The organism is Streptomyces sp. NPDC001270, assembly GCF_042896695.1.
GTDB lineage: Bacteria > Actinomycetota > Actinomycetes > Streptomycetales > Streptomycetaceae > Streptomyces.
This window is the reverse complement of record NZ_JBIAXM010000001.1, coordinates 828,317-879,655: the sequence shown is the minus strand read 5'-3', so window position 1 is coordinate 879,655 and position 51,339 is coordinate 828,317. Positions and strand designations below refer to the sequence as shown.

Annotated in this window: 38 protein-coding genes and 2 tRNA genes; 13 read left to right on the top strand and 27 right to left on the bottom strand. The window is 71.8% G+C overall.

Annotated elements, in window-relative coordinates; genetic code table 11:
• Positions 1-488 (bottom strand): catalase (locus tag ACFY2B_RS03920; RefSeq protein ID WP_390761498.1); only part of this gene is annotated, 488 nt, incomplete at its 3' end.
• Positions 489-633: 145 nt separating this feature from the next.
• Here ACFY2B_RS03920 and ACFY2B_RS03915 point away from each other — a divergent pair.
• From ACFY2B_RS03915 to ACFY2B_RS03900, 4 genes are all read left to right on the top strand, one after another.
• A complete protein-coding gene (locus ACFY2B_RS03915; protein WP_389013555.1) occupies positions 634-1,050 on the top strand; it encodes a Fur family transcriptional regulator in 417 nt (138 codons plus the stop codon).
• Between the two features lie 143 nt (positions 1,051-1,193).
• Positions 1,194-1,961, top strand: coding sequence for an ABC transporter ATP-binding protein (locus ACFY2B_RS03910; RefSeq protein ID WP_390761497.1), 768 nt, complete (start codon positions 1,194-1,196; stop codon positions 1,959-1,961).
• On the top strand, positions 1,958-2,818 hold the full coding sequence (locus ACFY2B_RS03905; RefSeq protein WP_390761496.1) for an ABC transporter permease: 861 nt from the start codon (positions 1,958-1,960) through the stop codon (positions 2,816-2,818). The genes ACFY2B_RS03910 and ACFY2B_RS03905 overlap by 4 nt, the downstream gene beginning before the upstream one ends.
• Positions 2,815-3,966: an ABC transporter substrate-binding protein gene (locus tag ACFY2B_RS03900; RefSeq protein WP_390761495.1), complete on the top strand. Its 1,152-nt coding sequence runs from the start codon at positions 2,815-2,817 to the stop codon at positions 3,964-3,966. Before ACFY2B_RS03905 ends, ACFY2B_RS03900 begins: the two co-directional genes overlap by 4 nt.
• Positions 3,967-4,029: 63 nt before the next feature.
• Here ACFY2B_RS03900 and ACFY2B_RS03895 read toward each other — a convergent pair.
• From ACFY2B_RS03895 to ACFY2B_RS03880, 4 genes are all read right to left on the bottom strand, one after another.
• Positions 4,030-4,103, bottom strand: a tRNA-Met gene (locus ACFY2B_RS03895).
• A 1,012-nt stretch (positions 4,104-5,115) separates the two neighbouring features.
• Positions 5,116-7,074, bottom strand: a complete 1,959-nt coding sequence (locus ACFY2B_RS03890; protein ID WP_390761494.1) for a tetratricopeptide repeat protein — start codon at positions 7,072-7,074, stop codon at positions 5,116-5,118.
• A gap of 225 nt (positions 7,075-7,299) precedes the next feature.
• Positions 7,300-7,373, bottom strand: a tRNA-Met gene (locus ACFY2B_RS03885).
• A gap of 50 nt (positions 7,374-7,423) precedes the next feature.
• Positions 7,424-10,408, bottom strand: coding sequence for a UPF0182 family protein (locus ACFY2B_RS03880; protein WP_390761543.1), 2,985 nt, complete (start codon positions 10,406-10,408; stop codon positions 7,424-7,426).
• A gap of 175 nt (positions 10,409-10,583) precedes the next feature.
• On the opposite strand from ACFY2B_RS03880, the gene ACFY2B_RS03875 reads away from it, so the two are divergent.
• The gene (locus ACFY2B_RS03875; RefSeq protein ID WP_390761493.1) at positions 10,584-11,129 is read left to right on the top strand and encodes a PPA1309 family protein; all 546 of its coding nucleotides are present in this window, start codon (positions 10,584-10,586) and stop codon (positions 11,127-11,129) included.
• A gap of 112 nt (positions 11,130-11,241) precedes the next feature.
• On the opposite strand, the gene ACFY2B_RS03870 is transcribed toward ACFY2B_RS03875, so the two are convergent.
• The 4 genes from ACFY2B_RS03870 to ACFY2B_RS03855 form a co-directional block, all read right to left on the bottom strand.
• The gene (locus ACFY2B_RS03870; protein ID WP_390761492.1) at positions 11,242-12,339 is read right to left on the bottom strand and encodes a PDZ domain-containing protein; all 1,098 of its coding nucleotides are present in this window, start codon (positions 12,337-12,339) and stop codon (positions 11,242-11,244) included.
• A gap of 79 nt (positions 12,340-12,418) precedes the next feature.
• Complete coding sequence (locus tag ACFY2B_RS03865; protein WP_376534582.1) at positions 12,419-12,583, bottom strand: hypothetical protein; 165 nt, start codon at positions 12,581-12,583, stop codon at positions 12,419-12,421.
• A 200-nt stretch (positions 12,584-12,783) separates the two neighbouring features.
• Positions 12,784-13,242, bottom strand: coding sequence for a molybdenum cofactor biosynthesis protein MoaE (locus ACFY2B_RS03860; RefSeq protein ID WP_390761491.1), 459 nt, complete (start codon positions 13,240-13,242; stop codon positions 12,784-12,786).
• 108 nt (positions 13,243-13,350) lie between these two features.
• Entirely contained in the window at positions 13,351-14,463 is a 1,113-nt protein-coding gene (locus ACFY2B_RS03855; protein WP_390761490.1) for an SDR family oxidoreductase, read from the bottom strand.
• A 192-nt stretch (positions 14,464-14,655) separates the two neighbouring features.
• Here ACFY2B_RS03855 and ACFY2B_RS03850 point away from each other — a divergent pair, with 192 nt between their 5' ends.
• Complete coding sequence (locus ACFY2B_RS03850) at positions 14,656-16,110, top strand: zinc-dependent metalloprotease (RefSeq protein ID WP_390761489.1); 1,455 nt, start codon at positions 14,656-14,658, stop codon at positions 16,108-16,110.
• A complete protein-coding gene (locus tag ACFY2B_RS03845; protein ID WP_390761488.1) occupies positions 16,107-16,628 on the top strand; it encodes an NUDIX hydrolase in 522 nt (173 codons plus the stop codon). Before ACFY2B_RS03850 ends, ACFY2B_RS03845 begins: the two co-directional genes overlap by 4 nt.
• Positions 16,629-16,815: 187 nt before the next feature.
• Here the strand turns inward: ACFY2B_RS03845 and ACFY2B_RS03840 are convergent, their stop codons facing one another.
• The 4 genes from ACFY2B_RS03840 to ACFY2B_RS03825 all read right to left on the bottom strand — a co-directional run bounded on the left by ACFY2B_RS03840 (position 16,816) and on the right by ACFY2B_RS03825 (position 20,792).
• Entirely contained in the window at positions 16,816-17,571 is a 756-nt protein-coding gene (locus ACFY2B_RS03840) for an AIM24 family protein (protein ID WP_390761487.1), read from the bottom strand.
• An 18-nt stretch (positions 17,572-17,589) separates the two neighbouring features.
• Positions 17,590-18,270, bottom strand: coding sequence for an AIM24 family protein (locus tag ACFY2B_RS03835; protein ID WP_376534595.1), 681 nt, complete (start codon positions 18,268-18,270; stop codon positions 17,590-17,592).
• A gap of 11 nt (positions 18,271-18,281) precedes the next feature.
• Positions 18,282-20,057, bottom strand: a complete 1,776-nt coding sequence (locus tag ACFY2B_RS03830; RefSeq protein WP_390761486.1) for a TerD family protein — start codon at positions 20,055-20,057, stop codon at positions 18,282-18,284.
• Between the two features lie 138 nt (positions 20,058-20,195).
• Complete coding sequence (locus tag ACFY2B_RS03825; RefSeq protein ID WP_376534599.1) at positions 20,196-20,792, bottom strand: M48 family metallopeptidase; 597 nt, start codon at positions 20,790-20,792, stop codon at positions 20,196-20,198.
• Positions 20,793-21,048: 256 nt separating this feature from the next.
• Between ACFY2B_RS03825 and ACFY2B_RS03820 the strand changes: the two genes are divergently transcribed.
• Complete coding sequence (locus ACFY2B_RS03820) at positions 21,049-22,263, top strand: TOMM precursor leader peptide-binding protein (RefSeq protein WP_390761485.1); 1,215 nt, start codon at positions 21,049-21,051, stop codon at positions 22,261-22,263.
• Entirely contained in the window at positions 22,256-23,626 is a 1,371-nt protein-coding gene (locus ACFY2B_RS03815; protein WP_390761484.1) for an ABC1 kinase family protein, read from the top strand. Before ACFY2B_RS03820 ends, ACFY2B_RS03815 begins: the two co-directional genes overlap by 8 nt.
• A gap of 6 nt (positions 23,627-23,632) precedes the next feature.
• Here ACFY2B_RS03815 and ACFY2B_RS03810 read toward each other — a convergent pair whose 3' ends face one another.
• From ACFY2B_RS03810 to ACFY2B_RS03790, 5 genes are all read right to left on the bottom strand, one after another.
• The gene (locus ACFY2B_RS03810) at positions 23,633-23,845 is read right to left on the bottom strand and encodes a hypothetical protein (RefSeq protein WP_390761483.1); all 213 of its coding nucleotides are present in this window, start codon (positions 23,843-23,845) and stop codon (positions 23,633-23,635) included.
• A gap of 134 nt (positions 23,846-23,979) precedes the next feature.
• Positions 23,980-24,303, bottom strand: a complete 324-nt coding sequence (locus ACFY2B_RS03805) for a hypothetical protein (protein WP_390761482.1) — start codon at positions 24,301-24,303, stop codon at positions 23,980-23,982.
• Positions 24,300-24,668: a WhiB family transcriptional regulator gene (locus ACFY2B_RS03800; RefSeq protein WP_390761481.1), complete on the bottom strand. Its 369-nt coding sequence runs from the start codon at positions 24,666-24,668 to the stop codon at positions 24,300-24,302. Before ACFY2B_RS03800 ends, ACFY2B_RS03805 begins: the two co-directional genes overlap by 4 nt.
• 171 nt (positions 24,669-24,839) lie before the next feature.
• Positions 24,840-25,178 carry a hypothetical protein gene (locus ACFY2B_RS03795; protein WP_390761480.1) on the bottom strand — a complete coding sequence of 113 codons (339 nt, stop codon included), beginning with the start codon at positions 25,176-25,178 and terminating at the stop codon, positions 24,840-24,842.
• A 164-nt stretch (positions 25,179-25,342) separates the two neighbouring features.
• Positions 25,343-27,538 carry an ATP-dependent DNA helicase UvrD2 gene (locus ACFY2B_RS03790; RefSeq protein WP_390761479.1) on the bottom strand — a complete coding sequence of 732 codons (2,196 nt, stop codon included), beginning with the start codon at positions 27,536-27,538 and terminating at the stop codon, positions 25,343-25,345.
• A 335-nt stretch (positions 27,539-27,873) separates the two neighbouring features.
• Here ACFY2B_RS03790 and ACFY2B_RS03785 point away from each other — a divergent pair, with 335 nt between their 5' ends.
• Positions 27,874-28,116, top strand: coding sequence for a mycoredoxin (locus ACFY2B_RS03785; RefSeq protein ID WP_361449847.1), 243 nt, complete (start codon positions 27,874-27,876; stop codon positions 28,114-28,116).
• 99 nt (positions 28,117-28,215) lie between these two features.
• Here ACFY2B_RS03785 and nudC read toward each other — a convergent pair whose 3' ends face one another.
• The 5 genes from nudC to ACFY2B_RS03760 form a co-directional block, all read right to left on the bottom strand.
• Positions 28,216-29,160 (bottom strand): NAD(+) diphosphatase, encoded by a 945-nt coding sequence (nudC, locus tag ACFY2B_RS03780; RefSeq protein WP_390761478.1) that lies wholly within the window; start codon positions 29,158-29,160, stop codon positions 28,216-28,218.
• A gap of 153 nt (positions 29,161-29,313) precedes the next feature.
• A complete protein-coding gene (locus tag ACFY2B_RS03775; protein WP_390761477.1) occupies positions 29,314-30,717 on the bottom strand; it encodes a dipeptidase in 1,404 nt (467 codons plus the stop codon).
• Between the two features lie 47 nt (positions 30,718-30,764).
• Entirely contained in the window at positions 30,765-34,319 is a 3,555-nt protein-coding gene (locus ACFY2B_RS03770; RefSeq protein WP_390761476.1) for a UvrD-helicase domain-containing protein, read from the bottom strand.
• A 351-nt stretch (positions 34,320-34,670) separates the two neighbouring features.
• Positions 34,671-38,078, bottom strand: coding sequence for an ATP-dependent helicase (locus ACFY2B_RS03765; protein WP_390761475.1), 3,408 nt, complete (start codon positions 38,076-38,078; stop codon positions 34,671-34,673).
• A gap of 263 nt (positions 38,079-38,341) precedes the next feature.
• Positions 38,342-38,731 (bottom strand): MGMT family protein, encoded by a 390-nt coding sequence (locus ACFY2B_RS03760; protein WP_390761474.1) that lies wholly within the window; start codon positions 38,729-38,731, stop codon positions 38,342-38,344.
• Between the two features lie 186 nt (positions 38,732-38,917).
• Here ACFY2B_RS03760 and ACFY2B_RS03755 point away from each other — a divergent pair, with 186 nt between their 5' ends.
• From ACFY2B_RS03755 to ACFY2B_RS03745, 3 genes are all read left to right on the top strand, one after another.
• Positions 38,918-41,659 carry a lysylphosphatidylglycerol synthase domain-containing protein gene (locus tag ACFY2B_RS03755; protein ID WP_390761473.1) on the top strand — a complete coding sequence of 914 codons (2,742 nt, stop codon included), beginning with the start codon at positions 38,918-38,920 and terminating at the stop codon, positions 41,657-41,659.
• Between the two features lie 189 nt (positions 41,660-41,848).
• On the top strand, positions 41,849-43,384 hold the full coding sequence (locus ACFY2B_RS03750; protein ID WP_390761472.1) for an alpha/beta hydrolase: 1,536 nt from the start codon (positions 41,849-41,851) through the stop codon (positions 43,382-43,384).
• Between the two features lie 272 nt (positions 43,385-43,656).
• On the top strand, positions 43,657-45,162 hold the full coding sequence (locus ACFY2B_RS03745; RefSeq protein ID WP_390761542.1) for an alpha/beta hydrolase: 1,506 nt from the start codon (positions 43,657-43,659) through the stop codon (positions 45,160-45,162).
• A gap of 98 nt (positions 45,163-45,260) precedes the next feature.
• Here ACFY2B_RS03745 and moeZ read toward each other — a convergent pair whose 3' ends face one another.
• From moeZ to ACFY2B_RS03725, 4 genes are all read right to left on the bottom strand, one after another.
• On the bottom strand, positions 45,261-46,439 hold the full coding sequence (gene moeZ, locus ACFY2B_RS03740) for an adenylyltransferase/sulfurtransferase MoeZ (RefSeq protein ID WP_390761471.1): 1,179 nt from the start codon (positions 46,437-46,439) through the stop codon (positions 45,261-45,263).
• 197 nt (positions 46,440-46,636) lie between these two features.
• Positions 46,637-47,596: an NAD-dependent epimerase/dehydratase family protein gene (locus ACFY2B_RS03735; protein ID WP_390761470.1), complete on the bottom strand. Its 960-nt coding sequence runs from the start codon at positions 47,594-47,596 to the stop codon at positions 46,637-46,639.
• 157 nt (positions 47,597-47,753) lie between these two features.
• Positions 47,754-49,052, bottom strand: a complete 1,299-nt coding sequence (locus ACFY2B_RS03730; RefSeq protein WP_390761541.1) for a hypothetical protein — start codon at positions 49,050-49,052, stop codon at positions 47,754-47,756.
• 383 nt (positions 49,053-49,435) lie between these two features.
• Positions 49,436-51,133: a DUF3492 domain-containing protein gene (locus ACFY2B_RS03725; RefSeq protein WP_390761469.1), complete on the bottom strand. Its 1,698-nt coding sequence runs from the start codon at positions 51,131-51,133 to the stop codon at positions 49,436-49,438.
• Positions 51,134-51,339: the final 206 nt, after the last annotated feature.

Sequence of the window (51,339 nt, the reverse complement as noted above, 5' to 3'; positions counted from 1 at the left end):
TCCCACACGTTGTCGGGCTCCTGGGAGCCGGTGTACGGGTCGCGCTTCTGGGTGTGGATGAAGTCCGGGAACTTCAGAGCGTCCTTGATGAAGAACACGGGGGTGTTGTTGCCGACGAGGTCGTAGTTGCCCTCCTCGGTGTAGAACTTCAGCGCGAAACCGCGCGGGTCACGGACGGCGTCCGCCGCACCCAGGTTGCCGGCCACCGTCGAGAAGCGCAGGAAGGTCTCCGTCTGCTTGCCGACCTCGGAGAGGAAACCGGCGCGCGTGTAGCGGGTGACGTCGGCGGTGACCGTGAAGGTGCCGTACGCACCGGCGCCCCGGGCGTGCACCACGCGCTCCGGAATGCGCTCCCGGTTGAAGTGCGCCAGCTTCTCCAACAGCAGCTGGTCCTGGACGAGCACCGGGCCGCCGACGCCCGCGGTCTCGCTGTTCTGGTTGTCGGCGACCGGAGCACCGGCCTCCGTCGTGAGCGGTCCCTGCGTCACGTGTGCCTCCTGCGTCACTTGCCACTGATCTTGGTCCTTGGCCAAAGCCCAATCCGATCCTACAATGGACATTGTCTAAGTCAAACGTCAATCCAAAGTCACACCTGGTCGCGACCTGGTCGCTTTAACTGGTAGGCTGGTTGTCATGAGTGACCTTCTGGAACGGCTGCGCGGACGCGGATGGCGAATGACCGCGCAGCGCCGCGTCGTGGCCGAGGTCCTGGACGGCGAGCACGTCCACCTGACGGCCGACGAGGTCCACGCCCGAGCCGTCACCCGACTGCCCGAGATCTCCCGCGCGACCGTCTACAACACCCTCGGCGAGCTGGTCTCCATCGGCGAGGTGCTTGAGGTCGCCACCGACAAACGGGCCAAGCGGTACGACCCGAACGCGCACCGGCCGCACCACCACCTGGTGTGCGCCCGCTGCGGCTCGATCCGCGACGTCCACCCGAACGGGAACCCGCTCGCCGACCTCCCCGACTCGGAGCGCTTCGGCTTCACGGTCTCGGACGTCGAGGTGACCTACCGCGGGCTGTGCCCGGACTGCGCGAGCGCCTGACACCCGCCCGACAGCGCCTGTGCGAGCCCCGGCATCGACGGATGCCGGGGCTTTGTGCTGCGTACGGGCTTCCTGAATCTGACGACCCGTCATATGGTCAACGGCGCCCACCAGTCCGTACCGCACTCCGCGAGGAGACGCCCGTGGGAGAGCCGTATCCGAAACTCCGAGCCACCGATCTGACCCGTACCTTCGGCCGAACCCCCCACCCGGTCGACGCCCTCGGCCCCCTTGACCTCACGGTCGCCGCAGGCGAGTTCGTCTGCGTCGTCGGCCCCTCCGGCTGCGGCAAGTCCACGCTGCTGCGCGTCGCCGCGGGCCTGCTGCGCCCCAGCACGGGCACGCTGGAGATCCGCACGACAAGCCCCCACCCGGTCGCCATGATCTTCCAGGACTACGGCATCTACGACTGGAAGACGGTGCAGGCGAACGTGCGCTTCGGCCTGGAGATCCAGCGCGTCCCGCGCCGCGAGGCGAACGCCCGCGCCGCCGACTGGCTGGCCCGGCTGGGCCTCGCCGACTTCGCCCACGCCTACCCGGCGACGCTCTCGGGCGGCATGCGCCAGCGCGTGGCGATCGCCCGCGCCCTGGCGGTGGAGCCCGAACTCCTGCTCATGGACGAGCCGTTCGCCGCACTCGACGCCCAACTGCGCACGATCCTCCAGGACGAACTGCTGGAGATCACCCAGGCGCTGCGCACGACCACCCTGTTCATCACGCACAGCCTGGAGGAGGCGATCGTCCTCGGCGACCGCGTCCTGGTGATGTCCGCGCGCCCCGGCCGGATCATCGCCGAGCACCGGCCGCCGTTCCCGCGCCCGCGCACCGGCGACATCCGCTCGGCCCCCGCGTTCACGGCCCTCAAGGGCGAGCTGTGGGACCTGCTGCGCAAGGAGGCGGTGCCGGCATGACGACCGTGCTGCCCGACCGGGAGGCGGTCCTGGTCCGCCGCCCCGGCGTCCGCGAACTGCAACCGGTCCGCGCCCACCGCAGGCGCCGCGCCCTTGAGCTGTCCCTGGCCGTGGCCGTGCCGCTGCTCCTCGTCCTGCTGTGGCAACTGGCCGCGAGCAGTGCCTGGATCGACGACCGGGTCTATCCGGCGCCGTCCACGATCCTCGCCGACGGCTGGGACCGGGCGGCGGCCGGCGACCTGTGGCCGGACGTCTGGGCGACCCTGCGCCGCGTCCTCGCGGGCTACGCCGTCGGCACCGCGACCGGTTATGTCCTCGGCCTCCTCATGGGATCGCTCCCCCTGGTCCGGGCGGCCCTCGAACCGCTCCTGGACGCCCTGTACGTCGTACCGAAGCTGGCCCTGCTCCCCGTCTTCCTGAACATGTTCGGCCTCGGCGAGGGACCCCAGGTGGCCCTGGTCGCGGCCACCGTCTTCTTCTTCGTCTGGATCTCCACCATGTCGGCGGTGATCGCCGTCCCGGCCGGCCACCGGGACGCCGGGCGGGTCTTCGGTGCCTCGCCGTGGCAGATGTTCCGGCACGTCCTGCTGCCCGCCTCCCTCCCGGCGGTCCTGGTCGGCGCGCGGATCGCGGCGGGCGTGGCGGTCCTGGTGATCGTCGCCTCGGAGCAGATCGCCGCGTCGGACGGCCTGGGCCATCTGATCTTCGACTCGCGCGCGCTGTTCCAGAACGACGTGATGTTCGTGGGGATCGTCTGTGTGGCCGTGCTCGGGGTGCTCTTCTCCGAACTGGTCCGGATCGCGGGCCGGCTGCTCACCCCGTGGGCGCCGCGGGACCGGGGACGGGGGCAGTTATGAGGAACCGTCGCGCATCCCGGCGAGGGACGGCGCTGGCCGTGGTCGCGGCCCTGCTGGCGGCGGCCGGCTGCTCGGCCGCGCGCTCCGGGGACGCCCGGCCGCGGTCCGGCACGGAGCACCGCACGATCCGTCCGGTGGCCGGCTGCGGCACGGCCTCCTGGACGGACCCGGCGGACCTCGCCGCCGACCGCGCGCCGGCCCGCTGCGCACCGCGGGCCCCGGCTGCCCGGCCACTGGCCCAGCGGCGGAAGCTCACCCTCGTCACCGGGACGCTGAGCGCGGAGTACGTCGCACCGCTCCAGGTCGCCGTCGACAAGGGCGAGTTCAAGGCGGAGGGGCTGGACGTCACGCTCCGGGTGCTGCCCACGCCGGACGCGCTGCCGCTGCTGGCCAAGGGGGACGTCGACGCCCTCTGGGCGGCTCCGGAGGCGGCCGTGATGAACGGCATCCGGGGCGGCTTCGACATCAAGTGGGTCGCGGGCAACTTCTCGCCCGACCCGGCGTCGAAGAGCGGGCTGTGGGTGAAGCTGACGGACGGCGAGAGCGCGGCGCGGGTCCGGATGGCCGACCGCACCATGGGCACCATGATCGGCAAGGGTTCGGTGATCGCGTACCCCATGCAGCGCGCCCTGGCCCGGCACGGCGGCGGACTCGACGAGATCCGCTACCAGCAGCTGGGCTCGGCGGACGTGCTCACCGCCCTGCAGAACGGGGGCGTGGACTCGGCGTGGCTCCTCGACCCGGTCTGGCGCCGGGTGGACGGCGAGAGGGGCTACGCGTTCCTGGGCGGCCAGCCCCTCGGGGAGCCGCTGGGCGGCATGCTGTACGGCCCCGCGCTGCTCCAGGACGACGTGGACGCCGGTGTGGCCCTGCTGAGGGCCTACATCCGCACGGTGGACACCTATTTCACCGGCGACTACAAGAGGGACCCGGACTTCGTCGCCTATCTGGCGAAGCTCCTGAAGACGGATCCGACGGTCCTGGAGTCGACACCGTCCCTGCGCATGGACTGGGAGATCAGGTCCGGCACGGTCGCCCGGCTCCAGTCCGCCTACCGGGCGCAGGGCGTCGCCGAAGGCACGGACCTGCCGGAGTCGGAGACGGTGGACCGCGCGCTGTACGAGGAGGCGGCGGGGCACGTCCCTTGACCGGGTCGGACACACACTGAGGGGCCGGAACCCAGTGATTGGGTTCCAGCCCCTCAGTTTCAGTAGCGGGGACAGGATTTGAACCTGCGACCTCTGGGTTATGAGCCCAGCGAGCTACCGAGCTGCTCCACCCCGCGTCGGTGAACACAACATTACGTGAGGGATCAGCCGGGAGGCAAATCGATTCCCGCGGCCCGCCCACGGGGTACCAGGAGCCGGCTCCCGCGCCCGCCGACGGGGGACGACGAACGGCTCCCGGGCCCACCGGACAAGGGACCACGAACAGCTTCCGGACCCACCGGACAAGGGACCACGAACAGCTTCCGGACCCACCGGACAAGGGACCACGAACAGCTTCCGGACCCACCGGACAAGGGACCACGAACAGCTTCCGGACCCACCGGACAAGGGACCACGAACGGCTCACACGGCCCGCTCCCTGGACACCACTGACGATTCCCGCGCCCCGCCCGCAGGGCACCCGGAGCCGACCGCCACGCCTGCGGCGAGGCACCGTGAACCGACCACACGCCTCGTTCGCAGGGCGTGGGGAGCTGATCCCACATGCCCCCTCGCCCACAGGGCTCCCGAAGCCGGCTCCCGCGCCTGCGGCGGCGAGGCACCGTGAACCGACTGAACCGACTCGCGCACCGGGCCTCCCACGGGTTCCTGGTACCCCCGCTGCGGACACCCCTCCGGACGGCCCCGGCCGAACATTCCCGACGCTTCCTGCCGCGCCGCGGTCCGGCGCCGCTCGGCGCAACGAGATCCGGCCCCGCCCTGCACGACGGTCGGGCCTGTCTGACGCGGCACGGTCCGGCGAGGCTCGGCACAACGCGATCCGACCCCACCAGCGTGGCGCGGCACGGTCCGGCGCCGCCGGGCGCAATGCGGTCCGGCCTCATCCGGCCCGGCACGGTCGGACCCCACCTGGCCCGCCCCAGTCCGACCCGGCCCGACCCCGCCCGGCCCGACGCAGTCCGACCCCACCAGCGTGGCGCGGCACGGTCCGGCGCCGCCGGGCGCAATGCGGTCCGGCCTCATCCGGCCCGGCACGGTCGGACCCCACCTGGCCCGCCCCAGTCCGACCCGGCCCGACCGCGCCGGCCCGACGCAGTCCGACCCCACCGGCGCGGCGCGGGTGCCCGCCTACGCGGACAATTCCTCCCGCAGCGCGTCCCTGAGGCGGGCGGCCCGTTTCGCGACCTCCGCCGGGCCCAGCGTCACCGCCCGGTCGGCCCACCGCTGCCCCTCCACCAGGTCTCCCCGGCGGGCGCAGACGAGCGCCAGCCGCAGCGCCGCCCGCCCGTGCCCGGCGTCGGCGGCCCGGGTCCACCACACCGCGGCCTCCGGCTCGCTCCCCTCGCGGGCCAGCAGCAGCCCCAGGTTGAACGCCCCGTTGCGGGACCCCGCCTCGGCCGCCTCCCGGTACCAGCGCGCCGCCTCCACGACGTCGCCGCGCGCGGCGGCCAGCATGCCGACCCGTACCTGCGCACGCCGGTGCCCCTGGGTGGCCGCCCGCTCGTACCATTCCTCGCACTCGGTCTTCTCGTGCACCGACTCGCCCAGTTCGTGCGCGGGCGCCGGTGGCCGCCGCGCGTCCAGCAGGGCGGCCAGCCGGTACGCCGCCTCCGCGTTCCCGGCGCCCGCCGCGGACCGCAGATACCGCTCCGCGTCCTGCTCGTCCCCCTCCCGCAGCCGGACGATCCCGACCTGCAACGCCGCCTCCGTGTGCCCGGCCGCCGCCGCCCGCTCGTAGCACCGCAGCGCCATCCGCGCCTCGCCCCGGCCGGCGTACAGGATCCCCAGGTTGAACGCGGCGTCCACGCTGCCCGACTCCGCCGCCTTGGAGAACCACGGCTCCGCACCGCTCGTGTCGCCGCCCTGCAACAGCAGTACCGCCAGCGCGTTCGCCGCCTCCCGGTGTCCGGCGTACGCGGCCCGCCGGTACCACTGCTCGGCCTGCCCGATCCGCCCCTGCCCGGCGTAGAGCAGCCCGAGGTTGTACGCGCCGTTGTCGTCCCCTGCCTCCAGCGCCGCCCGGTACCACCGCTCGGCGGTCTGCGGCTGGCCGCGCTCGGCGTACAGCGCGCCCAGCGCGTTCGCCGCGTTGCCGTCGCCGTCCTGCGCGGCGCGCAGCCACCACACCACCGCGCTCTCGGTGTCCCCGGCATCCCGCAGCAGGAACCCGAGCGCGCAGGCGGCCCGCGCCTCGCCGTCCTTGGCGGAGGTCAGGTACCAGCGCCCGGCCTCCTTGAGTTCGCCCCGCTTCTCCAGGATCGCCCCGAGTTGCAGCGCGGCACGGCGGTGTCCGCGCGCGGCGGCCTGCCGGTACCACTGCTCGGCCTCGCCCTCGGCCGACGTCCCGGAACCGCCGCCCTTCTTCGGGTCCTCCTCGCCTCCCGCGGCACGGTCCAGCGTGCGCGCGAGCCGGTACGCCGCCTCGCGGTGCCCCCGCTCGGCGGCGGCCCGCATCCACTGTTCGGCCCCGCTCACGCCACGGTGTTCCAGCAGATCGGCGAGCGCGTACGCGCCCAGCACATGGCCCTGTTCGGCGGACTGGCGCAGCCAGTATTCGGCGGCGGGCTCGTCGCCGCGCTCGCGGTGGTGGCGGCCGAGCGCGTGCGCGGCGGCGGACGAACCGGCGACGGCGGCGATCCGCCACCACCCGGCGGCCTCGTCGGGATAGCCGCGCTGGTACAGGAGGACGCCGAGGTTGTTGGCGGCGGCGCGGTCACCGGCGGCGGTGGCGGCACGCAGCTGGGGCTCGGCTCCGTCGAGGTCGCCGCGGCGCAGCAGCATGGCCCCGAGGACGCTCATCGCCTCGACGTCGCCGGCCTCGGCGGCCAGCCGCCGACGCACCTCCTCGGCGAACTCGCCCGCCTCGCCTGCTTCACTGGACTCACCGGTCTCGCCGGTTCCGTCACGGCCGGCGGACGGTACGAGGCCGGAAGACGGCCCGGAACGGACGGACCGTCCGGCACCGAACGGCTCCACGAGGCCGGCAGACTGCCCGTGGCCGGCGGAATGCACGAAGTCGGCAGACTGCCCAAAGTCGGCAGGCTGCGCAAAACGCCCTGTCTCCAACAGACTTGCCTTGTCCCCCATAACGTCCATCGTCGCACCACCTACACCCTGGGTACACCCCGGTATACCGCAGCCTGTGAGGTCACTTCAGCGTTTTGTCGACATGCCCACAGAACGACAAGTCAAACACACATCTGCCAACCCCTCACGGCGGCACGGCGAGCGACGCGTCGGCACATGCGTTCGCCGCGCACGCGCACACGTCGAAGGCCCGGATCCTTTAAGGATCCGGGCCTTCGATTTCAGTAGCGGGGACAGGATTTGAACCTGCGACCTCTGGGTTATGAGCCCAGCGAGCTACCGAGCTGCTCCACCCCGCGCCGTGTTCAGCAACCGTATCACGGAGATCACGGCGCGGGGTACTTCTTGATCAGCCGCCCGGACTCGGACTGCCTCCCGGACTCGGGCTGCCGTCCGCGCTCGGGCTGCCGTCCGGGCTCGGACTGCCGCTCGCACCCGAACCAGCGGCCGCGCCACCGTTCTTGCTGCCGCCGCTCGCGCTGTCCGCTCTGGCCTGCGCCTCGTCGGCCCGGCGCAGCGCGGCCCCAAGGTCCTTCTGCGCCTTGCCGTAAGCCGTCCAGTCGTTGTTCTTCAGCGCCTCCTGGCCGGCGTCGAAGGCTTTCTGAGCGTCCTGGAGCGCTTGTCTGACCGTCGGATCGGACGATGTCGGCGGTGGATTGCCCGTGCCGGTGTCCGGCGGCGGAGCCGAAGCTTCCGCTCCGAACACCACGTTCAGTGCCTCGTCGAGGGTGTCCTCGAAGGCGGTCTTGCCTCCGTAGGTCACCAACACCTTCCGCAGCAGCGGGTACTTGAGTCCGCCACCGCGTACGTAGACCGGCTCCACGTACAGCAGGCCGCCGTCGAGAGGCACCGTCAGCAGATTGCCGTACTCGACCTCCGAGTCGCCGCCCTTGAGCAGCTTGATGGTCTGGGCGATGTTCTCTTCGGAGTTGAACTGGCTCTGCACCTGTTTGGGCCCGTCGACCGTCGTACTCGTCGGCAGTTTCAGGATTCTGATCTTGCCGTAGTCCGGGGTGCCCGCCTCGGCGTCGACCGACATGAAGGCGCTGAGGTTGTCCCGGCCGTTGGGCGTGAACGTCGTGGACAGCGAGAACGCCTGCGACGCCTGGTCGGGCATCCGCATGCTCAGGTAGTACGGCGGCACCGCGTCGCCCGACTGGTTGGTCGGGTCGTCCGGGACCTGCCACACCTCGCTGCCGGTCAGGAACGTCTGCGCGTCCGTGACGTGGTAGCGGGTGAGCAGTTCGCGCTGCACCTTGAACAGGTCCTGCGGATAGCGCAGGTGCGCCATCAGGTCCTTGGAGATGGCCGACTTGGGCTCCACCGTGCCGGGGAACGCCTTCATCCAGGTCTTCAGGACCGGGTCCTGGCCGTCCCACTGGTAGAGCTTGACCTCGCCGGTGTACGCGTCGACGGTCGCCTTCACCGAGTTGCGGATGTAGTTGACCTGGTTCTGCTGGGCCACCACCGCGCGCGAGTTGTTCGCCGCGGTCAGCGAGTCGGCCGTCGTGTCACCGAGGGTCGTGCGCGAGGAGTACGGGTAGCTGTCCGTCGTCGTGTACGCGTCGACGATCCACTGGATGTGCCCGTCCACGACCGCCGGATAGGCGTCGCCGTCGATCGTCAGCCAGGGAGCCACCGCCTCGACGCGCTCCTTGGGCGTCCGGTTGTACAGGATCCGGGAACCGTCGCCGATCGCCCCCGAGTAGAGGATCTGCGGCTCGTTGAACGCCACCGCGTACGCGGCGCGGTTGATCGGATTGGAGAGGCTGACCCCGCTCTTGCCCTGGTAGCTGGTGGTCTTCTCACCGTTGTCGTCAGAGTAGTCGATCTCCTTCTGGGGACCGCCGACGATCGAGTACGTGCCGGTCTTCTCGCCGTAGTAGATCCGCTGCTCGTAGGTGCCGAGGTCGCCCTTGGACGGCAGGTCGGACTCGGTGAAGACCGGGCGTCCCCCGGAGTCGGCCTCGGTGCCCTTGGCGGCGACCACGCCGAAGCCGTGGGTGTAGCGGAAGTGGTCGTTGATCCAGTTGTTCTTCGGGATGCCGGCCAGGTTCAGCTCGCGCAGGCCGATGACGGTGTCCTGCTCCTTGCCGCCCTCGGAGTACCGGTCGACGTCGAGGTTGGTCGGGAACGCGTAGTAGTTCCACATCTGCTGGAGCTGCTGGAACGTCGGCGAGACGATGTTCGGGTCCATGATCCGGATGCTCGCCGTGGAGTCGACGTCGTCGCGCAGTTTCGTCTTGTCCGTGGTGGCGCTCGTGCCGTCGTAGTCGGCGACCTTGGCGTCGTCGATGCCGTACGCCGCACGGGTCGCCGTCAGGTTCTTCTGGACGTAAGGCGCTTCCTTGGCCTGCTCATTGGGCTGGACCTGGAACTTCTGCACGATGGCCGGGTACAGGCCGCCGATGAGGATCGCCGAGAGGACCATCAGGCCGAAGCCGATGAGGGGCAGCTGCCAGGTGCGCCGCCACAGCGTGGCGAAGAACAGCAGCGCGCAGATGGCCGCGATGCAGAACAGGATCGTCTTGGCCGGCAGGTAGGCGTTCGCATCGACGTACCGGAGGCCGGTCCAGTTGCCGGTGGCCTTGAAGTCGCTGGACTTGACGGCCAGTCCGTACCGGTCGAGCCAGTAGGCGACCGCCTTCAGGGCGACGAAGACGCCGATCAGCACCGAGAGGTGCCCGGTGGCCGCGGCGGTGGCGCGCGCGCCCGGGCTGGTGACGCGCAACCCGCCGTACAGGTAGTGGGTGAGCGCGGCGGCGACCACGGACAGGACCACGGCGGCGAAACCGAAGCCCAGCAGGAAGCGGTACCAGGGCAGGTCGAAGGCGTAGAACGAGACGTCGAGGTGGAACTGCGGGTCCTTCTGGTGGAAGGGCACTCCGTTGACCCACATCAGCCAGGTGCGCCACTGGCTGGCCGCGGAGGCCCCGGCGATCAGGCCCACCAGGGCGGTCACGCCGAACAGAAGCCACTTCTTGAAGGGCGCGATGCCCATGCGGTACCGGTCGAGGCTCTGCTGCTCCATGGACATCGCGCTCAGCGGAGGCCGCAGCCGGTGCGCCAGCCAGATGTTGAAGCCGACCGCGATCGCCATCAGCAGACCGAAGACGAAGAACAGTCCGATCTTCGTCCACAGTGTGGTGGTGAACACGGACGAGTAGTGCACCGACCGATACCACAGCCAGTCCGTCCAGAAGCCCGCGAACATGGTGAATGCCATGCCGAGGACGGCAAGAACGCCCAGTGTCATGAGCACGGTCCGGACGCGCCGGGACGGGCGGCCCGCTCTGATCCGTGGCCCCGTCGGGCCTCCGCCACGGTCCGGCATCTGGAAAGCCAAGGTGCGCACCTCGAAGTTCGGTGTTGGTTCGATGTCGTTGCGTCAGGCCCCCGGGTTCGCGGACCGTCCGGTGGGCCCGCAGATCGCGGGCCCACACCTATGCAACTTACTCACGGTTTACGCGGTTCCCGATTCCAGCTGTGAACGAGGCAGGATTGTGACCATGTCCAACACTCCCATGGCAGCGAACCCGCTCACCCAGGCCGTACTCGAGATCGACGAATACGTCTCCGGCCTCGGCTGGGACCAGCCCGCTCGCCTCTTCGCCCTCGTCGACACGGCGCGGCTGCGGGCCGAGGAACCCGCGCTCGCCGCCCAGCTCGACCTGCCGGACGCGCCGGCGGCCCCTTCCGGGCTCACGCCGATCGAGCAGGACGAGATCCCCGCGGACAAGCCGCTCGACGACTTCCTCGGCACCATCGCCTGGCCCGACGCCGTGGCCGGCTGCGCGCTCACGGTGGAGCGTCTGATGCTGCCACCGTCCGTCGAGGCCCAGGTCCCGCAGGGGCTGGACGGGTCGAAGCTGACGGCGTGGGTGGCGAATCACCCCGAGCGCCAGGAGGTCCGGATGACGGTCGCGGTCCTGCGCGACGGCGCCCGTGAGTCGGCCCTGCGGCTGCGCGAGAAGGACACCGCGACGGAGGTGCTCACCGGCCCCGCACTGGTGCCGGGCCTGGCGGACGCGCTGACGGCGACGTTCGAGGACTGACGACGCGGACCCGCGAGGGCCGGCCCGGCTGCCGGACCGGCCCGGATCCGGGACCCCCGGGCCGGTCAGGACCGTCCGCGTCTGTGTCCGGTCAGGGGCGGGGTGCGGCGGCTCAGCCCTTGGTCGTGCACTTCGGGAGGGCGGCCGTGTCCCCGTTGCGGATGTCGGTCAGGGCTCCCAGGGCGTCCTTCATGGTCTTGACCTTCACGAGAGTCAGCCCGCTCGGGGTGTCCTTGGCCGCCGCGGCGCAGTTGTCCGCGGGCGTCAGGAAGTACTGGGCGCCCTTGTCGCGCGCGCCGACGGTCTTCATCTCGATGCCGCCGATCGGCCCGACCTTGCCGTTGTCGTCGATCGTGCCGGTACCGGCGACGAACTTGCCACCGGTGAGGTTGCCGGGGGTGAGCTTGTCGTAGATGCCGAGCGAGAACATCAGACCGGCGCTGGGCCCGCCCACGTCGGCGAGCTTGATGTCGATGGTGAACGGGAAGGTGTGGTCGGTCCCCGCGGAGATCCCCACGATGGCACGCTTGGGACCGGTGTCGTCGGACGCCTTCGTGGTGATCGTCACATCCTGGGTGGCGGTCGGCGTCCGGTGCTCCTTCTCCGCGGCGGCCTGTTCCTTGGCCGGGATGATCGTGAAGGCGACGTCCTGCCCGGGCTTGTGCTTGGTCACCAGTTCCGCGACGTCGGACGGCTGCTTCACCGGAGCGCCGTCCACCGCCTTGATCACGTCGCCGGCGTGCAGCCGGCCCTCGGCGGGCGAGTCCTTGACGACGGTGGAGACGATCACCCAGGACTGCACCGGGATGCCCAGTTCCTTCAGGGCGGCGACCTTGGCGCTCTCCTGGGACTGGCTGAACTCCTCGGCGTTCTCCTGGGTGGACTGCTCCTCGGTCTGGCCCTCCGGGTAGAGCGTGTCGTGCGGCACGACCTTGTCGTCGTGCGCCAGCCAGCCGTAGACCGCCTCGACCAGGTTCATCTTGTAGTCGGCGCTGGTGACCCGGACCGTGGTCATGTTGAGGTGGCCGGTGGCCGGATACGTCTGGTGACCCGAGATCTGCAGCACCGGCTCGCCGTCGTGCTCCCCGAGGGTGTTCACCGTCGGTCCCGGAGACATCTCCGAGTACGGGACGGGAAGGAGCACACCCGCGCACAGGAGCGCGATCAGCATCAGGGTGGAGGCGAGCATCGTCGCGGTGCGGCGTGGCATGTTCCGACACTACGGGACGACACTGTCAGCGCACCGTCAGGGCACCTCTGCCCGGGATCTTGGCCCCCCGCCCGGGATCTCACGAACCGGAGTGGGACTTCTCCATCGCCGCACGGAACCGGGCATAGCCGTCCAGCTCGGGGCCGTCACTACGCGTCTTGCGGGTCCGATTGGCCCAACTCCCCCACAGACCGGCGCCTATCGCGGCGACAAGCGGAATCAGCAACCAGGCGAGCGCCGCCATGCCGACCTCCCAACCCCATGACCGTCCGCAACTTACTGATCAGCAGATTAACCATTGGCACTGACAACGCTCAGGCCAGGGGTCCAGTTACGCAACCGGAAGCTGCTCGGCAGTCGCGGCCCGTAGTCCGGGGGCCGAACGGGCCGGGTGCCGTCCGGCCGGACGGGCCCTGAACCGGTACGGGGTCCGCCCTGCGGCGGCTACGCGCCCACCCACTCCTCGGTGCCGTCGGAGAACGTCTGGTGCTTCCAGATCGGCACCTCGTGCTTGAGGTCGTCGATCAGCTTGCGGCAGGCGTCGAACGCCTCCGCCCGGTGCGGACAGGCCACAGCGACCACGACGGCGAGGTCCCCGACGGCGAGGTCCCCCACCCGGTGAACGGCGGCCAGCGCCCGGACCGGGTACTCCGCGACGACCTTCTCGGCGATCCGGCGCATCTCGGCCTCGGCGCTGGGGTGGCACGAGTATCCGAGCCCGTCGACGCCGGCGCCCCCGTCGTGGTTGCGCACGGTTCCCACGAACAGGGCGATGCCGCCCGCCGCGGCGTCGCCCACGGCCCGGAACACCTCGTCCACGGAGAGCGCGGTCCGGCGGATGCCGATGAGCCTGATGGGATCCTGGGCCGCCTGCTCACCGGGGTGACCGTTCATGGGTTCCATGAAGCCATCGTGCCGCACCGCGCGGAGATCCCGGAACCGCGGGTCCGCCCGGCACGCGCGCGTACCGGTCGCCCACGCGTGCACCGCCTCCAAGGAGGCGGGATCCGGTCAGATCCGCCGCCGCGCCTTCCGCGCCCGCCGTACCACGGCCGCCGCGCCCAGCAGGGCGACCGTCGCACCCGCGGCGCCCGCCGCGGTCGCGTCCTTGCGGCCGAGGCGCCGCCCGGCCACGGTGTGCCGCCCGGAGACCTCGTCCAGCAGTTCGCCGAGCACCTCCTCGTTGGTCCACCGGGGCCGCCATCCGGCATCGTGCAGCCGGCTCCCGCTGACCACCCAGGGGTACATCGTGTACGCCAGGTCCCCGGCCGGCGACGGGGTGAGCCCGATCCGGTGCAGCCGGGCCGCCGCCCCCAGGGCGACCGTCGACGGCAGCTCCATCCGCCGGATCCCGCTCAGCTCCTCGACCTCCTCCTGCTCCAGCCAGCCGTCGCACCCCACGGCCAGTTCACCGTCGACCTTCTCCAGGACGGCGTACTCCAGCGCGCCGCACAGGTCCTCGACGTGGCAGAACTGCCAGGCGGGCCGTGAACCGGCCACGACGAGCAGCCGCGGGGATTCGAAGTACCTGGTCAGCGCGGTGTCGGTGCCGCCGACCAGGACGGCGGGCCGCACCACGGTGACGTTCAGCCCCGGATGCGCCCGCGGCGCCCGCCGGGCCAGCCGCTCGATCTCCAGCAGGTCACCCACCCCGGTCGCCTCCGCGGTCGCCCGCAGCTCCGCGTCCTCCGAGAGGGGCAGCTCGTTGTCCGGCAGCGCTCCGTACACCATCGCGGAGGTGCACAGCACGACCCGGTGCACGCCGGCGGCCGCGGCCGCCGTCAGCACGGTCTGCGTGCCGCGCACGTTGTACGCCGTCCGGGCCGCCGCGTCGGTCTCCAGATCCAGGTCCAGCGCGAGGTGGACGACCACGTCCGCGCCGCGCAGCCGGTCCGCGATGGCCGGATCCCGTACGTCGAGGATGTGCCACCGGGCCGCCGCGCACTCGCCGCGCCGCTCGTCGATCGCGACGACCTGCTTGACCTCCTCGGACGCGGCGAGCCGCGCGGTGAGCAGCGCGCCGACCCCGGTCGCGGCACCGGTGACCGCGACGACGGGCCCGCGCACGGCGGGTGGGGTTGCGTGGTTTCGCGCTGCGCGAACCTGCGGATCTGGGGAACTCACCAGGCGTCTCCAGCGGTTGTCTTCAGTACGTACGCGTAGGACGCGTACGTACCAGGTGGCATCCATCCTGCCGCAGGCCGACAGTCGGCGAAGCACCGAGGCCCGATCGGGTCTTGGTGTCTACGCTGGGTGGTGTTGTCGGGCAGCCGCGCCGTCGGAGACAACCGGCGGCCTTACGAGCCGAGGAACCCCGTGAGTGACACCCCATTCGGATTCGGCCTTCCGCCGGAGGAGCCGGAAGACGGCGACGAGGGCAAGAAGAAGGACCAGCAGAGCGGTGGTGAGCAGGGACCGGCCAACCCGATCGGTTTCGGGCTGCCCGGAGTCGGAGGCTTTGGCGGCCCGGGCGCCGACAATCCGTTCGCTGCCATGTTCGGTTCGCTGAACCCCACCGATCTGGGCGCCGCGTTCCAGCAACTGGGCCAGATGCTCTCCTACGAGGGCGGCCCGGTGAACTGGGACATGGCCAAGCAGATCGCCCGCCAGACCGTCTCGCAGGGCACCCCGGACGGCGTCAAGGACGCGAGCGTCGGACCCGCCGAGCGCTCCGCGGTCCAGGAGGCCGTGCGCCTGGCCGATCTGTGGCTGGACGACGCGACGTCCCTGCCGTCCGGTGCCGGCACCGCGGTGGCGTGGAGCCGCGCGGAGTGGGTCGAGGCCACCCTTCCGGCCTGGAAGGAGCTGGTCGACCCGGTCGCCGAGCGGGTCGGCGCGGCCATGGGTGACGTCCTGCCCGAGGAGATGCAGGCCATGGCGGGCCCGCTGATCGGCATGATGCGCTCGATGGGCGGCGCCATGTTCGGCACGCAGATCGGGCAGGCCGTCGGCGTGCTCGCGGGTGAGGTCGTCGGCTCCACCGACATCGGCCTGCCGCTCGGCCCGGCGGGCAAGGCCGCACTGCTGCCGCTGAACATCGAGGCGTTCGGCAAGGACCTGGGCGTCCCCGCGGACGAGGTGCGGCTCTACCTCGCGCTGCGCGAGGCGGCCCACCAGCGCCTGTTCGCGCACGTGCCGTGGCTGCGCTCGCACCTGTTCGGCGCGGTCGACGGGTACGCGCGCGGGATCAAGGTCGACACGGCCAAGCTGGAGGACGTGGTCGGCCAGTTCGACCCGCAGAACCCGGAGCAGTTGCAGGACGCGCTCCAGCAGGGCATGTTCCAGCCGGAGGACACGCCCGAGCAGAAGGCCGCTCTGGCGCGTCTGGAGACGGCTCTGGCGCTCGTCGAGGGCTGGGTGGACGCGGTGGTGCACACGGCCGCGAAGCCGCGTCTGTCGTCCGCCGACGCCCTGCGCGAGACGCTGCGCCGCCGTCGCGCCACGGGCGGCCCGGCCGAGCAGACCTTCGCGACGCTGATCGGTCTTGAGCTGCGTCCGCGCAGGCTGCGGGACGCCTCCCGGCTGTGGGCCTCCCTCACGGACGCGCGCGGTGTCGACGGCCGGGACGCCCTGTGGGCCCATCCGGACATGCTGCCGACGGCCACCGACCTGGACGACCCGGACGGCTTCGTCCACCGCGAGCAGCTGGACTTCTCCGAGCTGGACAAGATGCTCGGCGAGGCGGCCGGCGGACCAAGCGGGAAGCCGAACCTGAAGAAGGGCGACACGGGGGACGACGCCGACGGCGCCGAGGGCGACGGCACCGAGTGAGCCTGTACGACGACGCGGTCCTCGTGCTGAAGGGGTACGAGGACCAGGAAGAACTGCGCCAGTCCTACCTGGACCACCTCTCGGCGCACCCGGACGGCATGGCGAAGGCGTGCACCGCCGGGCATGTGACGGCGAGCGCCCTGGTGATCGATCCCGAGCACGGGAGGGTGCTGCTCACGCTGCACAGGAAGCTGCGGATGTGGCTCCAGATGGGCGGTCACTGCGAGCCGGGGGACGTGTCGCTGGCGGCGGCGGCGCTGCGCGAGGCCACCGAGGAGTCCGGCATCGCCGGGCTCGCCCTGCTGCCGGGCGGTCCGGTCCGCCTGGACCGGCATGCCATCCCGCCGCCCTGCCACTGTCACTTCGACGTCCAGTACGCGGCTCTCGCGCCGCGGGACGCGGAACACACGATCAGCGACGAATCCCTCGACGTGCGCTGGTTCGGGTACGACGAGGTGGCCGAGGTGGCGGACGCGTCGGTGGTACGACTGCTGGCGGCCACCCGCGCGCGGCTGTGACCGCGGGCCGCGCCGGGCTGTGACCACGGGCCGCGCACTGCTGTGACCGCGGCCCGCGCGTGACGCGGGCCGCGGCATTTCGCGCCGCACACGCCCCGTGCGCCGGGGACACCCACCCGCGGGGGACGGGCGCCCTGGAGCACACCGGCCCACGGGCCTGGTGTCCCGTCGGCGGGCCGGCCGACGCTCAGCTCCAGACGTTCCCCTGGTTCTGTCCGTACGCCCCGTGCTGGCCCATGCCGAACTGTGCGGCGAGGCCCGAGCCGACCGCGGCATGCTGCGGCGGCAGCAGTTCGCTGGGCTGGACGAGCGCGTAACCGCTGCCCATGAAGCTCAGCTCCCAGCCCTCACCGGTGGTGCCCCGGCGCCGCCACACACCGGAGGAATGCGTCTGGGCCTGCATCTGGACACGCAGGCCCGTGGACCAGGCAACGATCGCGTCGGCGTCGCAGTTGACGTACCTGTCGGGCGTCACCTGCATCATCAGCGGCACGCCCGAGGTCATGAGCGCGACCCGGCCACGGCCGCTGATGTTGAGCTGGTACTTCCCGGACCCCGAGATGCCGTACAGGCTGTCCACCGCGATGACCTCGTGGTGCAGGGAGGAGTCCAGGGCGAGGACGTAGCTGCTGTCGACCGTCAGGCCCTCCTGCTCGACGTCGACCACATGGACGTACTGGGCGAGGTTGGCGAAGAAGACCGTGCCCTGCCCGTGGCAGCGCATCAGGTCCAGGCCCTCCCCGGTGTACGCACGCGCGTGTGCCTGGCCGGTGCTGCGGTACTCGGCGTCGAACTCGACGAGGCCCTGGTAGGCGACCATCGTGCCCTTGCGGGCGAGGAGGTCGTCGTGGCCCCCCAGGGTGACCCGGAGCATCTGCTTGTTCTGCAGGCTCCAGCGCTCCTGGGTCTGCTGGTCGTTGTAGGCGAAAAGCGGGCTCTGCATGATGGCTCTGGCTCCCCCTCAGCTCCGGATCCGGAGGCGGTCGGTGCTGTCCTCGCTGGGCTGGACGACGACGATGCCCTGACCGGAGAAGGCCATCTGGAACGCCTCGCCGCTGCCCCGGCCGATCAGCGACTGCGCCTTGAAACTCCGCTTGCCCTTCACCTTGAGGTTCGGGGACCACGCGACGAGCGCGTCCGGGTCCACGTACGTCTCGTCCTCGCCACCGCCGCAGTCGACGACGATCGGCGTGCCCCGGGAGGTCAGGGCGACCCAGCCCTGCCCGGAGATCCTGGTGTTCCACAGGCCCTGTCCGGCGAACTTCGCGAGCCCCTTGACCCGCTCCACGCCCCAGGACAGCTGGGCGTCGAAGGCGAGCAGATTGGTGGCGTTGACGGAGATGCCGTCGCCGTCGAGGTTGATCACGACGACGTGCGCGCCGTAGTCGGCGAGGTAGAGCAGGCCGTCGCCGGAGCACTTCATCAGCGGCGCGCCCTCGCCGGTGACCCAGTCACGGGCGATCTGGCGGACGGCGGGCGGGTTGGGCTCGTACTGGACGAAGCCTTCGTAGGCGACCATGGAGCCCACGCGCGCGAGGAGGTCGTTTCCGGTCTGCAGGGCGACCTTCAGCATGTGGTCGCCGTGGTTCTCCATGCGGGCGGTGACCGGTGCGGGGGCGTAGCCCGCGAGCGGCTGGTTCATGACGGGCTCCCTCAGACCTCGTACGGCTGGACGACGATGAAGTTGCCGGGCGCGCCCCGGAACTGGAGGTTGACGCCTTCGCCGGTGTCGCCCGGGTAGGCGTTGCGGCGCATGCGGACCTGGCTGGAGACGATCACCTGGGCGGCGGCCGACCAGGCGACGACCGCGTTGGAGTCGGCGAACGTGGTCGGTGTGACGGGCAGGACGACGGGCGTGCCGTGCGTCTTGACGACGACGGTGCCGGTCCCCTGGAACTGCATCGTGAACAGGGCTCCGCCCGGAATGCCGTGTCCCTCGACACGGCGGACCTCGTACTGGAGGCTTTCGTCGAAGGCGAGGACGTTCTCGGAGGAGACGCAGATCGCGTCGCCCTGGAGTTCGACGGGGTGCAGTTGGGTGGCTTCCTCGGCGAGGAACACCTGGCCCTTCCCGGTGCAGCGCATCAGCTGCATCTCCTGGCCGGTGGCATGGCCCACGATCCGGCCGGCGAAGCCCGCGCCCTTGTAGCTGAAGTCGACCTTGCCCTGGTAGAGCACCATGCTGCCCTGCCGGGCCAGCACGGGCTGGTCGCCGATGCCGAGGTCGACCCGGATGAGCTTGCTGTTCTGCTGTGTCCAGCGCTGCCCGGTGGGCGTCTCCTTGAACTGCTGGAGCGCCGCGGTCACCCCGGCGGCGCCCTGCGGCGCGCCCTGCGGCACGGCGTAGGCGGCGGTCTGCACGCCGGGAACCTGGCCGAGCGGGGGTTGCTGCCCGTAGCCGGGCGGCGGGGTGTGCTGCCCTTGGCCGGGCGGCGGGGTCGGCTGCCCGTAACCGGGTGGTGGGGCGGCGTGGCCGTAACCGGGTGGCGGCGCGGGCGCGTGCGGGGCCGGGGGCTGGCCGTATCCGGGCGGCAGGGGCGCGCTCGGGGCGGCGGGGTAGGGCGCGGCGGCCGGGGGCGGTACGGCGCCGCCGGGCGGCGGGGCCAGAGGAGCGGCGACGGTCGGCGTGGCGTGCACGTCGGGCGCCGGGACCGGCGCGGGGGCTGGGGGCGGTGTGACACCTGGCGGGGGCGCGAAGCCCTGCGGAGCGGGGGCCTGCGTGGGCGCCGGTACGGGCGCGGGGGCCTGAGCCGTGGTGGCCGGAGCCGGAGCCGGAGCGGCCGCGTGGGGCGGGGCGGACGGGACACCGAACGCGGGCGGGGCGGTGGTCTGGGCCGGCGGAGCGAAGCCGGGAACGGCGCCGGCCTGCGGCTGCTGCGCGGCGTCCTCGGGCGCCTCCTCCTCCGCCACCTCACCGCCGAAGTTCTTCAGCAGCGCTTCGAGGCCGCCGTCGAAGCCCTGGCCGACGGCCGCGAACCGCCACACGTCCTTCAGGTAGAAGTCGCCCAGCATCACGGCCCGTTCGGTGGAGAACTCCGAACCGTCGAACGCGTAGCGGGCCACCTCCTCGCCGCCCGCCACGATGCGGATGTATCCGGGCTGGATCTGCGACATCTGCCCGGCGCCGTCGATGGTCGCGGTGAACGACAGCTTCTGGATCGGCGACGGGATCCGCTCCAGCGTGACCCGGAAGGACTCCGTGTCGCCCGCCTGGGCGCCCAGCAACTGGATGGACTCCTCAGGGGACTTCGGCTGGTTGAAGAAGACGAAGTACCGGTCGTCCGAGAGACGTTCGTCGGCGTCGAGACCGAAGCAGCTGATGTCGAAGCTCAGTCCGGGGGCGGAGATCTGCACCCCTACGTACAGATCCGTGCCCGCGGTGAGCTCGCTGATCCTTGCCTTGTGGCCGCGCTGGAATTCCCTGACCATGCGTAACGACCGTCCCCCATCCCGAATGCGAGTGCGTCGCGCCAGGCTAACGGCAAACTCTGACATCGGACGAAGCCGGTACAGACCCGGTACACAAGGGCCTTCCGCCCCGCGGCGGGGTCCGCCACGGAGGTCCGTTCACTCGTCCTGCGCGCCGGGTCCGTGGGGCAGCCGGTCCGCCGCGGCCACCCCTTCCAGGTAGCCGCGCGCCCGCTCGGTGCGCGGGTACGCCTCCAGCAGCCGCCAGAACCGCGGCCCGTGTCCGGGCACCAGCAGATGCGCGAGTTCATGGCAGAGGACGTAGTCGATGACGTACTCGGGCATGCCCTGGAGGCGGTGCGAGAGCCGGATGCTGCCCTCGGCGGGAGTGCAGGAACCCCAGCGCGTGTTCTGATTGGTGACCCAGCGCACGGAAGCGGGCCGGGCCCGGCCGTCGAAGTACTGGTCCGACAGCCGCTGGGCACGCTCGGACAGTTCCGCGTCGCCCAGCACCCGCCGGTTCTCCTGGGCGGCGAGTTTGTCGAGCATGAGGGTCACCCAGCGTCGCTCCTCCGCCTCGGACATCCGGGCGGGGATCAGCACGACGGTGCGATCGCCCTCGCGGTACGCGGAGACCGTCCGACGGCGCCGGGCGCTTCTGCGGACCTCGATCGCGCTCGTCCCCGAGCCGTTCGGCGGCTGACTCGTCGTGCTGCGCTGTGGCTTTCCGGCGCGGTGCGGTGGGTCGGCGGGCACGCCCTGACGTTACCCGCTGCACATGGGGGAAGTCCCGGGTCCGGGACGGATCAGCGTTGTTCCCCCACCATGCGTCTGATTTGTACGACGAATACTCACCGCCTGTGGACAACTTTCGGCGCCGACTCGCCGCGATGGGCATGCTGGCACTCGTCGACGAGGCGTGACCGGCCCCGTCCGACACAGGAGACACACAGGGAACTTCTCTGGATCTTGATTTATCGAAAAGGAATTACCGGTTCTTACGGGGGAAAAGATGCATCCGATGATGAAGCCCGCGTTCCGCCGCGGCTGGCGCGACCTCAACACCGTGCAGTTCGGCATGACACCGGCGCACGCCCTGACGCTCGGCCCCGTCGACACGGCGACGGGCAGTTTCCTGGAACTGCTCAACGGCGCCCGGGGGCTGCCGCTCCTGCGCGACGAGGGGCACCGGATGGATCTGCCCGGCGACCAGGTCGACGTGCTGGTCCGCCGGCTCGCGCGGGCCGGACTGCTCGACGACGCGCGAGGCGGCGGGCCCGCGGGCGCGGCACTGCGGGAGAAGAAGGACGTCCTCGACCGGCTGCGCCCCGATCTGGCATCGCTGTCCCTGACGACCTCCGATCCGGGCGACGCGCTCGCCCGCCTGGCGGCCCGCCGCTCGCTGCGTGTACAGGTCAGAGGCGCCGGCCGGGTCGGCGCCGTCCTCGCCTCGCTGCTGTCGGGCGCGGGGGTCGGCGAGGTCGACGTGCGCGACGGCGGCCAGGTCGAGCCGTGGGACGTCGCCCCGGGCGGGCTGCCCGCCGAATCGGCGGGTGAGCGCCGGGCCGAGGCCGCGCGGCAGGCGGTCCGCCGGGCGGCGCCGGACCGCCCACCGCGCCGCGCCCGCACCTGTCCGTCCCCCGCCGACGACCCCGGCTTCTCCCTGGTGATCCTCGCACCGCGCGACGACGTCCTCGTGCACGCCCCGGACCCGGGCGCCACCGAGCCGTTCCTGATCTCCGGAACACCCCACCTCCACTGCGGCGTCGTGGAGGCGACCGCGGTCGTCGGGCCGCTGGTCCTGCCGGGCGAGACCGGTTGCGCCGGCTGTCTGCACCGGGAGCGCACGGACCGGGACCCGGTCTGGCCCCGCCTGGTCGCGCAGTGGCGCTCCGGCCGGGCGCGCCCGGTGGCCCCGTGCGACCTGGCGCTGGCGGCCACGACCGCCGGGCTGGCCGCCGCGCACGCGCTCGCCTTCCTCGACGGGGAGTCGCCATCGAGCACCGGCGCGCGCTGGGAGGCCGCGCTGCCGGGGTTGCAGTGGCACGCGCGGCCCGTCCCGCCCCATCCCGCCTGCCCCTGTGGGGCCGCGGAGCGGGGTAACGAGGAACACATCTCCACGGACGGGGAACCGCACGCGACAATGGGGGAGCAATGGCCGTCGGCTGAGCAACGAGGCACCATGGACGCGGCGCGGCCGGCTGGGACTTGGAGGGCGCATGTCTGATCTTCCCCGGAAGGCGGTCACCCGGACCGCCAAGCTCGCCGCGCTCCCGCTCGGCTTCGCCGGCCGGGCGACCTGGGGCCTGGGCAAGCGGATCGTGGGCGAGTCCGCGGAGATCGTCGGCCGCGAGCTGCAACAGCGGACGGCGGAGCAGTTGTTCAAGGTCCTCGGCGAGCTGAAGGGCGGTGCGATGAAGTTCGGGCAGGCCCTCTCGGTCTTCGAGTCGGCGCTGCCCGAGGAGGTCGCCGGCCCCTACCGGGCGGCCCTGACCAAGCTCCAGGAAGCGGCTCCCCCGATGCCCACCCGCACCATGCACGCGGTCCTGGAGGCGCAGCTCGGGGCGGAGTGGCGCGAGCTGTTCCTGGAGTTCGAGGACAAGCCGGCCGCGGCGGCCTCGATCGGCCAGGTGCACCAGGCGGTGTGGCGCGACGGCCGCGAGGTGGCGGTCAAGGTGCAGTACCCGGGAGCCGGCGAAGCCCTTCTGTCTGATTTGAGCCAATTGAGTCGCTTTGCCCGTCTGTTGGGGCCGCTCGTCCCGGGCATGGACGTCAAACCGCTGATCTCCGAGCTGCGGGACCGCGTCTCCGAGGAGCTGGACTACGGACTGGAGGCCCAGGCCCAGCAGGCACATGCGGACGAGTTCAGGGACGACCCGGACGTGGTGGTCCCGGCCGTGGTGCACCAGTGCGACCAGGTGCTGGTCACCGAGTGGATCGAGGGAATCCCGCTCTCGGAGGTGATCACGGACGGTACGCAGGAACAGCGTGACCGGGCCGGTCAGCTCCTGGCCCGCTTCCTCTTCTCGGGTCCGGCCCGCACGGGCCTCCTGCACGCCGACCCCCATCCGGGCAACTTCCGTCTGCTCCCCGGCGTGCCGGAGGGCGAGGGCGAGTGGCGCCTGGGCGTTCTGGACTTCGGCACCGTCGACCGCCTCCCCGGCGGTCTGCCGACACCGATCGGCGACTCCTTGCGCATGACCCTGGACGGCGAGGCCGACGCGGTCTACGACATGCTCCGGACCGAGGGCTTCGTCAAGGACTCCATAGAACTTGACCCGGACGCCGTCCTCGACTACCTCCTGCCGATCATCGAACCGGCCCGGGTGGACGAGTTCACCTTCACCCGCGCCTGGATGCGCAGTCAGGCGGCCCGCATCGCCGATCCCCGCTCCCCCGCCTACCAGCTCGGCAAGCAGCTCAACCTGCCCCCGGCCTACCTCCTGATCCACCGTGTGACGCTGAGCACCATCGGCGTCCTGTGCCAACTGGGTGCGACGGTGCGACTGCGGGAGGAGCTGGAGGAGTGGCTTCCGGGATTCGGCGCCGAGGAGGATCCGACCGTGCAGGAGCCGGCCGCACAGGCGTGAGCCCGTTCACCACGAGGCCGAGTCCAGCCGGCCCTCGATCGCTCTGAGGTGTTCCCGGGAGCAGTGGTCGCAGAAGTACTGACGGACTCCGTTCTCCACGGAACAGGTCCAGGTCACGGGCTGGGGGCCGGCAGAGGGGGTGCCGCAGCGGGCGCACACGAGGGGATGGGGCTCCGTGGTGGGGCCGCCGTGGTCACCGTCTCCGGAAAGACTCGTCACTCGGTGACGATAACTCCACGGCCGGGCTGAACGGGCGCAACGCACCGCGGGGGCCGGTCCGTTCGGACGGACCGGCCCCCGCGGGGAGGCTTCGCCTCCCTGGACCGGGAGGCCACCGCTTCAGGTGTGGTCGGCTACTGCATCACTGCCATGGCGAGAGCACGGCGGGCACGCAGCGAGGCGCGCTCGGCCCGGCGCTGCATCCGCCGGGCGGTCGCCAGGCGCAGGGCCCGGCGCTCCCGGTCGGCATCGTGCAGCCGGTCGTGCATATGCGCACGAGCCAGGGCTTCTGGGATGAGTTGCATCTCTCGGGTCCTGTTCTGACGCGAGTCGATCGCGCCGGTGGTGGTGAAATCCGGGGTCGCGAAGCCAGTGGGCTCGCTGGTTGACGGCTTCATCGGGGCCTGTTTCTTGGGGTCGTGCGTGAGGGGGCGATCGATGGTTCCCAGGATGTTCATGCCGCGACCGGGTTCTTGCGCGGACGGCCACGGGGCCGCTTCCGGGCGACGACGACACCCTGGACGAACAGCTCGCCACCCCAGACGCCCCAGGGCTCACGCCGCTCCTTGGCCCCGGCGAGGCACGCCTCGATCAGCGGGCAGGTACGGCAGAGGGACTTGGCGTACTCGACGTCCGCCGGCGACTCCGCGAAGAAGACCTCGGGGTCGTAGGAACGGCAGGGGACGGGTACGCCGAGGTTCTCGATGGCGTCGTCGAGCGCGGTGAGCGCAGTGAGCGGGATCAAGGCGGAGTCCTCCGTGGGGACGGGCGGGGGGATCGTTTCTGAAGGCGGTACGGACGGGGCGTGCGCTTCGAGTTGCACGGTTCGTCTTCCTCGTCTGGTCGGTCCGGTCTGGTTGACCGGGTTTCGGCTTGGTACCGGGTTCTTTTCCTGTCCCGAGGCCCCTTCGCCCGTCATCCCCGTTCGGGGAAAACAGAAGGGCCGCGGATCCCGGATGGGGTTCCGCGGCCCTGAAGGCGCCGGCCTGATCGATCAGGCTGGATCACTCCAGGGTTCTGGCCCACGGAAGGCCCACATCAGGTGGTGCTGCGTCGTCTGCTTCCGGAATCCGGCACCGGCCGCTGCAAAGGCATAGACCTGCGCCTGTGCCACGACTGCTTCCAGTGCCTTGGTCGGTCGCTCATTGCGCTCATCGACGGGGAGACCCGCGAGAGACACGGAGGACACCGGACGTGCGGCACGAACGCCGGACAGACCGGTGGCCAGGGCTGAGGCGCCGAGCATGCACGAGGAGACGGTCGAGCGATCGGTCAGTTTGGCCGCGCTGACGGAATCGACGCTGACGCTGGTGCTGATGTTGATGCTGATCACTGGACTCGCCTCCTCTCGGCGTCTCGGGGGACTGGGGTAGCCAGTCCGCTCAGATATGCAAGTAGAACACGGAATCAGTGCCTCCGAGAAGGCCGCTGTTTCCGTGCCTAGAACCTATGGGGATTGCCGGGCCGTGCGCAAACTGTTTTTTCGACGAGTTCGGATCAGTCGTGTCCGCTTTCTGCCCCGACACTCCGGCCTGCGCAGATGGCCAGAACCTCGGCCCCGTAGAGCTTGAGCTTGCGGGCCCGGACGCCGGGGATCCGGGACAGCTCGGGATAGTCGTCGGGCACGGACTCGGCGATGGCCATCAGTGTCTTGTCGGTGAACACGCAGAAGTCCGGCTGGCCGGTACGCAGTGCCTGCTCCGCACGCCACTCGCGCAGCCGCTCGTAGATGCCCTCGTCCATGTCGGACGGGCAGTCGTCGCAGCGCATCAGTTTCATCTCGCCGGCGTCGGTGAGCGTGCGGCCGCAGACCCGGCACCGGGCCGGGGTGCGCTGGGTGCGCCGGGGCACGGGCGCGGCGCCCGTCACCGCGCCCCGCTCGATACCACCCGGGGCGCCGCCCGCCGAACGGCCGACCGTGGCCGCTGAACCAGGGCGCAGGCCGTCGAGGAATCGGCTCGGTCTGCGGCTGGGGCGACCGCCGGGGGACCGGGCGAGCGACCAGGAGACATACAGCCGCTCCCGCGCACGGGTCACCCCCACATAGAGGAGCCGTCGCTCCTCCTCGACCTGGTCGTCGGTCTTGGCATAGCTGATCGGCATCATTCCCTCGGCGACGCCGACCAGGAAGACGACGTCCCATTCCAGCCCTTTGGCCGAGTGCAACGAGGCGAGGGTGACGCCCTGGACGGTCGGGGCGTGCTGCGCGTTCGCCCGTTCGTCGAGTTCCGCCACGAAGTCGCCCAGGGTGGCGCCTGCCCGGGCGGCCGCGAAGTCGTGCGCCAGGCCGACCAGGGCCGCCAGGGACTCCCAGCGCTCCCGGACCGCTCCGGAGCCGGCCGGGGGCTCGGTGGTCCAGCCATCCACCGACAGCACCGCGCGCACCTGGGAGGGCAGGTCGACGGCGTCGTCCAGCAGCGCGTCGTTGCCGCCGAAGCGGGCCGCGCCGCGCAGTGCGATGCCCGCCTTGCGCACCTCGGGACGGTCGAAGAACCGCTCGGCACCGCGCAACTGGTAGGGCACCCCGGCGTCGGCGAGGGCTTGCTCGTAGGTCTCGGACTGGGAGTTCGTACGGAACAGGATCGCGATCCCGGCGGCCGGGACCCCACCGTCGATGAGTTCGCGGATGCGGCGGGCCGCGCCCTCGGCCTCGGCAGGCTCGTCCACGTACTCGGTGTAGACCGGCTCGGGACCCGCGGTCCGCTGGGAGACCAACTCCAGGCGGTGGTCGGCGGCCCGGCCGTGGGCCTGGGCGAGCAGGCCGTTGGCCAGGTGCACGACCTGGGGGGTGGAGCGGTAGTCCCGGACCAGCTTGACGACGGTGGCGCCGGGGTGGCGGACCCGGAAGTCGAGGAGGTGATCAGGGCTCGCCCCCGTGAACGAGTAGATCGTCTGGCTGGCGTCGCCGACCACGCACAGGCTGTCCCTGGTGCCCAGCCACAGCTCCAGCAGCCGTTGCTGGAGGGGGCTGACGTCCTGGTACTCGTCGACGACGAAGTGCTGGTACTGGGCGCGGACCTGCTCGGCGACGTCGTGCCGGTCCTGCAGGATCGCGACCGTCAGCAGCAGGACGTCCTCGAAGTCGATGACCGAGCGGTCCCGCTTGAGGTCCTCGTACACCGAGTAGAGCTGGGCGATCTCGGCCGCGTCGCGGGGGGTCTCACGGCCGGCCTTGACGACGGCGAGCGGATAGTCGCCGGGGATCGTCTGGGTGACCTTGGACCATTCGATCTCGGCGGTGACATCGCGCAGCTCGCCCCGGTCGAGGCGGATGCGGCAGGCGGCGGCCGCGTCCGCGACGAGCTGTATCTTGCGGTCGACGAGCCGGGGCATGGCACCGCCGATCGCCTTCGGCCAGAAGAACTGGAGCTGACGGAGCGCGGCGGAGTGAAAGGTGCGGGCCTGGACACCCTGCGCGCCCAGTTGGCGCAGACGGCCGCGCATCTCGCCGGCGGCACGGTTGGTGAAGGTGACCGCGAGCACGGTGGACGGCTGGAGGATGCCCGCCCGCACTCCGTAGGCGATGCGATGGGTGATCGCCCGTGTCTTGCCCGTGCCGGCCCCGGCCAGCACGCACACCGGGCCGTGCAGGGCGGTGGCCACCTCGCGCTGCTCGGGGTCGAGCCCTTCGAGCACCGCGTCGGCCGAGTCCGGTGCCTGCGGGAAGAGGGTGGAGTGCGTTGCTGCTGTCACACGGCCATGCTGCCAGGTCGCCGGTGACGCCTGTGGTGGTTGTCCACAGGCAGACCCTTGCAGTCGTATTAATGCGGCAGGTGACACGTTCTGCGGCAGGCATCGGGTCTGTTCGTGAGGCACATCGATGCGGCACGTTGTGCGGTGTTCGATGGGCCACTTCGTCGCCCGCGTCGGGGCTGTTCGTTGCCCACGTCGATGCGGCACGTCGGTGAGCCACCTCGACGCCGCAGGGGCCGTGTCCGGCCGTATACCCCCGGCGGGAATGCCGGCCCGATGGCGTACGTTGCTCCAGCGGACGACCTTCCCCGAGTTGTCAGAGGAGCGCGAGCGAGATGCAGGGCACTGTGACGATGTACAGCACGACCTGGTGCGGATACTGCCGTCGGCTGAAGAGCCAGATGGACCGGGAGGGCATCGCGTACACCGAGATCAACATCGAGCAGGACCCCGAGTCCGCCGCGTTCGTGGAGAAGGCGAACGGCGGCAACCAGACCGTGCCGACCGTCCTCTTCGCCGACGGTTCGACGCTGACGAACCCGTCACTGGCACAGGTGAAGCAGAAGATCAGCGCCTGACCAGCCCCGTACGACGTACAAGGGGTGGCGGTCCCGGCCGGGACCGCCACCCCTTGCTCGTCACTCGGCGTCCTCGGCTCGCCGCCGCCGCGCCGGTTCTCAGACGAAGCTGCGGGTCGGCAGCGGCTTGCCGTACCACAGCTCGATGAGACGGGCGGCGATGGAGATGCCGTACGGCGGCTGTACCTCACCGGACTCGAAGGCGGCCCGCAGTTCCTCGCGGGAGAACCAGCGCGCCTCGTGGATCTCGTCGCCGTCGACCTCGATGTCGGTCGAGGTGGCGTGGGCCATGAAACCCAGCATGAGGCTGGACGGGAACGGCCAGGGCTGGCTCGCGACGTACTCGACCGGGCCGACGGTGATGCCGGCCTCCTCGAAGACCTCGCGGCGCACCGACTGCTCGATGGACTCGCCGGGCTCGACGAACCCGGCCAGCGTGGAGAAGCGGCCCTCGGGCCAGTGGACCTGGCGGCCGAGCAGGATGCGGTCCTCGTCGTCGGTGACCGCCATGATCACGGCGGGGTCGGTACGCGGGTAGTGCTCGGCGCCGCAGGCCGGGCAGCGGCGGATGTGCCCCGCGGCGGCGATCACCGTGCGCTCACCGCAGCGCGAGCAGAACCGGTGGGTGCGCTGCCAGTTCTCCAGACCGACCGCGTGCACCATCAGACCGGCGTCACGCGGCGACAGGAACAGCCCTGCCTCGCGCAGCCCGGCGGGGCGGGCGGACTGGTCGATACGGCCGGGCAGCGAGTCCTTCTGGAGGGCGAAATAGCTCACCCCGTCGTCGTCGGTGCCCAGGAAGTAGCGGTGTGCCTCGGTGAGGGGGGCCTCGAAGGACGGGGTCATGACGAGTTCGGTGCGGCCGTCCGCCGTCTCGTCGATGAGGACCTGGCCGCCGGAGACCACGAAACAGCGGGTGGTGGGGTGACTCCACGCCGCCGCGAGCCATGCCTCGTCGAGGCGGTGGTGGGCGGCGCGGTCGATGCCGCTGGGAGCGGTGAGCGAGATGGGTCGGTCGGCGGTTTGGTCGGTCCAGGTGGTCACGGGTGCTTCCAACTCCCCCAGTGGAACGGTTGGGTTCGGCGGGCGGTTCAGCGGATCGAAGGGCAGGAGGGAACCGGGTCGGGCGGGTGCGGTGCGGGCAGGACGGTCCTTCCAGTGTGCCGCGCGGGCGCGGGCGCTCCGCACGGCACCGCTTCAGGGCTCATGGCGCCAGTTCTCTGCCAGGTCGGCCCACAGGTAGGCGCTGGTCTCGACGCCCTTGAGCAGCAGGTCGAGCTCGACCTTCTCGTTGGGCGCGTGCCAGCCGTCGGAAGGTACGGAGATGCCCAGGAACAGGACAGGGGCGCCGAGGACCTCCTGAAGGCCGGCGGCCGGTCCGGAGCCGCCCTCGCGCGTGAAGCGGACAGGCTTTCCGAAGGCACGGCCCATGGCGCGGGCGACGGACTGCAGGGCGGGGTGGTCCAGTGGGGTCAGGCACGCGCGCGTGGCGCTGCCGAAGTCGATCTCGCAGCGGATCCCCGCGGGCACCTGGTCCGCAGCCCAGGCGCGGACGGCCTTCTCGACGTGGTCGGGGTCCTGGCCCGCGACCGTCCGGAAGGAGAGCTTCACCATCGCCGAGGACGGGATGATCGTCTTGTTCCCGGGGCCCTGGTAGCCGCCGCCGATGCCGTTGACCTCGGCGGTGGGACGTGCCCAGACGCGTTCCAGGGTGGTGTGTCCGGCTTCGCCGTGGGCGGCGTGCGACTTGGCGGTGCGCAGCCATTGCGGCTCGTCGAAGGGCAGGTCGGCGAAGAGTTCCCGCTCGCGGTCGGTGAGTTCGACGATGCCGTCGTAGAAGCCGGGGATCGCCACGCGCGCGTGCTCGTCGTGCAGGGCGGCGACGAGACGGGCGGCGGCGGTGGCCGGGTTGGGCACGGCGCCTCCGAAGGAACCGGAGTGGATGTCCTGGTCGGGTCCGTACAGCCGGATCTCGCACTCGGCGACGCCGCGCATGCCGGTGCAGACGGTGGGGGTGTCCGCGGACCACATCCCGGTGTCGGAGACGATCACGGCGTCGGCGGCGAGCCGGTCGGCCCGCTCCTCGATGAGCGCCCGGAAGTGCGGAGAACCGGCCTCTTCCTCGCCCTCGATCAGCAGTTTGAGGTGGACGGCGGGGGCGGTGCGGCCGGTGGCGGCGAGGTGGGCGCGGACGCCGAGTGTGTGGAAGAACACCTGGCCCTTGTCGTCGGCCGCCCCGCGCGCGTAGAGGCGGCCGTCCCGGACCACGGGCTCGAACGGCTCGCTGTCCCAGCCGTCCGCGCGGGCGGCCGGCTGGACGTCGTGGTGGCCGTAGACGAGGACCGTGGGCGCCCCGGGGTCGTCCGCAGGCCACTCGGCGAAGACGGCAGGGGCTCCCGGGGTCTCCCAGACCTCGGTGGTGGGGAAACCGGTCTCCTTGAGTTTGGCGCCGAGCCAGTCGGCGCTGCGCCGTACGTCGGGCGCGTGGTCGGGCTGCGCCGACACGGACGGGATGCGCAGCCACTCTGCGAGGTCGTCCAGGAAGGCGGGACGGTGCTGCTCGATGTACGCGCGGACGGCGCTGTCCGGGGTCTGGCTCATGACATCGAGCCTATCGGCCCGTACGGGCATCCTGATCGGGCTGTTCGTCACACCGGGGGCTCAGGCCGTGGCTCCCCGGTGAGCAGCCTTTCGAGCGCCGCCCGGTCCGGCAGGCCGACCGGTCGTACGACCTCGCCGCTGCGCACGTAGAGGAAGACGGCGGTGACGGATTCGGGCGGTATGCCCTGCTGCTCGGCCCAGGCCAGCCGGTACACCGCGAGCTGGAGCGGGTCGGCGGTGCGGCCGCGGCCGGTCTTCCAGTCGACGATCTCGTACGTCGCCGTGTCGCCGTCGCCGTTCTTGTAGACGGCGTCGATCCGGCCTCTCACCAGGCGCCCGGCCAGGGCGAGCTGGACGGGAACCTCGACGCGGAAGGGCGTGCGGCGTGCGTACTCGGTGCGTTCGAATGCCTCCTTGAGCGCCTCCAGGTCACGCTCGTCGGCGATCTCGGCCTCGGTGCCGGGCAGTTCCTCCGGCTCCAGCATCGGCAGCGTCAACTCTTCGTAGCGAGCCTCCACCCACGCGTGGAACCGGGTGCCTCGGCGCGCGGCCGGTTGCGGGGGGCGGGGCATCGGGCGGGCGAGTTCCTGGGCGAGCCCGTCCGGGTCGGCAGCCAGGCGCAGCACCTGGGTCGCGGTCAGCGTGGCGGGCAGTGGGACGTCCGTCACACGCTCCCGCGCGCGCAGCAGTTCTCCGGTGAGCGCGTCGAGATCACGGTCCCAGGAGGCGATGGTGCGGGCTTCCTCGGGGGTGAGGCCGGTGTGCTCGGGCTCGGTGGGGCGGGGGCGGGCGGGCGCCGGCGGGGCGGGCGGGCCCGCCTGGTGCGGGACCGCGGGACGGTCGGCGGACCACTGGTCCCAGTCGGCCGGGTCCTCCGCGAAGGGGGACTCGTCCGCGTCGGGAGCGAAGGGGGACTCGTCCTCCCCGTAGGCAACGAGGGAGGGCTCGTCCTCGTAGAGGTCGTGAGGGGGCTGGTTCTCGTAGGGGCCATGGGGGGATTCGGCGTCGAAGGGTGCGTCGTCGTCCGGAGGCGGTGGCCAGTCCGGGTCGTCGAGGCTGCCGCGGCCGTGCGGGGCCGCGGGACGGCCGGCCACCTGGGAGGGGAGGCCGTCCAGGTGGGCGAGGACCGTCTCGGCGGCGGCCCGGCGGCGGGCCAGGGCGTCACTGTCCAGGGGCAGCGGCCAGGCCCGGTCGGCGGCCGCCTCGTGCAGGACCGGGTTCTCCTCGCCCTCTTCGGGTTCGTCCGCCCATGCCTCGATCTCGCCGTACCCGGCGGCGCAGTGGTCGTGCAGCGCCCACAGGAACTCCGAGGGGCCGCGGGGCTTCTTCTGCGCGGGTCCCCACCAGTGGCCGGAGCCGAGGAGCAGCGAGCGGGGACGGGTGAAGGTGACGTAACCGAGGCGGAGTTCCTCGGTGTGCTGGTGGTCCTTCATGTCCTCGTGGAAGGCCCGCATGCCCCGCGAGTCCCAGCTCGCGAGGTCGGGCAGGGTGTCGGCGTCACCGCGCAGCCCGTGCGGCAGCACCTTGGCCTGCGAGGTCCACTTCTCCCGGCCCTGGGCGCTGGGGAAGGTACCGGTGACCAGGCCGGGCACGGCGACGACGTCCCATTCCAGGCCCTTGGACTTGTGCGCGGTGAGCACCTTGACGGTGTTCTCCCCTCCGGGCAGGGCGTTGTCGAGGCCCTTCTCGTACTGGGCGGCGGTGCGCAGGAAGCCCAGGAAGGCCAGCAGTGTGGCCTCGCTCTCGCCCGCGGCGAAGGAGGCGGCGACGTCCAGGAAGTTCGACAGGGTCTCGCGGCGGCGGGCCGCAAGGGCGTGCGGGGACGCCGACAGTTCCACTTCGAGGCCGGTGACGGCGAGGACGCGGTGCAGGACGTCCATCAGCGGGTCGGACAGGGAGCGCCGCAGTTCACGCAGTTCGGCGGCGAGGCGGGCGAAGCGCACGCGCGCGTCCGCGGAGAAGGGCAGCCCGTCGTCGGTGCCGTCCCCGTCCATGGGGGACTCCAGGAAGGTGTCGAGCGCGTCCGCGAGCGATATCACCTCGGACGGGTCGATCCCCTCGACGGCCTCGGCGAGCCTGCGGTCGGGGTCGTCGTCGGCGTCCACGCGCGCGTGGGACACGAGGAGGCGGGCGCGCCGCCCCAGCAGGGCGAGGTCGCGGGCGCCGATCCGCCAGCGCGGGCCGGTCAGCAGGCGCACCAGGGAGGCGTTGGCGCCGGGGTCCTGGAGGACTTCGCAGACGGCGACGAGGTCGGCGACCTCGGGCAGGTGCAGCAGTCCGGAGAGACCGACCACCTCGACGGGGATGTCGCGGGCGACGAGCGCGCCCTGGATCTGGGCGAAGTCGGTCGCCGTGCGGCACAGGACGGCGATCTCGCCGGGCGCCTTCCCGGTCCGTACGAGGTGGGCGATGGAGTCGGCGAGCCAGGCGATCTCCTCGCCGTGGGTGTGCAGCAGGGCGCAGCGGACCGTGCCGTCACGCTCGGCTCCGGGGGCCGGGCGAAGGGCCTGCACGCCCGCGTGCATCGCGCGCAGGGGGGCGGCGAGGCCGTTGGCGAGGTCGAGGAGACGGCCGCCGCTACGGCGGTTCTCGCTGAGCGCCTGCCGGGTGGCGGCGCGGCCGTCGGGGTGCGCGAAGTGCTCGGGGAAGTCGTCGAGGTTGGCGACGGAGGCGCCGCGCCAGCCGTAGATCGCCTGGCAGGGGTCGCCGACGGCGGTCACGGGGTGACCGGTGCCCCCGCCGAACAGCCCGGCCAGCAGGACCCGCTGGGCCACCGAGGTGTCCTGGTACTCGTCGAGCAGCACCACACGGAACTCCTCGCGCAGTACCCGGCCGACCTCCGGGATCGCGGCGAGGGTGGCGGACAGCGCGATCTGGTCGCCGAAGTCGAGCAGGTCGCGGTCGCGTTTGGCGGCCCGGTAGCGCAGCACCAGGCCGGCGAGTTCGCGGCGGGCCGCGGCTGCCTCGGGGACCTTGCGCAGGTCGGCATTGGTGAGTTTCGTGCCCTCCAGGGTGCGCAGCAGCCCGGTGTCCCAGGTGCACAGGTCCTCGGGACGTACGAGGTGTTCGGCGAGTTCGGCGTCGAGCGCGAGCAGGTCGCTGACCAGGTCGGCGAAGGAGCGGGTGAGTGCCGGGTAGGGGCCGGGGGCCTCGCGCAGCACGCGCGCGGCGAGCTGGTAGCGGGTGGCGTCGGCGAGGAGCCGGGACGTCGGCTCCAGCCCGATGCGCAGGCCGTGGTCGGCCAGGAGGCGGCCCGCGAAGGCGTGGTAGGTGGAGATGACCGGTTCCCCCGGCGGGTTGTCCGGGTCGATGACGTCGGGGTCGGTGACGCCTGCGTTGACCAGTGCCTTGCGGACGCGCTCGGCGAGTTCTCCGGCGGCCTTGTTGGTGAAGGTCAGGCCGAGGACCTGTTCGGGGGCGACCTGACCGGTGCCGACCAGCCAGACCACGCGGGCCGCCATGACGGTGGTCTTGCCCGATCCGGCTCCGGCCACGATCACCTGGGGGGCGGGCGGCGCGGTGATGCAGGCCGTCTGCTCCGGGGTGAACGGGATGCCGAGCAACTCCTTGAGCTGCTCGGGGGCGGTGATACGAGCGGGCATGACGCAGAGGCTATCGGCGGGCACTGACAGTCGACGCGGGGATGGGTCGGCAGGGGCCCGCGGGGGCCCGGACCGGCCGGTGTCGGCACGGGCCGGCCCGAGTGATGGCACCAGGCACCATGACGTGTCCAGGCTGGACAGCACAGCGGTACGTACGGCACAGCAGCGCGCACGCAAGACCAGTGCGCGCGTCAGAGCAGTACGCAGGTCAGAGCAGTACGCAGGTCACCGCAGTACGTACGTGACGGCAGTTACGTACGCGGCTCCGCGTACGACGCGCCGTACGCGGAGGGACCGGCACCATGCGGGGATATGTGACGTTACGGGTATTACGCGGAGATACGCGGAGATTCACTCGACCACGTGCCGTCCTTCGGGACGCGCGCTGCAGGACGCCCGGAACGCGCAGTGGGTGCAGTGCTGGCCGGTGGTCGGTGTGAACCGCTCGTCGAGGACCTTGCCGGCGGCGGTGGCGAGCAGGTCGCCGATCCACTCGCCCGCCAGGGGCTCCTGGGCCTGTACCTTCGGCAGGCTCTCGCCGCCGTCCCGTTGGGCGGCGCCCTGCCTGAGGTGGACGAGTTCGGCGCCGCCCGGTTCGGGGCGCACGCCGTCGAAGGCGTCGTCGACGGCGCCCTCGCGGACGGCGAGCTGGTAGACGGCCAGCTGGGGGTGGCGGGCCACCTCCGCCGTACTGGGCGCCTGTTTGCCGGTCTTGAAGTCGACCACGTAGGCGCGCCCTTCGCCGTCCGTCTCCACACGGTCCATCTGGCCGCGGACACGCACCTCGAACTCGCCCGCTTCCAGGGTGACGTCGAAGTCGTGCTCGCTGGTCACCGGCTTGCGCCCGGCCCGGACGCCGTTGGAGTCGACGTGCCACGCAAGGAAGCGTTCGAGCGCCACGCGCGCGTGCTCCTTCTCCTGCGCCGACTTCCAGGGCGCGTCGAAGGCGAGCGCGTTCCACACCGACTCCAGGCGTTCCATCAGGACGGAGAGGTCGGCCGGAGTGCGCCCCGAGGCGACCTCGTCGGCGAGGACGTGCACGACATTGCCGAACCCCTGGGCGGTGGTGGCCGGTGCGTCCGCCTTCACCTCGCGGCCCAGGAACCACTGGAGGGAACAGGTGTTGGCGAGCTGGTCGAGGGCGCTGCCGGACAGCACGACGGGCTGGTCGCGGTCGCGCAGCGGCACCTTGCTCGCGGTCGGTTCGAACATGCCCCACCAGCGTTCCGGGTGCGCCGACGGGACCAGCGGGCGGCCTTCCTCGTCGCCGAGCGCGGCGAGCCGGGCCAGGCGGCGGGCGGCGGCCTCGCGCAGACCGGCGGACGCGCGCGGGTCGACCGTGGTGGCACGCAGTTCGGCGACCAGGGCCACCACCGACAGGGGACGGCGGGGACGGCCGGTGACGTCCCTGGGCTCGACACCCAGTTCGGCGAGGAAGCGGGAGGGCCGGTCGCCGTCGTCCGCGGGCGCCTTCACCGCGGTGACGACGAGACGTTCACGCGCGCGCGTGGCGGCCACGTAGAACAGCCGGCGTTCCTCGGCGAGCAGCGCACCCGGGGTGAGGGGTTCGGCGAGCCCGTCGCGGCCGATCCGGTCGGCCTCCAGGAGGGAGCCGCGGCGGCGCAGGTCCGGCCACAGACCTTCCTGGACGCCGGCCACCACGACCAGGCGCCACTCCAGGCCCTTGGCGCGGTGGGCGGTCATCAGCCGGACGGCGTCGGGGCGCACGGAGCGCTGGGCGAGTGTGTTCGCGGCGATGTCCTCGGCGTCGATCTCCTCCAGGAAGTTGAGTGCACCACGGCCACCGGTGCGCTCCTCCGCCCGCGCGGCGGTGGCGAACAGGGCGCACACGGCGTCGAGGTCACGATCGGCGTTGCGGCCGGCCGCGCCGCCGCGCCGGGCGGTCCGGGCCAGCCGGGCAGGCCATGGCGTGCCCTCCCACAGCTCCCACAGCGCCTCCTCGGCAGTGCCGCCGCCCGCGAGGCGTTCCCTGGCCTTCTTCAGCAGCGCGCCGAGGCGCTGCGCGCCCCTGGCGTACGCCGGGTCGTGCGCGACCAGCCGCTCGGGCTCGGCGAGCGCCCGCGCGAGCAGTTCGTCCGAGGGCGGCGGCAGCGGATCGCCCGCTGCTCTCTCCTCTTCGCGCAGGGCCCGGCCGAGCCGACGCAGGTCGGCGGCGTCCATGCCGGCGAGCGGTGAGGCGAGCAGGGTCAGTGCGGTCTCGGTGCCGAGCCAGGAACTGTCGCCCCGCCGGGACCCGACGGTGTCCTCCCCGGAGGGCCGTTCCACGGAGGGATCGGCTCCGCGGTCCGGCCCCCTGCCGCTGGGCTCCTCGTCCTCTGCTGCGCCGCCAGGAGCCGGCCGCGCCGCCTCTGCCTCCGCGACCACCCGGAGCGCGGCCAGCAGCGGTGCCACCGCCGGTTCGTGGCGCAGCGGCAGGTCGTCGCCGTCGATGTCGAGGGGTACCCCGGCCGAGGTGAGGGCCCGGCGGACGGTGGGTATGGTGCGGGACCCGGCACGGACCAGGACCGCCATGTCGTTCCAGGCGATGCCGTCCTCCAGGTGCGCCCTGCGCAGGATGTCGGCGATGTTGTCCAGTTCGGTGCCTGCCGTGGGGTACGTGCAGACCTCGACGCGGCCGGTGTCACGCACCGGGACGAGTTCGCGATGGGCGCGCACCTTGTCGGCCGGGAGCCTGGTCAGGGGCATGCGCTGGGTCAGCAGGCGGGTGGCGGCCAGCAGGGCGGCTCCGGAGCGGCGCGAGGTCCGCAGCACCTCCATGGGTGCCGGACGGCCGTCCGCGCGCGGGAAGGCCGCGGGGAAGTCCAGGATGCCGTTGACGTCGGCGCCCCGGAACGCGTAGATCGACTGGTCGGGGTCACCGAAGGCGACCAAAGTACGGCCGCCGCCCGCGAGGGCGTGCAGCAGCCGCACCTGGGCCGGGTCGGTGTCCTGGTACTCGTCGACGTACACGGCGTCGTACCGGGCGGCGAGCCGGGCCGCGACCTCGGGGCGGCCGGCCAGCAGCACCGCGCGGTGGACGAGTTCCGCGTAGTCGAGGACGCCCTGGAGGTCGAGCACGTCGAGGTATTCGGCGAGGAAGGCGGCGGCGGCCCGCCAGTCGGGGCGGCCGATGCGGTGGGCGAAGGCGTCCAGGGCGGCGGGACCGAGGCCGAGTTCCCGGCTGCGGGCCAGGACGGCGCGGACCTCGTCGGCGAAACCACGGGTGGTCAGGCAGGCCCGCAGCTCGTCCGGCCAGCGCAGATGGGCGAGGCCGAGCCGTTCCAGGTCCGGCTGGCCCGCGAGCAGGTCGCGGACGGTCACGTCCTGCTCGGGACCGGAGAGCAGCCGCAGCGGCTCCACGAACAGGTCGCTGTCCTGGTGGGCACGGACCAGGGCGTACGAGTACGAGTGGAAGGTGGTCGCCCGGGGCGCGCGGGCCGCGCCCACGCGCCGGGCCATGCGGTCGCGCAACTCGGTCGCGGCCCGGCGGCTGAAGGTCAGCACCAGGATCCGCTCGGGGTCCGCGCCGCGGGCGATCCGCGCGGCCACGGACTCCACCAGAGTGGTGGTCTTGCCGGTGCCGGGTCCGGCGAGAACCAGCAGAGGTCCGGACCGGTGGTCAACCACCGCGCGCTGGGCGGCGTCCAGACCAGGGGGCTCGGGTTCGGCCGGCGGGGTACGGACCAGCCGGTAGGCGCCACGGCTCCCCTGCCGCGCCTCGGGGTGCGGCAGGTACCTGGTGGTGGAGGAGGAGCTCACGTGGTTCGCCGGTCCTGGTGCTCGTACTCGTCTGGCTGTCCCGCGCGCGGGATGGTGGCCGCGGGGTGAGGGGGACACGTGTGGCCGACGCTACGCCGACGTCCGGTGCGGAAGCAGCGCTTCTGCCTCTTCCCACATTGCACTCACGGCACTCGCGGCACTCGTGTCCCACGCCTCACGAACGTACGCCATGCCGCGGACGTCCCTCGTGTCCCTCGTACGGGCCACCGGTTCCCCCAATGGGCCTTCCATGGCGGAAGCTGTCAGGTGTGACCCTGCGCGCTTCCGCCGCCGTCCCACCGGGCCCGTCTCATGTCGAGTCGCGGCAGGTGGCTCTCGGCTGCCCTGCCGGCCTCCTTCAGCGGCGTGCCCTCCGCGCGGTAGTGGCCGAGCGCGCGCAGTTCGTGGCCCGCGAGCAGCCCTCCGTCGGCCCGCACGACGCGCCACCACGGCACGGCTCCCCCGTAGAGGGCCATCACCCGGCCGACCTGGCGCGGTCCGCCCTCCTCCAGCCACTCGGCGACGTCCCCGTACGTCATGACCCGCCCGGGCGGGATCCGTTCGGCGACGTCGAGGACCCGCTCGGCGTACTCCGGCAGTGCGTCCGGGTGCCCCGCGTCGGGTGCCCGGGCCGAAAGGCTCTCCTCGCTCATTCGCCCCATCCTGCCCCACCCCACCGACAACGGGACGCGAGCGGGGCGGTGCCTGCCCCTCGCTCTCCGGCGGTGTTTCCGACACACTGTGCGCTCCCGCAATCGCACCCTGACGACGCCGTGTGTCGGCGGGCCATGCCACCATCGTGCGGGCGGTGACCAGTGATACGAGACCAAGAAGAGGCGATGAAGCAGCAGGGCGTGCACGCCGAGGGCGCGGAGGGCACCTCTGCCGCGGAGGCGCGCCCGGACACCGCCGGGACGCACGGCACCAGCCCCGCCGAGGAGGAGAACGGCGCCGGTACCGCACCCGGGAACGACTGCCCTGCCGACGCGCACATCGAGGAGGTCGAGGGCGACGAGCCGCTCCTCCCCGCGCGCGTGCACCGCCCTTCCGACCTGATGCGTCTGATGGTCGGCGTGCTGGCGATCGTCGTGCTCCTGGCGATCGCCGCCTTCGCCCACGGCACCACCTCGGGCCTGGAACAGGACATCAACAAGGGCACCGGCCAGGCACCCGATCTGCTGATCAAGATCGCGGGGCTGGCGTCGAGCATCGCGATCCTCCTGGTGCCGGTCGCGTTCGCGATCGAGCGGCTGATCAAACGGGACGGGCTGCGCATCGCCGACGGCGTCCTGGCGGCGGTCCTCGCGCACGGAGTGACGCTCGCCACCGACCTGTGGGTCGCCCGGGCCGCCCCGAGCTCGATCCAGGAGGCGCTCACCCAGCCGTCCCCGGGCAACATCCATGCGCTGACCGACCCGGTGCACGGCTATCTGGCCCCGGTCATCGCGTACATGACGGCCGTCGGCATGTCCCGCAGACCGCGCTGGCGCGCCGTACTGTGGATCGTGCTGCTGCTCGACGCGTTCTCCATGCTCGTCACCGGCTACACGACGCCGTTCTCGATCATCCTGACGGTGCTGATCGGCTGGACCGTCGCCTACGGCACGCTGTACGCGGTCGGCTCCCCGAACGTCCGGCCCACCGGGCAGACACTGATGGCGGGCCTGCGCCGGGTCGGCTTCCACCCGGTGACCGCCGCCCGCGAAGAGGCCCCGGACTCCGAGAACGGCGACCGTGGACGGCGCTACTTCGTGACCCTTGAGGACGGGCCGCCGCTGGACGTCACCGTGGTCGACCGCGAGCAGCAGGCACAGGGCTTCTTCTACCGGGCGTGGCGCAATCTGACCCTGCGCGGCTTCACCACCCGCTCCAGTTTCCAGTCGCTGCGCCAGGCACTGGAGCAGGAGGCACTGCTGGCGTACGCGGCCATCGCGGCCGGCGCCAACGCGCCCCGGCTGATCGCCACCTCCGAACTGGGCCCCGACGCCGTCATGCTCGTCTACGAGCACACCGGTGGGCGCACGCTCGACTCGCTGGCCGACGAGGAGATCACCGACGAGTTGCTGCGCCTGGCCTGGCACCAGGTCCAGGCTTTGCAGTCGCGACGAATTGCACACAGCAGGCTCGCGGGCGACGCGATACTACTGGATCCCTCCGGCGCGGTGGTTCTCACTGATCTGCGCGGAGGTGAGATCGCGGCCGGAGATTTGCTGCTGCGTATGGATGTCGCGCAGCTGGTGACCACCCTGGGGCTCCGGGTGGGCGCCGAGCGGGCGGTCGCCTCCGCGGTCGGTGTCCTCGGCCCCGACGCCGTCGCCGACTGTCTGCCGATGCTCCAGCCGATCGCGCTGACCCGCTCCACGCGCGCGACGCTGCGCAAACTGGCCCGCGAACGGGCGCAGCGTGAGCGCGAAGCGGTCCTGGAGGCATCCAGACAGGCCAAACTGGCCCGTCTGGAGGCGGCCCCGGAGGACAGCAGGCCCGCCCTGGAGAAACCCGACAAGAAGACGGCGCGGGCCGAGCAGCGGGCCGAGAAACGGGCCATCGACGAGGCCCTGGAAGAGGCCCGCGAGGAGGATCTGCTCACCCAGATCCGGCACCAGGTGCTGCGGATCAGGCCGCAGGCGCCCGTGGAGCCCGCCCGGCTGGAACGGGTGCGACCGCGCACGCTGATCAGTTTCATCGCAGGCGCCATCGGCGCCTACTACCTGCTGACCCAGCTCACGCACATCCAGTTCGCCACCCTCTTCGCGCAGGCCCAATGGGGCTGGCTCGCCGCGGCGGTGGCGTTCTCGGCGCTCAGTTACGTCGCCGCCGCGATGGCGCTCCTGGGCTTCGTGCCCGAGCGCGTGCCGTTCGTACGGACCGTGGCGGCGCAGGTCGCCGGATCGTTCGTGAAGATCGTGGCGCCGGCCGCGGTCGGCGGTGTGGCCCTCAACACGCGCTTCCTGCAACGCGCCGGGGTGCGCCCCGGGCTCGCGGTGGCGAGCGTCGGCGCGTCCCAGTTGTTCGGGCTCGGCTGCCACATCCTGATGCTGCTGTCCTTCGGCTATCTGACCGGCACCGAGAAGACGCCGTCGCTGTCGCCCTCCCGTACGGTCATCGCCGGTCTGCTGACGGTGGCGGTGCTCGTACTCGTGGTGACCTCGGTGCCGTTCCTGCGGAAATTCGTCCTCACGCGCGTGAGGTCGCTGTTCGCGGGTGTCGTGCCGCGCATGCTCGACGTACTGCAGCGCCCGCAGAAGCTGATCACGGGCATCGGCGGCATGCTGCTGCTCACCGCCTGCTTCGTGATGTGCCTGGACGCCTCGATCCGCGCGTTCGGTGACGAGTCGACCTCGCTCAGCATCGCCAGCGTCGCCGTCGTCTTCCTCGCCGGCAACGCGCTCGGCTCCGCCGCCCCGACCCCGGGCGGCGTCGGCGCCGTGGAGGCCACCCTGACCGTCGGCCTGATCGCCGTCGGCCTCCCCAAGGAGGTCGCCGCTCCGGCCGTACTGCTGTTCCGGCTGCTCACGCTGTGGCTGCCGGTGCTGCCGGGCTGGCTGGCCTTCAACCACCTCTCGCGCCGGGGGGCCCTGTAGGCGGGGCCGGGCAGTCGGGTCGGAGCAAGGGCGGGCCGGCGGCGGGGTGGACCGGGTCCGGGCGGGAGCCGAGCGCCCGGGGGAGGTCGGCGGCGCGCCCCGTGGGCACGGCGCGTCGAGCGGAGCGCTCGGTACCTCGTACGGCCCGCGTCCCGCGCGCCCGGGCGCGCGTGCCCGCAGGATGGGTTCATGAGGCCCTCCCGGATCCGCACCGCCCTGGCTGCCACCGCCCTGCTGCCCGCCCTGCTCGTGGCCTGCGGCGGCGGTTCGCGGGACGGGAACCTGCTGGCCCAGAAGCTGGACTGGAAGGACTGCCCGGCTCCCTCCGTGGCCCAGGGCGGCGGCAATCCCCCGTCGCCGCTGCCGGGCGGCGGCACGTGGCAGTGCGCCACCATGGAGGCTCCCCTGGACTGGAGCAACCCCAAGGGCGACACCATCGGGATCGCCCTCATCCGGGCGCGGGCCAACGGTGACCCGGGCAAGCGGATCGGCTCGCTCATCTTCAACTTCGGCGGACCCGGCGGCAGCGGCGTCACCTCGCTGCCCGCCTTCGCCGGCGACTACGCGAAACTGCGCACCCGCTACGACCTGGTGAGTTTCGACCCTCGCGGGGTCGGCCGCAGCGATCCCGTCAAGTGCAAGAGCAACGAACAGCTCGACGAGTACTTCCAGCAGGACGCGACGCCCGACAACAGCGCCGAACGCGCCCAGCTCGTGAACCGCACCAAGCAGTTCAACGCGGCCTGCGAGAAGAACTCCGGGCGGACCCTTCCGCATGTGCGCACCACGGATGCCGCCCGCGACATGGACCTGATGCGCCGGGTCCTGGGCGACCGAAAGCTGCACTACTTCGGCATCTCGTACGGCACTGAACTGGGCGGCGTCTACGCCCACTTGTTCCCCAAGCACGTCGGACGGGCCGTCTTCGACGGGGTCGTGGACCCCACCAAGGACCCCGAGCAGAGCGCGCTGGGGCAGGCCAAGGGCTTCCAGCTCGCGCTCGACAACTTCGCCGACGACTGCACGTCGAAGATCGAGGAGTGCCCGATCGGGGACACCGCTCAGGACGTCAAGAACCGCATCGCCAAGCTGCTCAAAGACCTCGACAAGAAGCCGATCCCGGGCATCTTCCCGCGTCAGCTCACCCAGACCGACGCCACCAACGGCATCGCGCAGTCCCTGTACTCCAAGGACTTCTGGGAATACCTCACCGCGGGCCTGGAGGAGGCGTACGACGGCGACGGCAAGATCCTGATGCTGCTGTCCGACTCGATGAACGGCCGCAACCAGAACGGTGAGTACAGCAACATCATCCCGGCGAACATCGCCATCAACTGCGCCGACGAGAAACCGCGGTACACCGTCGACGACATCCAGCGGAAGCTGCCGACGTTCCGCGCGGCCTCTCCACTGTTCGGGGATTTCCTCGCGTGGGGCATGCTGAGCTGCAGCAACTGGGCGGTGCCCGGCGCCGCCGACCACCCCGAGGTGAGCGCGCCGGGAGCCGCGCCGATCCTGGTCGTGGGGAACACCGGCGACCCCGCGACCCCGTACGAGGGCGCGCGGCGGATGGTGGACGCGCTCGGCAAGGGCGTCGGCGTCGAGCTGACGTACAAGGGGCAGGGGCACGGAGCGTACGACAGCAAGGACAAGTGCGTTCAGAACGCCGTGAACGCCTATCTACTGGACGGAAAGGTGCCGACAGCCGGCGCCGTCTGCTCCTGACTCCGCTCCTCCCTCGCCCGCCCCTTGCCCGCCCCACGCCCCTCACTCCGCTCCCCCGCCCTTGCCCCGACTGTCTGAACTCTCGTCCGGACTCCCCCGACCCACCAGACGAATTCGCAGGTCAGACAGTTATCCACAGGCTGAAACGGGCTTTTCTCGATCCGCTTACCATGGCCTGACCGCCCTCCGCGACCGACGTGCGGAGGGCTTGCGAGGGGGTGCACAGGGTGCGTTTCGTACGGTGGACGGCCGCAGTGGCGGCTGCGGTGCTGATGGCCGGATGCAGTGGCGGACCGTCCGACGGCGGGGGTGACGGGAGCGACGGGAAGGACCGGTCGGGACCGTCGACGACGGCCCCGGCCGATGCGTCCGCTTCGGGTCTGCCTTCTTCGCTCACCTCGCAGAAGCTGGACTGGGGCCGTTGCAAGGCCACCGCGGACTCCGCGGCGCCGAGCGCCGACTGGCAGTGCGCCACGCTCAAGGCACCCCTGGACTGGTCAGAACCGGACGGGAAGACGATCGGCATCGCCCTCATCCGGGCGCGGGCCACCGGCGACGACCGCATCGGCTCGCTGCTGTTCAACTTCGGCGGTCCGGGTGCCTCGGGCGTCTCGTCGATGCCGTACTTCGCCGCCACCACCGCCAAGCTGCGCAAGCGGTACGACCTGGTGAGCTGGGACCCGCGAGGGGTCGGAGCCAGCAAGGGTGTCCGCTGCCGCAGTGACCGTGACGTCCAGGCCGCCGAGACGGTGGACAACACCCCGGACACCCCGGCCGAGGAGAAGGCGTACTTCAAGGACGCCGCCGACTTCGGCAAGAGCTGCGCACGAGCCGCCGGGACACTGCTGGCTCATGTCTCGACGACCGACACCGCACGCGACATGGACCTGATGCGCCTGATCCTCGGCGACACCCGGCTGCACTACTTCGGCATGTCCTACGGCACCGAACTCGGCGGTGTCTACGCCCACCTGTTCCCGGAGAACGTGGGCCGGATGATCCTGGACGGAGTCGTCGACCCGACCGCGGACTCGGTGGGGCAGTCCGAGAACCAGGCACGCGGATTCCAACGGGCCCTGGACGACTATCTGAAGTCCATCGGGGAGGACCCCCGAAAGGGCTCGCAGAAGATCGTGGACCTGTTGGACCGGCTCGACGCCAAGCCACTGCCGACCTCGTCCGGACGTGGACTCAACCAGTCGCTCGCGCTCACCGGCATCGTCCTGCCGCTGTACAGCCAGTCCCGCTGGCCCGAGTTGACCGACGCCCTGCAAGCGGCCGAGCGAGGCGACGGCTCGGGACTGCTGTCCCTGGCCGACGAGTACGACGAGCGTGACTCCTCGGGGCGGTACGGCACGTCGTCCCAGTCACAACGGGTCATATCGTGCTTGGACGACAAGCGGCGGCCCACGCCGGAGGAGGCGAAGAAGCGGCTGCCGGAGTTCGACAGGATCTCGCCGGTCTTCGGGGAGTTCCTGGGCTGGGACACGGCCGGCTGGTGCTACGACTGGCCGGTGGCCGGACAGTTCGACACCCCGCAGGTCAGTGCGCCGGGTGCGGCCCCGATCCTGCTGGTCGGCACCACCGGGGACCCTGCGACGCCGTACGAGGGCGCCCGCAGGATGGCGGACGAACTGGGCAAGGGTGTCGGTGTGGAGCTGACCTGGAAGGGCGAGGGACACGTGGCGTACGGCGGCGGGAGCGACTGCGTCGATACGACGGTCGACGCCTACCTGCTGGACGGGAGGGTGCCGAAGGACGGCAAGGTCTGCTCGTAGCGGCGCCGGGAGCGTCGGCCCGCGGCCGGCCGCGGGCAGTGGCAAGGGGCCCGGCACACGCGGTGCCGAGCCCCTGCGGGACCGGGGAAGGCGTGGGCCTAGTAGACCGGCTTGTCCGGCTCGATCTGGTTGACCCAGCCGATCACACCGCCGCCGACATGCACGGCGTCGGCGAAACCGGCGGACTTCAGCACCGCGAGCACCTCGGCGCTGCGTACACCCGTCTTGCAGTGCAGGACGATCTTCTTGTCCTGCGGAAGGCTCTCCAGGGCGGTGCCCATCAGGAACTCGTTCTTCGGGATCAGCTTGGCGCCCGGGATGGAGACGATCTCGTACTCGTTCGGCTCACGGACGTCGATGATCTCGATGTTGTCGCCGTCGTCGATCCACTCCTTGAGCTGCTTGGGAGTGATCGTCGAGTCGGCGGCCGCCGCCTGGGCCTCCTCGGAGACGACGCCGCAGAACGCCTCGTAGTCGATGAGTTCGGTGACGGTGGGGTTCTCACCGCAGACCGCGCAGTTCGGGTCCTTGCGGACCTTCACCTGGCGGTACTGCATCTCCAGCGCGTCGTAGATCATCAGACGGCCGACCAGCGGCTCGCCCGTGCCGGTGAGGACCTTGATCGCCTCGGTGACCTGGATGGAGCCGATCGACGCGCACAGCACGCCGAGGACGCCGCCCTCGGCGCAGGACGGAACCATGCCGGGCGGCGGGGGCTCCGGGTAGAGGCAGCGGTAGCAGGGACCGTGCTCGGACCAGAACACCGATGCCTGGCCGTCGAAGCGGTAGATCGAACCCCACACGTACGGCTTGTTGAGCAGCACGCACGCGTCGTTGACCAGGTAGCGGGTCGCGAAGTTGTCCGTGCCGTCGACGATCAGGTCGTACTGGCTGAAGATGTCCATCACATTGTCGGCCTCAAGCCGCTCCTCGTGAAGGATCACGTTCACGTACGGGTTGATGCCCTTGACGCTGTCGCGCGCGGATTCGGCCTTGGAGCGGCCGATGTCGGCCTGGCTGTGGATGATCTGACGCTGCAGGTTCGACTCGTCGACCTCGTCGAACTCCACGATGCCGAGCGTGCCGACACCCGCCGCGGCCAGGTACATCAGCGCGGGCGAGCCCAGGCCGCCGGCGCCCACACAGAGCACCTTCGCGTTCTTCAGCCGCTTCTGCCCGTCCATCCCGACGTCGGGGATGATCAGGTGGCGGGAGTACCTGCGGACCTCGTCTACGGTGAGCTCAGAGGCTGGCTCAACCAGGGGTGGCAGCGACACGGGGACTCCGTTGATCGGTCAATCACTACAGTTGTTCCGCCAACAACACTGCCACGGCTTTTTTCATTCCGAGACACCCGTTCCGGTGCGCGAGACGATGTCGTCCCAGTGGCCGGGCAAGTGCACACCGGTGCGCGCGCCGCCCGGGAGCGCCCCACCGTCCCGAGGCGTCCTCCCGGGGCCCTGCGGGGTGCGGGTCAGATACGGCATGCGGCCTCCATCCAGATGTCGGCGAGGGATTCTTCGAGGTTGATGCGAGGCCGCCAGCCCAGCCGGTCGCGGGCCGTGCGCACATCGGCCTGCTGCCAGCTGCCACAGCCATCCGGATACGGGTACGCCATGGGCGCCGCGTGGTCGGGATCGGTGCGGGGGTGTCCGATGGCCGCGCGCAGGGGGCCGGGAGGTCCGTCGAGTTCGTGCAGGGCACCGCCATATCCGGCGACGCGGGCGAGGACGGCGGCGGCGTCCCGGAGCCGGACGGCACGGCCGGAGCCGATGTTGATGACGCCCTGCGCGGCGGAGAGCGACGCCGCGTGCACAGCGCGGGCCACGTCGCGCACGTCGACGAAGTCGCGCTGGTTGCCCAGCCCGCCGAGCTTCAGTTCGCCGTCGCCTGCCTGCATGGCGCGGCGCATGGCCTCGGCGAGCCGGCCGAGCGGCGAACCCGCCGGGGTGCCGGGGCCGGCGGGCGAGAACACCCGGAGCACGACGGCGTCCAGGCCCGATCCGAGGACCAGTTCGGTGGCGGCGAGCTTGCTCACCCCGTACGGGCCTCCGGGGCGGGGCACGGCGTCCTCGGCCGTGGAGGAGCCGGGCTGGCTGGGCCCGTACTCCGAGCTGCAGCCGATCTGCACCAGGCGGGCGCCGCAGCCGCTGCGGCGCAGTGCCTCGCAGATCGTGGCGACGGCCACGGTGTTGTGCCGGGTCAGTTCGCGGGCACCGCCGCGGGTGGCGCCCGCGCAGTTGACGACGACACCGGGGTGGACCGCGTCCAGGAAGCGGGTGAGCGCACCCGGGCTGCCGGTCGCTAGGTCGAAGCGGACGTCGGCGTCGTCGCCCCGGCCGAGCGCGGTGAGCTGGACGGCCGGGTCGGCCAGCAGGCGGTCGGCGACGAAGCGGCCGAGGTAGCCGTTGGCTCCGATCAGCAGGACTCTCATCGTTCGGCTCCCGGGGTGTGTGCTCCGGCTGCTCCGGTGGCTCCGGCTGCTCCGGGTCGGGAGGTGGTCATCTGGGCTTCTCCTTCACGGGGGTGTGGTGGTCCGAAGAGGTGATGCGGTCGCCTCCGGCGGTGGGGCCGGGCGCCTGCGAGTGGGTTCACGTCTGTTCCTCGGCCGGGGCGTGGGCCGAGGCCCGGGTCAGGGCGTGGCTCGCGTGAAGCAGCAGCGCCACGGCGGCTGCCGCGCAGGCGAGGGTCGGGACACTGCCCACACCCCAGGCGTCCACCAGGGCTTCGACGGGGGTGGCCAGAAAGGCGCAGCCCGGAAGGCGGCCGATGAGGACCAGGGCCGGCGCCAGTGTCTCGGCCGCCGCCGCGGCGGCGAGCGCAAGGGCCGCGGGATGCGGGAGGTGGTGGACGGTGAGGAGGCGGGACAGCAGGAGGAGGGCGCCGAGGGCGAGTGTCCCGGGGGAGGCCGCGGGCTCGTGCAGGACCGCGCCGGACAGGGCGGCCAGCGCGGTGAGCACGCACAGGAACAGGGCGAACGCGCCGAACAGCAACGGCCGTACGGCCGCGGCGAACTCCTCCAGGCCGCGGCTGTCGGCGAGTCTGCGGCGCGCGCGCGTGGCGAAGAGGTGGACGCTCCAGGCGGCCGGGGCGCAGGCCAGGGTGAGGGCCAGGACGGGCGCGGCGGTCAGGGGCCAGGGGCCGTCCGCGGTGCCGTTCGGCAGACCGTCGGGGCCGCCGGAGAGGACAGCGCCGAGCAGTCCGTCGCCGAGGAGGGAGTAACCGAACAGCCACCAGGTCGACATGCGGGTGCGGCCGGCGGGGCGCCAGGCGTGCGGGCCGGGCGGCGTGCTCAGCGGACCTCGGCGGAGTACCGCCCGGACACCGAACGCCACGGCGAGGACGCCGACGGCAGCCACCGGAAGGCGCGCGCGGCCGTGGGCGAGGTGGAGACCCGCCAGGGTGAGCCCGCACAGGAGGCCGGGCAGGAGGGTGCGCAGGGCCCAGTCGGCGCGTACGCCGGCCGGGGCGGGCCGGGCGGGTGGCGGGGGCGCATCGCTGGCGCGGGGGACGCGTACGTACATCTCCTCGGCGAGCGAGAAGACGTCGCGGTGGCGGAAGCGGGCCGCGGTGCGGTCGGTGACGCCGTGTGCCTCCAGGCCCGCGGCGATCTCCAAGGGGTCAACGGCGCGTTCGCACAGGTCGCGGTGGCGGTGCAGCAGTGCCTTCACGGGGTCCGCGGGCCCCCGTCGGGCGGCCGACCGGCGTTTCACGGCCGTACCCGCCCGGCCCGCGTCGACATCGCCGCCTCCACCGAGCGACCGTTGACCGGTCCGGGCACCGGTGACCCCTTCGGACAGCTCGGACACCTCAGGCACCTCGTAGGGTGCGTCTTGGGGTGCGTCTTTGGGCACCTCACCGAGCGCCTCGTTGGGTGCCTCTTTGGACATGGCTCCGGGCACCGGTCCGGAATTCCCACCGGGCGCCGCGCCGGATTCCGGACCTGACACCGAACCTGAGGCCGGGCCGGATGCCACATCCGTCCCACCGGTCCCGCTTGGCGCGCCCAGCCGGGACGCGACGTCCGGTTCCTCGGGCGCATGCCCCTCGTCGGTGTCCTGCGCGTCCGGTTCGGCCCGCGCTTGCGGTTCGCTCGTCGCGTCCGGTTCGCTCAGGGCATCCGGACTGCTCATGGCGTCCGGTTCGTGCAGGGCATCCGGGCCGCTCGTGACATCCGGATCGTCCCGTTCGCCGAGGAGCCAGCCCTGCGAGTCGGCGTTCCAGGCGCCGGGGCTGGCCGGGGTTCCGGGGCGGTCCAGTTCGCCCAGGCCGGTCATCGGGCGCCCTCCGTGGTGGCCAGCGGGGCGGGTGCCGGGACGGCCGGTACCGCTGTGGTCCCCCCGCCGGCCCAGCCGGGTCCGCCACGGACGAGAACCCGGCCGGCCTGGCCGGTCCAGCGGCCGGGGATGTGCGCCTCGGCCGGGTCGGCGAACGGCAGGGGTTCGCCGGCGTCGTCAAGCACCACGCGCCGCACCGGGCAACGGGAGACGATCTCCAGGTAAATGCCGTGAAATGCCGCGACGTTCTGGTCGACGGTGAACAGTTCGAGCGCGCGGGCACGGGCCGCCGCGCCCAGGCGTGCACGGCGCTCCGGGTCACGCAGCAGTGCCACGCACGCCTCGGCGAACGCCCGCGGATTGCGCGGGGGTACGACGAGGCCCGTGCCGCCGATGACCTCGACCACCGCGCCGACGTCCGTGGACACCGTCGCCCGCCCGCAGAACATGGCCTCGACCAGGCCGACGGGGAAGCCTTCGACGACGCTGGACAGGACGACCACGGAGCCGGAGGCGTACGCGTCGGCGAGGGTCGGGGTCTCCGGGCCGCCGATGTCGTCGAAGGAGACGGGGTTGTCCCCGACCGCGTGCGCGCCGTCCGCCTCGTCCGGGAAGAGGTGCGCCGCAAGAGCCCGGCAATGGCCCAGGTAGGCCCGGTCCTCCGGATCCGCGGCCGTGCCCATGATCCGCAGCCGGGCGGCGGGCCGCGCCGCGCGCACGTCCGCGAAGGCGTGCAGCAGCGAGATCAGGTCCTTGGCGGGTTCCACCCGGCCGACCCACACCAGGGTGTCCGCGTCGGCGCGTTCCTCGGACTCGCCGGCCTCGGCGAAACGGGCGGCGTCCATGCCCGGGTAGACCGTACGGATCTTGGCACGGTCCGCGCCGCAGCGCTCCTGCCAGCGACGGGCGTGCGTGTTGCCGGGCGTGAGGAGGGTGGCCCGTGCGTAGGTCTCGGCGGCGAGCCGGCGCTGGAAGGCGGCGAGCAGCGTCCGTACGGCGGGGGCCTCGGGGCCGGTGCCCGCGGTCAGGTAGTGCGAGCGCAGTCGTACGCCGTACTCGGTCACCAGGAGGGGCACGCCGAAGAAGTGGTGGGCGAGCAGTCCGGACAGGGCGGCGGGGCCGCCGGAGGTCGCGTGGCACAGGTCGACGGAGCCGAGGCCGTCGTTCTCGTACCAGTCGAGGGAGAGGGGGCGCAGGGCGCGTTCGAGGTGGGCCGCGACGGTGAGGAGGTCGGGGACGCCGGCCTCGCGCGCCGTGTGCGACGCACCGGGCGCGCGGCAGGCTCGCTCCAGCGCGCGCACGGCGGTCTCGGAGCGGAGTGCGCCGACGAGTCCGCCCTCGTCGCGGGCCAGCTCCGCGAGCCCGTACAGGGCGCTGGCGAAACGGTCCGCCTGATCGTCCGAGCCCAGGCAGACGGCCCGCGCCAGACCCTCGTAGCACTGGGCGAAGCGCCGGCGCGCGCGCCGTCCGTAGCGGGACCCGTCGTGCTCGGCCGTCCACACCGGTGCCGTACGTACCCGGCTGACCTGCGGTGGGAGCGGGAGCCAGCCCTCGTCCTCCTGCCGCCTGCTGCGGCTGAGCGCGTAGACGTCGAACTCGTGCTGCCCGAGCCCGCGCACGAGCCGGTCGCACCAGAGTCCCGCATCACCGCCGACATACGGATAGCCACCCTCCGTAAGCAGTCCGATGCGCACGTGTGCACCCCCGATCTCCCGTTTGGGGAGCCACCGTTGCCCGGCGGCCCGCAGCGGGACGAACGTATGCGGACAAGGCGGTGGGGGGGGGGGGGGGGGGGGGGGGGGGGGGGGGGGCGCGGGGCCGGGGGGGGGGGGGGGGGGGGGGGGGGGGGGGGTGCGGCACCGTGGTGCCGTCGTGCTGGTTCATGGGCGTGCTTCTCCCG

Bases quoted from the DNA above. Each gene is read 5' to 3' on its own strand.
- ACFY2B_RS03915 (WP_389013555.1), top strand. From the start codon at position 634: ATGAGTGACCTTCTGGAACGGCTGCGCGGACGCGGATGGCGAATGACC.
- ACFY2B_RS03905 (WP_390761496.1), top strand. From the start codon at position 1,958: ATGACGACCGTGCTGCCCGACCGGGAGGCGGTCCTGGTCCGCCGCCCC.
- ACFY2B_RS03900 (WP_390761495.1), top strand. From the start codon at position 2,815: ATGAGGAACCGTCGCGCATCCCGGCGAGGGACGGCGCTGGCCGTGGTC.
- ACFY2B_RS03890 (WP_390761494.1), bottom strand. From the start codon at position 7,074: ATGGGGGACAAGGCAAGTCTGTTGGAGACAGGGCGTTTTGCGCAGCCT.
- ACFY2B_RS03880 (WP_390761543.1), bottom strand. From the start codon at position 10,408: ATGCCGGACCGTGGCGGAGGCCCGACGGGGCCACGGATCAGAGCGGGC.
- ACFY2B_RS03875 (WP_390761493.1), top strand. From the start codon at position 10,584: ATGTCCAACACTCCCATGGCAGCGAACCCGCTCACCCAGGCCGTACTC.
- ACFY2B_RS03870 (WP_390761492.1), bottom strand. From the start codon at position 12,339: ATGCCACGCCGCACCGCGACGATGCTCGCCTCCACCCTGATGCTGATC.
- ACFY2B_RS03865 (WP_376534582.1), bottom strand. From the start codon at position 12,583: ATGGCGGCGCTCGCCTGGTTGCTGATTCCGCTTGTCGCCGCGATAGGC.
- ACFY2B_RS03860 (WP_390761491.1), bottom strand. From the start codon at position 13,242: ATGGAACCCATGAACGGTCACCCCGGTGAGCAGGCGGCCCAGGATCCC.
- ACFY2B_RS03840 (WP_390761487.1), bottom strand. From the start codon at position 17,571: ATGCAGAGCCCGCTTTTCGCCTACAACGACCAGCAGACCCAGGAGCGC.
- ACFY2B_RS03835 (WP_376534595.1), bottom strand. From the start codon at position 18,270: ATGAACCAGCCGCTCGCGGGCTACGCCCCCGCACCGGTCACCGCCCGC.
- ACFY2B_RS03830 (WP_390761486.1), bottom strand. From the start codon at position 20,057: ATGGTCAGGGAATTCCAGCGCGGCCACAAGGCAAGGATCAGCGAGCTC.
- ACFY2B_RS03820 (WP_390761485.1), top strand. From the start codon at position 21,049: ATGCATCCGATGATGAAGCCCGCGTTCCGCCGCGGCTGGCGCGACCTC.
- ACFY2B_RS03815 (WP_390761484.1), top strand. From the start codon at position 22,256: ATGTCTGATCTTCCCCGGAAGGCGGTCACCCGGACCGCCAAGCTCGCC.
- ACFY2B_RS03805 (WP_390761482.1), bottom strand. From the start codon at position 24,303: ATGAACATCCTGGGAACCATCGATCGCCCCCTCACGCACGACCCCAAG.
- ACFY2B_RS03785 (WP_361449847.1), top strand. From the start codon at position 27,874: ATGCAGGGCACTGTGACGATGTACAGCACGACCTGGTGCGGATACTGC.
- ACFY2B_RS03775 (WP_390761477.1), bottom strand. From the start codon at position 30,717: ATGAGCCAGACCCCGGACAGCGCCGTCCGCGCGTACATCGAGCAGCAC.
- ACFY2B_RS03770 (WP_390761476.1), bottom strand. From the start codon at position 34,319: ATGCCCGCTCGTATCACCGCCCCCGAGCAGCTCAAGGAGTTGCTCGGC.
- ACFY2B_RS03760 (WP_390761474.1), bottom strand. From the start codon at position 38,731: ATGAGCGAGGAGAGCCTTTCGGCCCGGGCACCCGACGCGGGGCACCCG.
- ACFY2B_RS03755 (WP_390761473.1), top strand. From the start codon at position 38,918: ATGAAGCAGCAGGGCGTGCACGCCGAGGGCGCGGAGGGCACCTCTGCC.
- ACFY2B_RS03750 (WP_390761472.1), top strand. From the start codon at position 41,849: ATGAGGCCCTCCCGGATCCGCACCGCCCTGGCTGCCACCGCCCTGCTG.
- ACFY2B_RS03745 (WP_390761542.1), top strand. From the start codon at position 43,657: ATGGCCGGATGCAGTGGCGGACCGTCCGACGGCGGGGGTGACGGGAGC.
- ACFY2B_RS03735 (WP_390761470.1), bottom strand. From the start codon at position 47,596: ATGAGAGTCCTGCTGATCGGAGCCAACGGCTACCTCGGCCGCTTCGTC.
- ACFY2B_RS03730 (WP_390761541.1), bottom strand. From the start codon at position 49,052: ATGTCCAAAGAGGCACCCAACGAGGCGCTCGGTGAGGTGCCCAAAGAC.